At 45.6% G+C, this 57671-nt stretch carries 53 protein-coding genes and 1 pseudogene (1 of these 54 only partly in view); 26 read left to right on the top strand and 28 right to left on the bottom strand.

Going from position 1 to position 57671, the window contains the following annotated elements:
- Window positions 1-77 precede the first annotated feature (77 nt).
- Entirely contained in the window at window positions 78-968 is an 891-nt protein-coding gene (locus ATB76_RS12080) for a LysR family transcriptional regulator (protein WP_061035298.1), read from the bottom strand.
- A gap of 109 nt (window positions 969-1077) precedes the next feature.
- On the opposite strand from ATB76_RS12080, the gene ATB76_RS12085 reads away from it, so the two are divergent.
- On the top strand, window positions 1078-1386 hold the full coding sequence (locus tag ATB76_RS12085; protein WP_038881345.1) for a monooxygenase: 309 nt from the start codon (window positions 1078-1080) through the stop codon (window positions 1384-1386).
- Window positions 1387-1390: 4 nt separating this feature from the next.
- Window positions 1391-1765, top strand: coding sequence for a hypothetical protein (locus ATB76_RS12090; protein ID WP_061035299.1), 375 nt, complete (start codon window positions 1391-1393; stop codon window positions 1763-1765).
- Window positions 1766-1813: 48 nt separating this feature from the next.
- On the opposite strand, the gene ATB76_RS12095 is transcribed toward ATB76_RS12090, so the two are convergent.
- The 5 genes from ATB76_RS12095 to nfsA all read right to left on the bottom strand — a co-directional run bounded on the left by ATB76_RS12095 (window position 1814) and on the right by nfsA (window position 11152).
- Window positions 1814-5881 carry a hypothetical protein gene (locus ATB76_RS12095; RefSeq protein WP_061035300.1) on the bottom strand — a complete coding sequence of 1356 codons (4068 nt, stop codon included), beginning with the start codon at window positions 5879-5881 and terminating at the stop codon, window positions 1814-1816.
- A 173-nt stretch (window positions 5882-6054) separates the two neighbouring features.
- Window positions 6055-8205, bottom strand: coding sequence for a polysaccharide biosynthesis tyrosine autokinase (locus ATB76_RS12100; RefSeq protein ID WP_061035301.1), 2151 nt, complete (start codon window positions 8203-8205; stop codon window positions 6055-6057).
- A 30-nt stretch (window positions 8206-8235) separates the two neighbouring features.
- Complete coding sequence (locus ATB76_RS12105; protein ID WP_038881349.1) at window positions 8236-8676, bottom strand: phosphotyrosine protein phosphatase; 441 nt, start codon at window positions 8674-8676, stop codon at window positions 8236-8238.
- A 72-nt stretch (window positions 8677-8748) separates the two neighbouring features.
- Window positions 8749-9870: a polysaccharide export protein gene (locus tag ATB76_RS12110; protein ID WP_061035451.1), complete on the bottom strand. Its 1122-nt coding sequence runs from the start codon at window positions 9868-9870 to the stop codon at window positions 8749-8751.
- Window positions 9871-10429: 559 nt separating this feature from the next.
- Complete coding sequence (nfsA, locus tag ATB76_RS12115; RefSeq protein WP_061035302.1) at window positions 10430-11152, bottom strand: oxygen-insensitive NADPH nitroreductase; 723 nt, start codon at window positions 11150-11152, stop codon at window positions 10430-10432.
- A 212-nt stretch (window positions 11153-11364) separates the two neighbouring features.
- On the opposite strand from nfsA, the gene ATB76_RS12120 reads away from it, so the two are divergent.
- Entirely contained in the window at window positions 11365-12006 is a 642-nt protein-coding gene (locus ATB76_RS12120) for a MarC family protein (RefSeq protein WP_005437917.1), read from the top strand.
- 183 nt (window positions 12007-12189) lie between these two features.
- The gene (locus ATB76_RS12125; protein ID WP_061035303.1) at window positions 12190-13062 is read left to right on the top strand and encodes a patatin family protein; all 873 of its coding nucleotides are present in this window, start codon (window positions 12190-12192) and stop codon (window positions 13060-13062) included.
- Window positions 13063-13079: 17 nt separating this feature from the next.
- Here the strand turns inward: ATB76_RS12125 and ATB76_RS12130 are convergent, their stop codons facing one another.
- From ATB76_RS12130 to ATB76_RS12140, 3 genes and pseudogenes are all read right to left on the bottom strand, one after another.
- Entirely contained in the window at window positions 13080-13769 is a 690-nt protein-coding gene (locus ATB76_RS12130; protein ID WP_038869013.1) for a flavin reductase, read from the bottom strand.
- A gap of 41 nt (window positions 13770-13810) precedes the next feature.
- A complete protein-coding gene (locus ATB76_RS12135) occupies window positions 13811-14311 on the bottom strand; it encodes a fasciclin domain-containing protein (RefSeq protein ID WP_061035304.1) in 501 nt (166 codons plus the stop codon).
- Window positions 14312-14391: 80 nt separating this feature from the next.
- Window positions 14392-15873, bottom strand: a pseudogene (locus ATB76_RS12140) (deoxyribodipyrimidine photo-lyase).
- Window positions 15874-15982: 109 nt separating this feature from the next.
- On the opposite strand from ATB76_RS12140, the gene ATB76_RS12145 reads away from it, so the two are divergent.
- The 3 genes from ATB76_RS12145 to ATB76_RS12155 all read left to right on the top strand — a co-directional run bounded on the left by ATB76_RS12145 (window position 15983) and on the right by ATB76_RS12155 (window position 18933).
- Window positions 15983-16288, top strand: coding sequence for a DUF6482 family protein (locus ATB76_RS12145; protein WP_061035305.1), 306 nt, complete (start codon window positions 15983-15985; stop codon window positions 16286-16288).
- A gap of 78 nt (window positions 16289-16366) precedes the next feature.
- The gene (locus tag ATB76_RS12150; protein ID WP_061035306.1) at window positions 16367-17755 is read left to right on the top strand and encodes a DUF1800 domain-containing protein; all 1389 of its coding nucleotides are present in this window, start codon (window positions 16367-16369) and stop codon (window positions 17753-17755) included.
- 8 nt (window positions 17756-17763) lie between these two features.
- Window positions 17764-18933, top strand: coding sequence for a DUF1501 domain-containing protein (locus ATB76_RS12155; protein WP_038869021.1), 1170 nt, complete (start codon window positions 17764-17766; stop codon window positions 18931-18933).
- 78 nt (window positions 18934-19011) lie between these two features.
- Here the strand turns inward: ATB76_RS12155 and ATB76_RS12160 are convergent, their stop codons facing one another.
- Window positions 19012-19992 (bottom strand): rhodanese-related sulfurtransferase, encoded by a 981-nt coding sequence (locus ATB76_RS12160; protein WP_061035307.1) that lies wholly within the window; start codon window positions 19990-19992, stop codon window positions 19012-19014.
- A 465-nt stretch (window positions 19993-20457) separates the two neighbouring features.
- On the opposite strand from ATB76_RS12160, the gene ATB76_RS12165 reads away from it, so the two are divergent.
- The 4 genes from ATB76_RS12165 to ATB76_RS12180 all read left to right on the top strand — a co-directional run bounded on the left by ATB76_RS12165 (window position 20458) and on the right by ATB76_RS12180 (window position 24689).
- Window positions 20458-22716, top strand: a complete 2259-nt coding sequence (locus tag ATB76_RS12165) for a ribonucleoside-diphosphate reductase subunit alpha (RefSeq protein WP_061035308.1) — start codon at window positions 20458-20460, stop codon at window positions 22714-22716.
- Window positions 22717-22768: 52 nt separating this feature from the next.
- On the top strand, window positions 22769-23701 hold the full coding sequence (locus ATB76_RS12170; RefSeq protein WP_042600497.1) for a ribonucleotide-diphosphate reductase subunit beta: 933 nt from the start codon (window positions 22769-22771) through the stop codon (window positions 23699-23701).
- Between the two features lie 25 nt (window positions 23702-23726).
- Window positions 23727-23969 carry a glutaredoxin domain-containing protein gene (locus ATB76_RS12175; RefSeq protein ID WP_179946835.1) on the top strand — a complete coding sequence of 81 codons (243 nt, stop codon included), beginning with the start codon at window positions 23727-23729 and terminating at the stop codon, window positions 23967-23969.
- 231 nt (window positions 23970-24200) lie between these two features.
- Window positions 24201-24689: a GNAT family N-acetyltransferase gene (locus ATB76_RS12180; protein WP_005441955.1), complete on the top strand. Its 489-nt coding sequence runs from the start codon at window positions 24201-24203 to the stop codon at window positions 24687-24689.
- A 100-nt stretch (window positions 24690-24789) separates the two neighbouring features.
- Here the strand turns inward: ATB76_RS12180 and ATB76_RS12185 are convergent, their stop codons facing one another.
- Window positions 24790-26085: an alpha/beta fold hydrolase gene (locus ATB76_RS12185; protein ID WP_042601928.1), complete on the bottom strand. Its 1296-nt coding sequence runs from the start codon at window positions 26083-26085 to the stop codon at window positions 24790-24792.
- Between the two features lie 253 nt (window positions 26086-26338).
- Here ATB76_RS12185 and ATB76_RS12190 point away from each other — a divergent pair, with 253 nt between their 5' ends.
- Complete coding sequence (locus ATB76_RS12190) at window positions 26339-27505, top strand: D-alanyl-D-alanine carboxypeptidase family protein (protein WP_038869028.1); 1167 nt, start codon at window positions 26339-26341, stop codon at window positions 27503-27505.
- A gap of 103 nt (window positions 27506-27608) precedes the next feature.
- On the opposite strand, the gene ATB76_RS12195 is transcribed toward ATB76_RS12190, so the two are convergent.
- Both ATB76_RS12195 and ATB76_RS12200 read right to left on the bottom strand, forming a co-directional pair.
- Window positions 27609-30266: an alpha-amylase family glycosyl hydrolase gene (locus tag ATB76_RS12195; protein WP_061035310.1), complete on the bottom strand. Its 2658-nt coding sequence runs from the start codon at window positions 30264-30266 to the stop codon at window positions 27609-27611.
- A gap of 129 nt (window positions 30267-30395) precedes the next feature.
- Window positions 30396-31832 carry a helix-turn-helix domain-containing protein gene (locus ATB76_RS12200; RefSeq protein WP_061035311.1) on the bottom strand — a complete coding sequence of 479 codons (1437 nt, stop codon included), beginning with the start codon at window positions 31830-31832 and terminating at the stop codon, window positions 30396-30398.
- 195 nt (window positions 31833-32027) lie between these two features.
- On the opposite strand from ATB76_RS12200, the gene nfsB reads away from it, so the two are divergent.
- Together nfsB and ATB76_RS12210 are read left to right on the top strand one after the other, a co-directional pair.
- Entirely contained in the window at window positions 32028-32681 is a 654-nt protein-coding gene (nfsB, locus tag ATB76_RS12205) for an oxygen-insensitive NAD(P)H nitroreductase (protein WP_061035312.1), read from the top strand.
- A gap of 5 nt (window positions 32682-32686) precedes the next feature.
- Complete coding sequence (locus tag ATB76_RS12210) at window positions 32687-32977, top strand: putative quinol monooxygenase (RefSeq protein ID WP_005436210.1); 291 nt, start codon at window positions 32687-32689, stop codon at window positions 32975-32977.
- Here the strand turns inward: ATB76_RS12210 and ATB76_RS12215 are convergent.
- A complete protein-coding gene (locus ATB76_RS12215) occupies window positions 32974-33903 on the bottom strand; it encodes a LysR family transcriptional regulator (RefSeq protein ID WP_061035313.1) in 930 nt (309 codons plus the stop codon). The two genes, ATB76_RS12210 and ATB76_RS12215, sit on opposite strands and share 4 nt — an antisense overlap.
- A 132-nt stretch (window positions 33904-34035) precedes the next feature.
- Here ATB76_RS12215 and ATB76_RS12220 point away from each other — a divergent pair, with 132 nt between their 5' ends.
- Complete coding sequence (locus tag ATB76_RS12220; protein ID WP_061035314.1) at window positions 34036-34254, top strand: VF530 family DNA-binding protein; 219 nt, start codon at window positions 34036-34038, stop codon at window positions 34252-34254.
- 95 nt (window positions 34255-34349) lie between these two features.
- Here ATB76_RS12220 and ATB76_RS12225 read toward each other — a convergent pair whose 3' ends face one another.
- The gene (locus tag ATB76_RS12225) at window positions 34350-34802 is read right to left on the bottom strand and encodes a thioesterase family protein (RefSeq protein WP_061035315.1); all 453 of its coding nucleotides are present in this window, start codon (window positions 34800-34802) and stop codon (window positions 34350-34352) included.
- Between the two features lie 209 nt (window positions 34803-35011).
- On the opposite strand from ATB76_RS12225, the gene ATB76_RS12230 reads away from it, so the two are divergent.
- The 3 genes from ATB76_RS12230 (at window position 35012) to ATB76_RS12240 (ending at window position 37291) form a co-directional block, all read left to right on the top strand.
- Entirely contained in the window at window positions 35012-35776 is a 765-nt protein-coding gene (locus tag ATB76_RS12230; RefSeq protein ID WP_061035316.1) for a ferredoxin--NADP reductase, read from the top strand.
- A gap of 120 nt (window positions 35777-35896) precedes the next feature.
- Complete coding sequence (locus ATB76_RS12235; protein WP_038869181.1) at window positions 35897-36340, top strand: RDD family protein; 444 nt, start codon at window positions 35897-35899, stop codon at window positions 36338-36340.
- A gap of 114 nt (window positions 36341-36454) precedes the next feature.
- On the top strand, window positions 36455-37291 hold the full coding sequence (locus tag ATB76_RS12240; RefSeq protein WP_038869034.1) for a DUF481 domain-containing protein: 837 nt from the start codon (window positions 36455-36457) through the stop codon (window positions 37289-37291).
- A gap of 65 nt (window positions 37292-37356) precedes the next feature.
- Here the strand turns inward: ATB76_RS12240 and ATB76_RS12245 are convergent, their stop codons facing one another.
- The 8 genes from ATB76_RS12245 to ATB76_RS12280 form a co-directional block, all read right to left on the bottom strand.
- The gene (locus ATB76_RS12245) at window positions 37357-38028 is read right to left on the bottom strand and encodes a DUF2057 domain-containing protein (protein WP_038879472.1); all 672 of its coding nucleotides are present in this window, start codon (window positions 38026-38028) and stop codon (window positions 37357-37359) included.
- Window positions 38029-38219: 191 nt separating this feature from the next.
- Window positions 38220-39371: an AI-2E family transporter gene (locus ATB76_RS12250; RefSeq protein ID WP_038869038.1), complete on the bottom strand. Its 1152-nt coding sequence runs from the start codon at window positions 39369-39371 to the stop codon at window positions 38220-38222.
- Complete coding sequence (locus tag ATB76_RS12255; RefSeq protein WP_038869040.1) at window positions 39364-40050, bottom strand: potassium channel family protein; 687 nt, start codon at window positions 40048-40050, stop codon at window positions 39364-39366. Before ATB76_RS12255 ends, ATB76_RS12250 begins: the two co-directional genes overlap by 8 nt.
- 18 nt (window positions 40051-40068) lie before the next feature.
- Window positions 40069-40956 carry an HlyD family secretion protein gene (locus tag ATB76_RS12260; protein ID WP_061035317.1) on the bottom strand — a complete coding sequence of 296 codons (888 nt, stop codon included), beginning with the start codon at window positions 40954-40956 and terminating at the stop codon, window positions 40069-40071.
- Between the two features lie 12 nt (window positions 40957-40968).
- Complete coding sequence (locus tag ATB76_RS12265; protein WP_019821560.1) at window positions 40969-41172, bottom strand: DUF1656 domain-containing protein; 204 nt, start codon at window positions 41170-41172, stop codon at window positions 40969-40971.
- Window positions 41172-42839, bottom strand: a complete 1668-nt coding sequence (locus tag ATB76_RS12270; protein ID WP_061035318.1) for a TolC family protein — start codon at window positions 42837-42839, stop codon at window positions 41172-41174. The genes ATB76_RS12265 and ATB76_RS12270 overlap by 1 nt, the downstream gene beginning before the upstream one ends.
- 10 nt (window positions 42840-42849) lie before the next feature.
- Window positions 42850-45030, bottom strand: a complete 2181-nt coding sequence (locus ATB76_RS12275) for an FUSC family protein (RefSeq protein ID WP_061035319.1) — start codon at window positions 45028-45030, stop codon at window positions 42850-42852.
- A 414-nt stretch (window positions 45031-45444) separates the two neighbouring features.
- A complete protein-coding gene (locus tag ATB76_RS12280) occupies window positions 45445-46311 on the bottom strand; it encodes a DMT family transporter (RefSeq protein ID WP_061035320.1) in 867 nt (288 codons plus the stop codon).
- A gap of 206 nt (window positions 46312-46517) precedes the next feature.
- Between ATB76_RS12280 and ATB76_RS12285 the strand changes: the two genes are divergently transcribed.
- Both ATB76_RS12285 and ATB76_RS12290 read left to right on the top strand, forming a co-directional pair.
- On the top strand, window positions 46518-47396 hold the full coding sequence (locus tag ATB76_RS12285) for a 6-carboxytetrahydropterin synthase (RefSeq protein WP_042604742.1): 879 nt from the start codon (window positions 46518-46520) through the stop codon (window positions 47394-47396).
- A gap of 61 nt (window positions 47397-47457) precedes the next feature.
- Window positions 47458-48330, top strand: coding sequence for an aspartoacylase (locus ATB76_RS12290; protein WP_042601952.1), 873 nt, complete (start codon window positions 47458-47460; stop codon window positions 48328-48330).
- A 12-nt stretch (window positions 48331-48342) separates the two neighbouring features.
- Here the strand turns inward: ATB76_RS12290 and ATB76_RS12295 are convergent, their stop codons facing one another.
- Window positions 48343-49260: a LysR family transcriptional regulator gene (locus tag ATB76_RS12295; RefSeq protein WP_061035321.1), complete on the bottom strand. Its 918-nt coding sequence runs from the start codon at window positions 49258-49260 to the stop codon at window positions 48343-48345.
- Between the two features lie 147 nt (window positions 49261-49407).
- Here ATB76_RS12295 and ATB76_RS12300 point away from each other — a divergent pair, with 147 nt between their 5' ends.
- From ATB76_RS12300 to ATB76_RS12315, 4 genes are all read left to right on the top strand, one after another.
- Entirely contained in the window at window positions 49408-50304 is an 897-nt protein-coding gene (locus tag ATB76_RS12300; protein ID WP_061035322.1) for an alpha/beta hydrolase, read from the top strand.
- 288 nt (window positions 50305-50592) lie between these two features.
- Entirely contained in the window at window positions 50593-51528 is a 936-nt protein-coding gene (locus ATB76_RS12305; protein WP_061035323.1) for a permease, read from the top strand.
- Window positions 51529-51604: 76 nt separating this feature from the next.
- Window positions 51605-51997, top strand: coding sequence for a metalloregulator ArsR/SmtB family transcription factor (locus ATB76_RS12310; protein WP_008221742.1), 393 nt, complete (start codon window positions 51605-51607; stop codon window positions 51995-51997).
- 78 nt (window positions 51998-52075) lie between these two features.
- Window positions 52076-52516: a pentapeptide repeat-containing protein gene (locus ATB76_RS12315; protein ID WP_061035324.1), complete on the top strand. Its 441-nt coding sequence runs from the start codon at window positions 52076-52078 to the stop codon at window positions 52514-52516.
- 57 nt (window positions 52517-52573) lie between these two features.
- Here ATB76_RS12315 and yidZ read toward each other — a convergent pair whose 3' ends face one another.
- Together yidZ and ATB76_RS12325 are read right to left on the bottom strand one after the other, a co-directional pair.
- Complete coding sequence (yidZ, locus tag ATB76_RS12320) at window positions 52574-53536, bottom strand: HTH-type transcriptional regulator YidZ (protein ID WP_061035325.1); 963 nt, start codon at window positions 53534-53536, stop codon at window positions 52574-52576.
- Window positions 53511-54701 (bottom strand): MFS transporter, encoded by a 1191-nt coding sequence (locus tag ATB76_RS12325; protein ID WP_061035326.1) that lies wholly within the window; start codon window positions 54699-54701, stop codon window positions 53511-53513. Before ATB76_RS12325 ends, yidZ begins: the two co-directional genes overlap by 26 nt.
- A gap of 132 nt (window positions 54702-54833) precedes the next feature.
- Here ATB76_RS12325 and ATB76_RS12330 point away from each other — a divergent pair, with 132 nt between their 5' ends.
- Window positions 54834-55304, top strand: a complete 471-nt coding sequence (locus tag ATB76_RS12330) for a GNAT family N-acetyltransferase (protein ID WP_042601960.1) — start codon at window positions 54834-54836, stop codon at window positions 55302-55304.
- A gap of 70 nt (window positions 55305-55374) precedes the next feature.
- Here the strand turns inward: ATB76_RS12330 and eno are convergent, their stop codons facing one another.
- Window positions 55375-56658, bottom strand: a complete 1284-nt coding sequence (eno, locus tag ATB76_RS12335; RefSeq protein WP_038879500.1) for a phosphopyruvate hydratase — start codon at window positions 56656-56658, stop codon at window positions 55375-55377.
- 162 nt (window positions 56659-56820) lie between these two features.
- On the opposite strand from eno, the gene ATB76_RS12340 reads away from it, so the two are divergent.
- Window positions 56821-57279: a GNAT family N-acetyltransferase gene (locus tag ATB76_RS12340; RefSeq protein ID WP_061035327.1), complete on the top strand. Its 459-nt coding sequence runs from the start codon at window positions 56821-56823 to the stop codon at window positions 57277-57279.
- Between the two features lie 33 nt (window positions 57280-57312).
- On the opposite strand, the gene ATB76_RS12345 is transcribed toward ATB76_RS12340, so the two are convergent.
- On the bottom strand, window positions 57313-57671 hold the 3' portion of the coding sequence (locus ATB76_RS12345) for a DUF2799 domain-containing protein (RefSeq protein ID WP_061035328.1). Its footprint extends 154 nt past the window's final position; 359 of the gene's 513 nt are visible here — the last part of the coding sequence; the start codon falls outside the window, past its right edge; it ends in the stop codon at window positions 57313-57315.

Consider the following 57671-nt stretch of genomic DNA (forward strand, 5'->3'; position numbering starts at 1 on the left):
ATTAGGTGCTCAAGCTTTGTCATGCAATACGTTGCGAGAGAATGGTGTCACAAAATAAAAGATTGGAGCAAAGAGGATTAAGCTCGGTATTCGGCGCTTTTTAGCAAAGCTTGGTATAGCGCAAGGGCAGCGGGGCCACTTTTTGCACCTTTAGGTAATGTAAGGTGCAAAGCCACTTGATACTGATTGGAGTGTTCTAATTCTAGTACTTTGATTTTGTTGTTCTGACGATATTCGACCAGATGTTGAGGCAACCGACAAAACCCGACACTTTGTTCTACGGCTCTGAAAGCGTGGTCAAAATTATCGACAGTAATTCGCTGGCGCGCTCTCAGCCAGCCCACATTTTGCTTCGCTTTATCAGAGTCTCCTAGATCACGCACCACAATCTGGCTGGTGGTAGCAAAGTCTGCCAGTGACACTTGTGGTTTTCGCGCAAGCGGATGATGTGCCGAAATCACTGGCACCATCGTGGTCGTACCGAACGCTTCTGCTGGGTAGTTAGTAATGGGAAGGTTGATGATCGCGATGTCTGCTAATTCATTCACTACCATGTCTGTGGTTTTACTCAGAGAGGTTTCTACGACTTGAACTGAAGTTGTGTTGTTTTGTGTGAGAAATTCGCTAAGTGGAGTATAGAGCCAACTTGGATCGCACAGGTGATCGATAGCTACCGTAATTTGCGACTCTACACCGCTATTTAGTTGTTCACTGATCATTTCAAGTTCACGAGCCTGCTCAAGCATTGACTGAGCCCGTCGAAGCATGGTTTTACCGTGTTCGGTTAGCCCTGCTTTTCGGCTTTTCACTTCTATCAACTTAATGCCGAGCTGCTCTTCGAGCTTTTTCACCGAATAGATAAGCGTGGTATGGCTTTTATTGAGCGTTACTGCGGCTGATTGAATACTTCCTGCCTGTTCAATTGCTTGTAGTGTTTGCCACTGCTCTAGGGTTGTTTTGAGTCTCATTGGTCAGTTTTTTCGACAGGTAATGGCAAAATTATGAACTTTTTTGTCAGTTTTATAAAGGCAATAATCTTTTCATCGAAAGCGAGTCAATAATAAGAGGAGACTCAAGATGGCGAAATTACTGCAAGTTGATTTTGAATTTCATGGCCCATTTGGTGAAGAGATGTCGAATGCTCTGATCGATTTAGCGAAATCAATTAACCAAGAGCCGGGCATGATTTGGAAAATCTGGACGGAAAGCGAAAAAGACAAACTCGGTGGTGGTATCTATCTTTTTGAAGATGAAGCCACGGCGCAAGCTTATCTCGAAATGCACACTGCTCGTTTGAAACAGATGGGTGTAGAAGAAGTAAGAGGCCAGATATTTGATATCAATACGCCGCTGAGCATCATCAACCAAGGTCCAATCGGAGAGTAACATTATGACTAACCGAACTTTTCTAACCGTTCATGGCGTCATTTATATGTTATTTGCTTTTGCGCTGTTTTTTGTTCCGACCATGATGTGGCCGATGTATGGCGTACAAATTAACGACCAATATGCGCTGTTTTTATCGCAGCATACGTCGATCTTTTTAGGTGGGATTGCTGCGGTCAGTTTGATGTTACGTGATGTGGAACCTAGCACTACAGCCAAGCAACTGTTCAAAGCGCTGTTGACCACTAATCTCTTAGGCGTTGTGATCACCATTTATGCTGGCATTACCGGTGTATTTGTCGGCTTTGGTTGGAGTGACCCTGCTTTCTTCTTATTACTGAGTGTGCTTACTTTTATTCAATGGAAGAAACAATCGTAGAGCAAACCATATCAAGAAAGCCCCGCGATGTGCGCGGGGCTTGCATTTTTAATGAGGCATAAACTCGCCACCATCTTTCATTATCTTTTTCGCAATACGGTTCATGACACGGATGAAGAAGCGCCGAGCCAAACCATATTTAACGTTCATTACCGCGATACGACATAAGTTGTCTTTCTCATCAAAACCATAAAACACCTTCGCTCCACACTTATCGAGATAAATTGCAGCAATATTGTTGGCTTTTGTTTCATCTGGTTGAATGAGAGCAACGGGGGAGCTCTGTTTGACCGCATTTTTCCATAGCGATTTTTTTGATTGAGTCTCGGTTATGGTGCTTGTACTACCAACGAGAAGCACTCGGCTTTTCACGCGCTGTTCCATAAAAGCATAAGTTGGGTTTGAAGCATAGAACCACTGTGTCGGTTCGGCAGGAGTGACGTGTATTTCAGCGACTTCCAATTGGTTGTCTTTTGTATGACAGTGAACGGGCATCGGCTTTTCTGGCAACTTACAATCAAAGATCATTCCGTACGGCTTCGTTTTCGCATCCACAAAATCGAGAAGCCCTTGACTAAGGCAAATCGAACCAATGTGAGAGCTTTCAAATGGTGCTTTCTGTTGAGCTTCTTCCAGTAGCGCCATTTGCCTAGGACTGTCATCGACGATATGGAATACTTTATCCGCAAGCAAGTCGCCATTTGGATGATAAATTCGATATCGATAGACGCCGGTAGAGTTAGAACTTTTTTCGCCTAGGTTCCAAGTCAAACAGTTGGAGTGATTTACTTTAATGGAGGATTCATATTCGTGTGAATAGCCTCCTATCGAGGCCCTATACGGGTGATCTAGGCGAACAATTAAGTTTACCTCTTGTTCGTAGTTATCTTCCTCACCGTCTTCTGGGAAATAGCCGATACGAAGCCCAAAACAACGTTGATTTTCCGCACGGACTAGGGTGGTTTGTTTTATTAATTCGCTTGGGTCATCATCTTCTGGAATATGGTAAATGCCCCAATCGAGCAACTCAAAAGGAGAAAGCGCGGCATGACGATACTTTCCAGCCTGTATATCTGCTACAAGCTGCTGGACTTTCAACGATGCGTACTGCGCATATTCACTGATGAGTGTTGTGAACTCTGGGAGGTTAGCGACCAACTCAATAAACTTAAGTAGTTGGCTTATCTCCAATTGGTCTGTATAGCGCTTTAGTTCGGTTTGTTTGGCAAACCAAGGCATCGCATCGACCCAATGCTGCTTAATTGCATACTTGAGTAAGACGATCAGTTGCGCATCGCGTTCATACAGTTGTTGACATAATTCAGGTAGAGAAAGCACTCTTTCATTCTCAAGTTGCTTCAACCCTAGGCTAGGATTAAGAGCAAATAATCGCAAGAGGTTATCTTGGATGTGCGGTGAGGCTTTCCAATACAGTTCATCGATACCAGGAATTCCGTAACAGGTATCAAAATCACTGATGAAGCTAGTTGTTAGTGTATCCAGTAACGTTTGTAATTGCTCTGAGTTGAGCAATATCGTTTGGGCGATCTGAGCAGTGATCCACTCTACTGTTTTGGATTGCTCTTTGGTGATGGCGTAACCATTAGGGTAACGACGTCCCATTTGTTCACTTACGGTGTAGCAAATAGAGTCTAAGAGCGCTTCATCGTAGTAACTGGTTTTGATATTTGGTCTTCGTTGCTCCAGCAGCTCGAAGAAGCGCAGCTTAGCATCCGGACGGAGTTGTTTTAGTGCTGATCGAACGCACTGTTTGCTTTGTTCTGTTTTTTGCTGCGCTTCGAACTGATCGAAATACATGTCCATCAAACTGATTTCATCAACTTCTCTGCGATCGATTTGAGACAATAGTAATTCCAAGCGCCCAGTCAGTTTATCGATCTCTGAATGATATTCTAAGTCATCGACAAATGAGTGTGATTGATCGCTTAACTCTCCATAACGATCGCAATAAAAATAAGACAGCATCCGAGTGACTTTCGCCGGAGCTGATGCCAACCAGAGTAAAAGTAAGCGATGGCAATAGATTTGCTCAGGAGTATTTTGTAGTGAGCCCCAAACATGAGCAGCAACTAATAGCTTTTGGGCTTTGTCGTCAAAGTCACGCAGAAACTCATAATAAGGCTGATTTTTGTTGATTTGTCTGCTGTCACTGAGCTGTTCGATGTTGTCTTTAAAAGATTTTAGCGTGACATCGAAATCATCGCTTTCATTGTTTAGAAATGCATCGACGATTTTCCAATCTTGTTTTGCTTGGGACTCCTCTTCCTCTGTGAGAGGAACGTATCGCCAACGTTTCTCGGCAGTCTCAATACAATGGAATCGACTGTTTTCACTCAAAGCGAGAAGAAGCTCTGACTTTAGGCTTGAGGCAAGTTTGTCCTCAAATGCTTCTGTTGTCCTGTCGTTGATACCGTGCTTTTTATCGTGGTAAAGCATGCCAGCACAGAAGGCCAGTTGACTGGCTAAGCTAAACTCGTCATCAAACGCGTCAGCCAATTGTTCGAGAAGATCAGTTGCCTCTTCACGATGTTTGTTCAATAACTCATGGGCAAGCTGGGTCTCTTTCTGGCGAATATTGTCTCGGTATGCACCACATTCTTTGACATAGTTTAGAAACTGCGCCTTCCAATCACCGTTATAGCGTTGGGTGAAATCCTCATCACTTATGAGCTCAAAGTCGTGGACAAGCCCATGAGCCACATCGGCATGAAAAGACGCTTTGCTGTTCCAACAATGTAATACGTCAAACAAGCGCAAGATCTTTTGATTGTTTTCCGCTATCGCTGCGTCATCCAAGTCTTCATTGTGCCAATCGTGTAGGATGTCACCGGCAATGGTCATCAACTCTTCGTGATAAGAGTCATAGCTGCCGAGGTAATATTCGAATTTCTCGGAGATATCGAAGTTACCTTTTCTCGCAGCGATTTGAATGTTACACGGTTCAATCACATCTAGGACTTGTGCATCTTCCCCACTCTCGATGTAATGCCAAATTGTTTTCCCTTCATTAAAACCTTCGGTAATGAATGACTTCCATTGCGCAATACCGGTGCCTCGATAGTAGTAGTGATCACGGTAGTAGTCATCTTCATTTTCGATGACTTTGGGTGGAACAATTGGACGACCCAGATATGCTTCGATCTCACTGGTAAGTGCCATCGCTGCTTGTTCTGCTGATGAGTCAATAAAGTTGCTCATCATCACCGCGTGGTAATCTACTTCATGATCATCGATATCAATGCCATGAATGGGCGACATGATGGAATAGATGAATCGGTCTACTGGGCGTTCAACATAGTAGCGAGAGTCATCTGTATATTGTAGGTAGTCTTGATCAGCGAAGCGTTGCTTCATCAAAGATCGAAATACTTCGAACTCGTGAGGCTTTTCGCGGAAGATTTTAAGCAATCCAGTGACTTGGCTACGAGTCGTTAGGTCGCTTGCACTTTCATGTTTAGAATCATCAAACATGTATCCTCGAGCAGCACTGTTATCACAGTAGCAAAATGCTTTCAGTGTATCGTGGGTATAACCCAAATGGTTTGTCAGAATTCCTAGTGCAAACTCACCGTGGGGAGCGTGCTCACTGTCCCAATATGGGATGGTGTAACCGCCAAGATAAAAAGCCAAGCGAGGGAACGTGAGCCCTACAATCAAAAGTGGTAACAACCCAAATACTTGCTCTTCAGATACCCACATCTCACTAGAGTCATTAAATTGTCTAGCGAGGTGGCAAATCAATTTAGCCGTTTCCTCTAATTCAGACTCTAGTGCTTGATGTTGACATGCTCGAAGAAAAAACGCGCCTTCACTGGTTAAATAGGTGCTGTTTAATAACTGAGTTGGTTGAATATCACTTATGTACGAGTAGCCAATGTAAGCAAACACTTTTTGAGCAATTTTATTTTCAACCAATGAGCCAATTTGATCGTCACTCCCGCTATTTACTTGGAAGCGAACATGACAATGATAGTTATCAAAGGCATTTTCTTGCAGAAGGGCTTCTCGATAGTGTCTTAGGGCTTGGCGTAAAGATTCGAAAGATTGAGGGTCGTATTCCACGACCATAGATTGGGTATCTAAAGCAACTGACATAATACTTGCACTACAACTGTTCACATAAGAGTTGTGAGAATAAGTAGAGCTGATATTTATGTCACTGAAAAGATGGAGATATTTATAAAGAGGACAGCTTTGATTGCTCAGATTGTGATAACCATTGAAAAAAGCCCCGCAATAGCAGCAGGGCAGGTTCTTACTTGGTTGGATCACTCGCTCTTGTAGGCGTAATTGTAATACCCATAACCGTATGAGCTTGCGGCTTTTTTCTCAATGGCGTTAAGGATTACACCTTTAACTTCTACGCCAGATTGTTCAAATCGGCTACGAGCGACTTCAAGTTCTTTTGATGTCGTTTGGTCAAATCGTGCAACCATCAGAGTGGTGCCTGCAATCGCACCAACGATACTTGGGTCAGTCACTGCTAATACTGGCGGTGTATCGATGATAACTAGGTCATACTCTTGCGACGCTTTTTCTACAAACTCAACAAATCGTGGGTGCATCAAAAGCTCAGAAGGGTTTGGTGGTACTTGACCACGAGTAATAACGTCCAAGTTCTCAACTTTAGTCTGTTTGATTACAGTCTCTTGACCAATCTTGCCGCTTAAGAAATCAGAAAGACCGTTATCAGCCGTCAGACCAAAACATTGCTGCAAGTAACCTTTACGCATGTCCGCATCGACCAGCAGAACTTTTTGACCTGTCTTAGCTGCTACTGCTGCAAAGTTTGTCGATACGAATGTTTTACCAATTGAAGGCGCAGGACCCGAGATCATCAGTACGTTGTTTTTCGCTTCCATCATCGCAAAATGAAGGCTAGTACGAAGTCCACGTAATGCTTCAATCGAAAGGTCCGCTGGGTTTTCTTCTGCCAGTAACAGTAGGTCCTTATTACCCTTGCGCTTAAGCTTGTTAGCGACTTCCAGTTGTTGTACGGACTTAGGAACGCTGGCATAAACAGAGATACCTGTTTGTTCTATCTCATCTGGAGAGGTTACACCACGGTGGAAAGCTGTTCTCACAAGGACAAAAGCAACGGCCACCATTCCGCCTAATAGTGTTGCTAGAACAACAATAAGAGGCTTTTTAGGCTTCACTGGAATGGCGTAAGACTGTGCACTATCTATAATACGTACATTACCAACGGTACCCGCTTTAATAATGTTCAGCTCTTGAACTTTGTTTAGAAGCTGGATGTAGATCTGTTGGTTCACTTCGACATCACGCGTCATACGTAGGACTTCACGCTGCGTTTTTGGTAGTTTTTGAACTTGTCGGTTCAAACGAGCTTTTTCTTGCAGTAACGTCTGGCGCTTATCCAGTAGCGATTTGTATGCTGGGTGATCCTGAGTGAACTTCTGGCTGATTTCACTTTCTTTGAATGTCAGTTCGTTCAGTTGCGCTTCAAGTGCGACCATCACTTTGAGTGTCGATTGTGCTTCAAGGTTTAAGTCGATCGATTCGTTTTCTTGTCTAAAGCGATTCAGTACATCTTCTGAGCCATTTAGCTTATCTTTGATTTCAGGTAAGTGATCTTTGAGGAAGTTTAAACTTTGTTCGGCTTCTGCTGAGTTTCTTCTCACATTCTGAAGGAAATAGTTTTGAACAACATCGTTCAAGATTTGCTGGTTACGTTCAGGGTATTCGCCTTCGATACTCAGTGACACAATACCTGTTTTGGCACCACGCTCTGAAATTGATAGTTGTGAAGCGAGTCTGTTGATGGCATCAAGCTTGCTGATTTTATTGATTGAAAAACTGTCTTCGTTTTGTGCAACTAACTCACTAACTCTGATGTGGTAGCCATTCATTTCAATCGTCTGACCAACAACGCCAGAAAGCACCACTTGATCTTCAATCATCAGATCAAAAGTACCTTTCTTAGCATCCGTTACCACAAGGTGATGTTTGAAACCCTGTGCGGTTCGAGGGATGACGAAACTTGATACTGAAATGTAATCTTGAGTGCCATTGATGCGAGCCAGACCTTTACCAATGAACGCTAGGTAGTTTGGGGTGGTTATGGTCGTTAAATTAAACTTATCGACGGTATCGCCAAGGATCATGCGAGATTTAATGATTTCAATCTCTGTAGTTGCTGAGGATTCGGCAGCGAAAAGATCCCCCATGTCGCCAACCATCGCAGATATGCCGCCAGAGCTTTTTTGTTCGATCTGAATCAACGCATCGGCTTTGTAGATTGGTGTAGATAGCAATGCAACAGCAATGCCTAATGTAGCAAAGAGAAGCGTAATACCAATGATGAACCATTTAGCATCGATTAATATGCCAAACAGTTTGCCTAAATCGATTTCATCATCAGTTGGTGCAGATGAACTTATAGTTTGGTTAGCCATTGTTTTTTTATTTCGCCAAGTAATCTGAAGTTATAGTTTTTTTACCCAAGCATGGGCGGATTGTTCAATTAGAGAAAACGCATGATCAAAGGCCTCTCTGCTTTGTCTGAACGGATCAGGAATGCTGGCTGCGTTCATCCAATGTCCAAATAACATAGTTTTGCCTCTGGCTTCTGGAACGATCTTAGTCAGCGCATCAATATGACCTTGCTCCATCACTAAGATTAGATCTTGCTTCGCACACAGCTGCGCAGTCAGTTGTTGCGCTTGGTGATTCTCGAGAGAAAACCCTTTTTCTGAGGCAATCAGCGTTGCGGTCTCATCCGCTGGTTTCCCAGTTAGGCGGCTTTTCTCAACGGCAATACCTGCTGAAGAAATGGTTTTATTCGGAAGAAGCTGTTGAAGCACTCGTTCTCCTGTCGGAGAGCGACAAATGTTACCTACACACACAACAAGAATGTTTGAAAACATGATTTATTCCTTATCAATAACTTTCCGACAGGGCTTGCCTGTTCTAGACAAGCCCTGTCAATAATGCTTGAGCTACGGCCAATTTCTTACACGAAGCACACCTTCTGTAAGCTCATTGAAGCCTGAAATCGTTGGTACTAGTTGTGCTATAACACGATTCCAACGACTGACTGGTGCCGCAGTGACATACACGATGTCATAAGGCTTTAGGTCAAATTCAGTACCAATTACTAACGCGGCTGCGTCAGATATATCGAGTTGGTAAATATCGCCTAATGCTTGATTGTCTTGTGCTTTTCTAATAACGAACACACCAGTCGCATCTGCAGAAAGTTGATTGATACCACCAACATTGCTTAGAGCTTCGGTCAAGCTCATACCTGCGCGATCCATTTTCAATAGCTTGGGATCGTTAACTTCCCCCATGACGAACACTTTTTGAGTGTCATTTCTTGGTACATGCACGATGTCGCCAGGTTGAAGTAATCGGTTTTCAGTAAGGTCGCCTTCTTGCATTAATGCATAGAGAGAAATGTTCTCGACTTTGCCTTGTCGTGTGAGTGTGACGTTACGCCAGTCTGCGTCTTGACCTAAGCCACCAGCACGATTCACGGCATCTAGCAGAGTCAAAGGGATGTTGGTGATCGCTTGTTGCCCTGGCTTATTAACTTCACCGGTTATATAAGATTTCTTGGAACGGAATGCGGCAACACTGACATCTACTTGAGGGCTTTCGATGTATTTCGCCAATTTTTTGGAGATGTCTTTTCGAATTTGTCGGACGTTTTTACCCGCGACTTTTACAATACCTATGTATGGGTAAAAGATGGTGCCGTCTGCATGTACCCAGTTACCTGCTTCTGCAGAGCTGCGATAAGAACCAGCAGGAATAGTAAGCTCAGGGTGATCCCAAATAGTGATATTCAGAATATCGCCAGGACCGACTTCATACTCGTAAGCCGCGAGTTGATGGTCAAGCGTTGGGTTCGCTTTGGTTTCGACATCCGAGTTTTTTAACTGTGAGACTTTATCAAGAGTCAGTGGAAATACATTGAAATCTGCAGCTGTGTTGGTGCTGCCGTCCTCAACGATACGCTTACCACTCGTGGATAAGTGACTGCCCGGTACTGTACATCCGGTAAGAAGTACAAAGGAAAGGAGTAAAGTGCCTAGCTTTTTATAATTGGAGTTCATGCTTTTATTCATCTGACGTATAGAGTTAGTTGCTAACAGCAACATTATATTTCCAGAAAATAACAACACGTTATATGGCACGATAATTAATTGTAATTTATAGAATGCTCAATAGGAAACGGGTTGCATCCGGCGAGCGCACTCTAAAGAATTTCGTTTGTCGGGGCAATAGACGATAAATTAATAAAACGCTAGTGATATATAGCTATTTTTTATATTTATGGGGTCTGAGTGGAGATTATTTGATGAAGAGCTTTATTAATTGGCTCTAATTTTTGGTATTGGCTCACAAATTGCGTATTTTTCGTAAAATTCAATTAGTTATAAATACGGTATATCTAAAGATAAAATTTATTTATTTTGTTGTGTATTGTGATTTAGATCTTATTTTTTCTTCTCAGTCAATATGGATTTGTTATGGCTTTGACAAAAATAAAACCGAAGATGGTCAGACTTTGATGCTGATGCCATGTGTGGAAATTGCATGAATGGTTTCTTGTGAAATAGGCCTCATCCGAGGCCTTTTTTGATCTTTCGGTCGATTAAACGAACTTTCTCATTATCGCTTAGCCAATCCCTTACCGTTTAGATAAGGCAGGATGTGCGGGCGAGACTCTCCAGATAGCTTTCCGGCGGTTTCTTGTGACCATGCGCTCTGCTTTTGATTGCTTGTACGGCTCGCGTAGTACTCTTGCATGGTCTGATCGTAGGCTTGCACATCGTCTACATTCAGCGCTTGGTATTGGTTTTCGTGGACAATAACGTTAACGGGTAAGCGTGGTTTTACTTCTGGGTTTTGATCAGGGTGGCCCAAACACATACCAAACAGGATAGCGGCGTTGTTAGGTAAACCGAGTAGCTCATCGACTTGTGCTGCGCTGTTTCTTAAGCCACCAATGTATACGCCACCTAACCCCATAGACTCGGCAGCTAACAAACAGTTTTGCGCCATGATGCCGGAATCCACAGCGCCAATCAGAGTCAGTTCAGTAAAGTCGGCTTGAACGTCTGGGTTGATGGCTGCATGACGCTGGTAATCAATGCAAAACACCAAAAATTCTGCGGCACTTTCAACATAAGCCTGATTGCCAGCGTATTGTGCCAGCAGTTTGCGTTTTTCTGTGTCTGTCACACGAATGATAGAGACCACTTGCAGCATGCTAGAAGAAGAGGCGGCTAATCCGGATTGGAGAATCGTTTGTAGTTGTTCACTTGCAATAGGCTCAGAGGTGAACTTACGAATAGAGCGATGACCGAGAATGGTTTCAATCGTACTGTTCATGATCAATCAACTTCCTTAGTTTGTTCTTAGTATTGGCTGAATCTTCACCATAACGCTATTTATATTGAGCGTAAACCAGCATGCGCTTCAAACTGTGGCGACAAGCAAAAGGTGAGGCGCTTGGAAAGTGCAGCGAACATAAAGTGACGTTATTTATAAAGTTGGGTATATAATGATTTTTAATAATCAATAACTTACCAAATGTAGAAAACATGAAAGAACTGATACTTCATACTGTCACTGTATTCATGGGCTTTTTTGCCATCATGAACCCGATCGCTAACATCCCTATCTTCTTAAGCCTGACCGCGGACGAAGACAAGCAAACCGTGCGCTCAATTGCGTTTCGCTCTGTGTTTATCGCCTTTGTTATCGTTGCTGTATTCGCTATTGCTGGCAAAGTCATTTTTGACCTATTTGGTATTACCCTTTACGCACTGCGCATTACTGGCGGTATCTTAGTATTCCTCATTGGCTTCCACATGTTGCAAGGGGAATCGACACACAAGAAGACTAAGGAAAAGGCTTATTCACCAGAGCAAGAACAAGCCGCGTTGAGCATTGCCGTTTCACCATTAGCCATGCCGATATTGGCGGGGCCAGGAACACTTGCGACAGCGATGAACTTTGCAACAACGGGTGGAATCACCGAAACCATCATTACCATTGCTTCATTCGCAGTCCTTTGTGTGATGACTTATGTCCTGTTTTTGTTTGGTGACAAGTTAGTGAAAGCCGTTGGTCCAAGCGCACTGAATGTGATCACCAAAATGATGGGTTTGATCCTTGCGGTGATTGGCACACAGATGTTTATTGAAGGTGCTGCCGAAGCGTATAAAACCGTCTTTGCGTAATCTCTGATTTGAACGACTGCAAATCCACATCAACGTTTTGGTTGATGTGGATTTTTTGATCCTAAGTTTCCACTTAAAGGGCAAGAAACACATAGACTTCGCCTATCTCAATAATAAGAATAACCGATTGTTGCTGTAGCACGAATTTCAGTAATCTTTTTAACGTCTTTATTGGGGGGAAACATGGCAACAAAAGCAATCGTAGTCGAAGGTGGCGCAATGCGTGGCGTCTTTGCCAGCGGCGTATTAGATGCATTCTTAGAGCAAGACTATAAACCATTTGATTTTGCGATTGGCGTATCAGCTGGGGCTTCAAACTTGATCGGTTATCTCACTGATTATCCGCACCGTAGCATTAACGTCATCACCAAGTTAGCGACGAGCAAACGCTTTTTCGATCCTACACGCTTTTTGAAAGGTGGAGATTTGATCGACGTGAAATGGTTGTTTGAAGAGTCAAATCGTTTGTACCCAGTCGATGAAGCAAAACTGTTTGAAGGCATTCCTTTCTTAGCGGCAACGACGAACATAAATACAGGTAAAGCGGATTACTACCGAGTGAATCGTCATAACTTCCACAACGCGATGGAAGCAACAACTGCTCTACCTATTGCTTACAAACATACCCCGTGCTTCTCCGGTGGTTGTTATACCGATGGTGGTGTGGCGGATTCCATTCCTGTACGAGAAGCCTATCGTCGTGGTGCTCGTGATATCACGGTTGTTCTTTCTCATCCTTTGGCTTATGAGAAAAAGCCAGTGAAGACGCCTTGGTTAATGAAGAAGCTGTTCGCTGAACATCCACAAATGGCAGAGGCTATGCTTCATCGTTCAGAGAACTACAATGAGTCGCTTGAGTTCATTCGCAATCCTCCCGAAGGAACACGTGTTCGCGTAGTTGCTCCGCCAGATGAATTCAACGTTCAGCGATTGTCTATGCGTCAATCTGTCTTGCTCGAAGGCTATGAAATGGGGTTGGAAGCAGGACGCGCTCACCTTACCAACCGGGCTGGTGAACACGGCTTGGACAGAGAAAACTGCCATTTTTGTATTTAGTTCTTGAGTATGAGGAGTTAGTCCAAATCGACTTCAAGCGCTCCCCAAGACGAAGGTTCTCCCTCTCTTGTTAAGGGGAACAGACGAGAGTCAGGTTTGGCATAACTTAGTCGATGCAGTCGCTGTGTCACGTGGTAACTATCAAGCCCAGAAATGGTCACCAAGTCGAGCAGTTCCAAATCAAGATAACCATCTGGCATGATCGCTCTTTCCGGTGCGTGCACCATTAACACTTCACCAATCAACATCTCAGTTTGATTGCTCTCAATCTTGATGTGTTCTTTCAAAGCTAGGCCCATCTTGAGGTTACTTTCAAGGACAAAAGGCGCAGGAAACGCATCATCATAATAAGGTGTCAGGCCTACTGCTTCGAACTCTGAGATATGCTTTGGGTAGCGCGCGGAGGTTTGATGGGCTTTTTGCACAAAATCGACGCCGATAGCGTTGATGGTGAAATGCTTGGTATCGAGGATGTTTTCTAGTGTGTGACGGCGACTTTTGCGCGGACGAACGATAAAACCGAATAGAGGTGGATGCGAACCCAAATGAACCACCGAGCTCACCACGGCAAGGTTCTCTTGCCCCTGTCTATCTCTTGTACCGATGAGGTTAGCGCTTTTGTATCCCGCTAGAGAGTTTATCAATCGGGTGCGTTGGCGTTGCTCCATCGCTTGAATGTCGTGCTTCGAAAGTTTGATGTTTTCCATATCCTTGAAAGGGGCGGGTGAACCCGCCCTCCTTGTTGATTTTATTTCGGCATGATGACTTCATCAATGACATGAATCACGCCATTCTTTGCTTTGACGTCGGTAGCAATCACGGTAGCGTTATTGATCATCACTTTATCGCCCATAGTTTTGATCATCACGTCTTGCCCTTGGACTGTCGTCGCTGTATCCATTTTCACTACGTCTGCGGCCATCACTTTGCCCGGAACCACATGGTAAGTAAGAATCGCGACCAGCTTGTCTTTGTTATCTGGCATCAGCAGCATATCAACCGTGCCATCTGGAAGCTTAGCAAATGCTTCGTCAGTCGGTGCAAACACCGTAAATGGGCCTTCTCCTTTAAGCGTGTCTACTAAGCCTGCGGCTTTGACTGCTGCCACCAAGGTGTTGAAGGAGCCATTTGCAACGGCGACATCAACAATATCTTCTTTCATCATTCCGTGTTCATGGGCTTGCGCTGGCATTAAAAATGAAAAAGTGGCAAACATAACCGTGGTTGTAACCAAAATACGTTTTAACATTGTGCATTCCTTTCGTTGTTTGGGTACCGCTCTCTCCCTGATAAAAGCCTTTGTTTGTACGCGCGCTTCTTTCTGGGCGATCAACTTGCTTTCTTTTTGCTCGAAGGCCGAACGTGCTGCGCCAGAATTCTCGCTCCTTCTATTTTCACTTCTGTGCGTTTGCGCCATGCCCACAATCGCTCTCTTGCTGCTTTTGCGCTTGCCTCTACATCCACGATGGGCACGAGATATCGAGAATCGGGATCCAATTGGTACATGACGGTTTCCATTGCGGTCATTTTCCATGGTTCAAACAACAAGGGCGTGGGAACCATTGCAAGTTCTGGAATCCATTTATGAATGAACTCACCGTTAGCATCGTGCTCTTGTGCTTGTTTCGTCGGATTGTAGATGCGAATCGTATTGGTGCCGGTCACTCCTGCTTGCATTTGAAATTGTGGGTAATGGATACCCGGTTCAAAGTCGAGGAACAACTGAGCTAAGTGAGTGACGCCATCGCGCCAATCCATGTTCATATGATGCGTTAAAAAACTCACCAACATCGCGCGCATGCGAAAGTTGATGTATCCGGTGTGATGAAGACAACGCATGCAAGCATCGATGAGCGGTATCCCGGTTGTGCCTGACTTTCAAGCGTCCAAGAGTGCCGCATCTCTGACGTTTGCTTGATGTAATAAAGGTTCATAAGCCGTATTAACACAACGAAACTCCATTTCGCATTCGGATTCAAACTTCTGCATAAAGTGACAATGCCAATGCAGTCTCGAAGACAGCGCAATTAAGCTGCGACGAAACCCTGCCACTTGCCAATGTTTCAGCAGGTATTGGTAAACTTCTCGAAGCGATATATTGCCCCATGCGAGATAGGGAGAGAGGCGAGTACATGCGGTTCGAGATGCTGTAGGGCTAGAAATACTTCGGCAATAATCTCGTCCTCGGCGTTGAAAAAAGTCTTCCATGGTTTGCCAAGCGAGTGAACTCCCGCCCGTTTGCATGCCTTTTATTTTTTCTAACCAAGAAGGAGGGGGCGTAAACGAGCAACCAAGTGCGTCAACATCGAGGGTAATAAGAGAAGCACTTTCAAGGTCGATATCTTCAATCTCGGCTCGCATAACCGTATCCCAATGCTTATCCCAGCCGAGTCGGTCTTTTGCTCCTCGAATGACGGCGCCATGTTCAAATTCGCGCCACGGAATCCCTTGTGATTGAAGCCATTTTGATACTTGTTTATCTCGTTCAAACGTACAACGCAGTCCGATTTCTTGATGGGAGAAAATAGCGTTGATGTTGAACTGATTCTGAATCGCGCTGAGGCAATCTATTGCGCTACCCGACATTACGGACACTTGATGACCAAGAGCCGAAAGTGTTTCGTTCATATCTTGGAGTGATTGCCAGATAAAACGCCAGTGACGAGCAGAGTAATGTGGGTCATCCAGTAACATGGGTTCGACAATATAAAGCAGCACAGTTGGATGTTCTGAAGATAGAGCGTGTTGCAAAGGCGTATGATCGGTCAGGCGTAAATCGCGTTTTAGCCACACTAAGTTGATTGTTTGCATTGTGCCCCTCACTGTTTTTCCGATTTCTACGCATTAGGGAGGCAAATTTCTCACTCGGTGATCGATTTTATTACGGTTGACGTGAAGGCACGGAGCAAGGAGGTGCTCTATGTCTATGCCGCTCAGTAAATTGGAAAAATTCTTCTACATCGACAAGCTCGTTATCCCCTCTCTCGATCTCGCTCTGTATCAAGTATCTGTCTTAGTCGATGGAGAGGAACACTTTGTTACCGATGATCAAGGCAAGTTTTTGAGAGCGCATTCGATACTGGAGTTGCAAAAGCAATGTCGTCACTTGAAAGCGAAACAGCAGGTACTTCGCCAACAAAGTGCCTATGACGAAATGGTTGGGCAGACATCCAAAGATGGTACCAATGAATTAGAGGTTCCTCTGCGTGATAACCAGCTTTACTGACTGAGAAATAACCAAAAATTGAACTCGACGCCATGTGATGCTTGCTAGACTGACATAAAGCATCACACGGAAACGGCTATGCAGTATTACCCAACTCAAGACATTATCTCTGAGCAGCGGTTCGGCTTTGGGCCCCTTTATCAACACAGTTCGCCAAGTTTAGAAAAGCAACTAAGCAGCAATACCTATTGGCATGAGGCAATAACCAAGTTGCCGAGTACAAACGAAGTGTTGTTGAAACTGAGAAAGCTCAATAACACCAAACGAGAGCTCAAACAATCCCCTACCAAAAAACGTGAAGTGCAAAAGCAAATTGGTGCGTTCTTTCGTGAGCAATATTTGCGACAAGTCGAGGCTCGCAACCAACAGACTTTGCACACTCCGTGTGGATTTCAGGAACGCTTGATTCAATTTTGGAGCAACCATTTTGCCATATCGGCAGACACACGAAAGGTGCGTCCGATTGTGGCTAGCGTTGAAAATGAAGTGATTCGAGAACACTGGAATGGCAACTTTGTTGAGATGCTCTTAGCGGTGAGTCAGCACCCAACCATGCTGATGTTTCTGGATAACAACTTGTCGGTAGGACCGAACTCCAAACAAGGACTGAAACAGGGTAAAGGGCTCAATGAAAACCTCGCGCGAGAAATCATGGAGCTGCATACGCTTGGTGTCGATAGCCAATATACACAACAAGACGTAATTGAGCTGGCAAAAGCCATTACTGGCTGGAGCGTTGGATTCAAAGCGCCAAAAGTTGGTTTCCAATTTAATGCAAGAACCCATGAGCCAGGCTCGATAACTCTGCTTGGCAAGCGCTATTTTCAACAAGGTATTGAACAAGGACGAGCGTGTTTGAGAGATCTTGCGCTTCATCCTGATACTGCAAAACATATTGCACGTAAGTTGGTGCAGCATTTCCTAGGACCTTCCGGTGAAGCCTTGGTTGAACCGCTCAGCCAAGCTTACCTAAAAGGCAAAGGGGATTTGCTCCCGGTTTATCGATTGTTGATTCAAAGCGCTTTGAGCCAATCGGCAGAAGCGATGCGCTTTCGCACTTCTCAAGAGTGGTTATTCGCGGTTTTGCGCAGTGCTGATGTCCGTTTTCCTGAATCGAATGATATGCAAATGAGCAAGTCTGGGAATAAATTACTCGGTGCGCAAAGAAGCTTAGGGCAGCCTCCTTTTATGGCGGGTTCTCCTGCTGGTTGGCCAGACAAAGACGCGGATTACAACAGTCCATCGGCGCTAACTCAGCGGTGGCAGTTAGCGAATCGAATCGCTCGACTGGCGGTGAAAAGTGCCAAGTCCCAAGGTGTGAAACCACAAGCTTTTGTTGAGCAAATTAGCCAGCAGCTTTACGGCAATGCGTTAGACGAACACACAAGGTTGGTGATGAACAAAGCCCCATCGGCAGAGATGAAGCTTTCTCTACTTTGGCTTAGTCCGCAATTTCAGTATCGATGAGGTGGGTGATGACAATAGATAAACAAACGAACTTAACATCGACTCGTCGACAATTTTTAAAATCCGCTTTAGCCGTGGGCGCAACAAGCTTGTTGCCTAATGCAGTCTTTGCTCAATCAAGTTCTCCAAATATCTTTGTTTGGATTACGTTGCGGGGTGCGATGGATGGATTAAACGTTGTGGTTCCTTATGCTGATAAGCAGTATTTAGCTCTCCGTCCGACGATTGGTTTAGCAACAGAAAAACTGAATAAACTCGACGATTTTTATGGTTTGCATCCGGCGATGAAAACCAGCTTCGAGTGGTATCAAAATAAGCAGATGGCGATGATTCATGCTTGTGCCACCGCGTATCGTGAGCGCTCTCATTTTGATGGGCAAAAGGTGTTGGAGAACGGCACAGACAATCCGTTACATCGTGATGGATGGTTAAACCGATTGCTGCAACTGGATGCCAAGTCGAAAGGTTTGGCGATCGATTCAGGGTTACCTTTGATTGTTCAAGGAGAGAAGGCGGTCAGCAGTTGGTATCCAAACAATCTGCAAGCGCGAGACAGCCAAGTGGAGCTGCTAGAGGCTTTGTTTCAAAGTGATGAGAAGCTTGCGAGTAATTTTGAAGAAGCGCTGAAGATCGAAATGATGTCGAATCGAAATCGTCCCGGTAAGCAGTTTCCTGTCTTGGCGTCTCAAGCGGGAACTTTTCTCTCTACTGAAGGTGGCCCTAACATCGCGGTATTGGAACTGGGAGGGTGGGATACTCATGCTGGCCAAGGCGCAGAAACAGGAAGGCTCGCCAATCAATTGCGTAAATTGGATAACGGTCTTGCCAACCTAAAGAAAGCGTTAGGGGATAACTGGTCGAAAACTGTCGTGATGGCGGCAAGTGAATTTGGACGCACCGCAGCGGAAAACGGAACCAAAGGCACCGATCATGGAACAGCAAACGCCATGTTTATTGCTGGTGGAGCCATCGAAGGTGGCAAGGTATTGGGAGAATTTCCAGGGCTTGCCCAAACTGAGCTTTATGAAGGGAGAGACTTAGCCCCTGCTAATGATATGAGGGCGGTGATCAAAGCCGTTCTACAGCAACACATGAGCATAGAATCGAGTGCGCTAGAAAGCGTGTTTCCCGACAGCGGCTCAGATAAAGCTTACGCAGGCCTTATCCGATCATCTTAGTTTTTACCTTCCAACGATAACAAAAACGCCCCGTCTCCAAGCCAGAAGCGGGGCGTTTGTGATTAATGTGTTTGAATCTTACGCTTGCTTACGCTGTGCGTCCTTCTTTGCCAACTTTTCTGCGCGTCGCTGCTTACGTTGTTTGGCACTTTCACCACCGACGTGTTGTTCGCCACGAACCGCTGCTAACGACACTTGCTTTTCACGCTCGCGGAAGCGCTCTACTTGCTCTTCACTGTGTTTACCAAAACATTTCGGGCAGCTTACGCCTTGCTCAAATTGCTCTGATTGTTTGTCTTCTTCCGTGATTGGCAGTCGGCAAGCATTACACAAGTCGTAACCTGCTTTTTCCAGCTGGTGGTTCACCGCAACGCGACCGTCGAATACGTAACAATCGCCTTCCCACAAGCTTTCTTCTTCTGGTACTTCTTCAAGGTATTTCAGAATACCGCCTTCTAGGTGGTACACCTCATCAAAGCCCTGCTCTTTCATGTAAGCAGTCGACTTTTCACAGCGAATACCACCAGTACAGAACATCGCGACTTTTTTGTGTTTCTCTGGATCCATGTTTTGTTTTACATAGTCAGGAAATTCGCGGAACGTGTCAGTATTTGGGCTAACTGCACCTTTAAATGTTCCGATTTCGATTTCATATTCGTTACGAGTATCAACCACAAAAACTTCTGGATCAGCAATCAGATCGTTCCAATCTTGCGGCTTCACGTAGGTGCCAACGACATGGCGAGGATCGATGCCTTCAACGCCCAATGTCACGATCTCTTTCTTGAGTTTTACCTTGGTGCGGTTAAACGGCTGTGTATCTGAGTACGACTCTTTGTAAACAATACCAGTAAGGCGACGCTCGGCATTTAGCCATGCAAGCAGTGTATCAATACCTTCGCGTTTCGCTGCAACCGTACCGTTAATACCTTCACTTGCCAGTAGCAACGTTCCATGTACACCGTGGGCTTCCATTAGGGCAAGCAATGGCTCGCGTAACTCTTGGTAGTTTTCCAGTTCCACAAATTTATACAGGGCGCAGACAACATACTGACTCATGATTATTCCTTACTTTAAAAGGTCGATGGTTCGACGACTCGATACCTAACAATTTTAGCGGCTCGGAGTATACCTGAGTAATTTAGTCGGAAATACGGACAAACTATGCGGATATTTTCAGTCATATTGATCAGGCGATTTTTTCGACAAATCTTGGCGCGTAACATTGGAAATTAATGGGCATGAAAATTTGAACTAGATCACATTTGTAGTTCTTTTCTAGAAATGAACTAAGTTAATGAAAATTAAAGCTTTGTGGAAAACTTCATCACCTTATCACGTTTGCGGTGCTTGCCTCTGATTGCTGTTCGTATCGAGCTTGGTGTCAGTGTCAATATGTTTCCTTACCCTCTCCATCTTCAGTTCTAACTTTTAAAAAACTTACTTGTAATGATAACTATTATCATCTAGATCTATTGTGTACATATGGTGCTCAACATTTAAACTACACACAAGATATAGATTATGGACGTTATAAAACGAGATGGACGGAAAGAAAAAGCCAGTCTAGATAAGGTAACTCGAAGAGCCGAAGCGCTGGCTGATGGACTAAAAGTTGAACCTATTGCGGTTGCACAACGCGTGGTAAGCGGTTTGTACGACGGCATTAAGGTGACGGAAATCGATGTATTCCTCGCTGAAACGGCAGCAAGCCTAGCGACGGAACATCCTGATTATGCCAAGCTTGCGGCTCGCGTGATGGTGAGTTCTCTGCAAAAAGAGACCAGCGGATACGCTACTGCAACACGTGAGCTCTCTGAAATCGGTATTCTTTCCGAAGCTTACGTCGACTTTGTTGCCAAGAATCAGTTTGCGCTCGAAGAGATGATTGACTACAAACGTGACTATCAGTTTGATTACTTCGGCTACAAAACTCTCGAGCGTTCCTACCTATTGAAAGTAAAAGGTGTGGTGGTTGAACGACCACAAGATATGTTCATGCGTGTGGCAGTCGCTGTCGCGGGTGACGATCTTGAAGAAATTAGAGAGCTATACGATTTGCTCAGCCTTGGTTACTACACTCATGCTACGCCAACGCTGTTTAATGCTGGCTGTAAGATGCAGCAACTGTCTTCGTGTTTCCTATTAGCGATGCAAGAAGATTCCATTAACGGCATTTACGACACCCTCAAAGATTGTGCGCTGATTTCTAAATCGGCGGGCGGCATTGGGCTACACATCCACAATATTCGAGCGACTGGGGCGCCAATTATTGGTACTAACGGTGTGTCGAATGGCATCGTGCCAATGCTCAAAGTTTTCAATGAAACGGCCCGCTATGTTGACCAAGGTGGCGGTAAGCGCAAGGGCTCGTTTGCGGTTTATCTGGAACCTTGGCATGCGGATATCGAATCCTTCCTCGATTTACGTAAAAACCACGGTAAAGAAGAGTTCCGAGCACGTGATTTGTTCCTTGCTCTATGGGTGCCAGACTTGTTCATGGAACGTGTTGAAAACGACGCGGAATGGACTCTATTTAGCCCTCACAATACCAAAGGTTTGTCTGATTTATACGGCGCTGATTTTACTCAGAAGTACCAAGAATACGAGCGTATGGGCTTTGGTGTGAAGACCATCAAAGCTCGCCAATTGATGACGCAAATCATTGAGTCGCAAGCTGAGACGGGTACACCGTACATGCTCTACAAAGATGCGTGTAATGAAAAGTCGAATCAGAAGAACCTCGGCACCATTAAGTCGAGTAACTTGTGCGCAGAGATCATGGAAGTCTCGACGCCAGATGAAACGGCGGCTTGTAATTTGGCGTCTATGGCACTGCCTAAGTTCGTTACAGACACGGGGTTTGATTTCGACAAACTTCACCAAGTCACCAAAGTCGCGATTAAGAACCTCGACCGCGTTATCGATGTGAACTATCACCCAACCGATAAGATTGAAAAATCGAACCACGCGCATCGTCCTGTTGGTTTGGGTATCCAAGGTTTGGCGGATGTGTTTTTCAAAATGCACCTTCCATTCGATAGCGAAGAAGCATTGCAGCTTAACCGTGACATCGCGGAAACCATGTATCACGCCTCCCTTGAAGCGTCTTGTGAAATCGCGGCGCAAAAAGGCGCGTACTCCAGTTATGACGGCTCACCGATCAGTCATGGTCAGCTCCAATTTGATCTGTGGGATGAACAACCAAGCAGCCGCTGGGATTGGTCACAGCTCAAGCGCCAAATCGCAGAGCATGGTGTGCGCAACTCGTTACTGATTGCTCAAATGCCAACGGCGTCGACAGCGCAAATTTTAGGCAACAACGAAGCGTTTGAAGCGCAAACCAGCAATATCTATAAACGCCAAACATTGTCGGGTGAGTTCATCATCATCAACAAACATCTGGTGAGCGATCTGGAACAGCGTGGTCTTTGGACGAGCAAAATCCGTGACGCCATTATTCTTAATAACGGCTCAGTACAAGGCATCGATGCCATTCCCGACGATCTTCAATCCGTGTATCGCACCGTGTGGGAAATCTCTCAGAAAGTGATCATTGATATGTCGGCAGCTCGTGCCCCGTTTGTTTGCCAATCGCAGAGCCTCAACTTATGGCTCGCATCACCAACGTTCGCCCAAATCAATGCGATGCACTTCTACGCGTGGAAACGTGGTCTGAAAACCGGCATGTACTACTTGCGCTCTAAGCCATCGACTAATGCGGTGAAAGTCACCGTTGGTCAGCAAAGTGAAGATGAAGATTGCCTAAACTGCGGCGCATAAACCTATCTCGTCAATTAAAAATATTCACATCAACCGAAAGTAAGGAAACGGTATGATTGTTAAAAATAAATTTAGCTTGTTCCCCATTCAATACGAAGAGATTTGGCAAGCGTACAAAACGCACGAAGCGGCTTTTTGGACCACAGAAGAACTCGATTTTGCTCAAGATCTTGCTGATCTTGCCAAGTTGACCGAAGGCGAAAAGCACTTCATTCGACATGTGTTGGCGTTCTTTGCTCAGAGCGAAGGGATGATCAACGAAAACTTGTTGACTCGATTTTATGGCGAAATTGAAATCGCAGAAGCGCGCTGCTTCCTTGCTTTGCAGGCATTTAATGAAGTCATTCATGCAGAAACTTACGCGCTGCAACTCGAAACTTACATCCCCGATGTTGAAGAGCGTGAGCGCTTGTTCAATGCGATTGAAAACGTCCCGACCGTAAAGCGTAAGGCGGAGTGGGTTATGAAGTGGATCTCTTCCGATAAACCATTGGCAATGCGTTTGATCGCCTTTGGTCTTGTAGAAGGCTTGTTCTTCGCTGGTAGCTTCTGTGCCATTTACTACTTCCGTAAACGTGGTTTGCTGGCTGGTTTGGCGGCAAGTAATGACTTGATTGCTCGTGATGAAGGGCTGCACTTTAGCTTTTCTGCGCTGCTATTCAAAACCTTAGGTCAAGGCAAGGTGACGCAACAAGAGTTTGAAGAGATTTGCCGTGAAGCCGTTTCAATTGAGAAAGAGTTTGTAACGGAAGCCCTACCAGTGGACTTGATTGGTATGAATGCTGAGCTGATGTGCCAATACATTGAGCACACTGCCGATGTTATCGCTGGTTTGTTTGGGTTCTCCCCGATCTTTGGTGCGGAAAACCCATTTGATTACATGCGTTTATTGGACATGGAAGGAAAGACCAACTTCTTTGAAAAACGTGTTACTGAGTACAAGCGACCTCAAGATCGCCAATTGAGTTTTGATGCGGATTTCTAACGGCAAGGAATAGCAGAGAAGAGTAATGAAAATAGAAATGTACAGCAAGGAGCAGTGCTCCCAATGTGAAACCGCAGCAATGTGGTTGCAAAATCAGGGCTTTAACGTGGCAACGCTCAAGTTGGATGTGGAGTTTGATCGGGAAACCTTGTTCGAGTTATTCCCAACCGCAAGAAGCTACCCACAGTTTATGCTTGATGGCGAACCGATTGGTGATTTCAGTCGCTTAAAATCGGCACTCTCTTTTGAGCGAAATGCCGCTTTCTAAATTAGGTCTCTAATCCCCTTTTATTGAGAAAAGGGGATTTTTATTTCCACTTAAATTTTGTGGATGTTCAAATTATCAGTAAAAACTCGTAAAACTGTTGAAAACGTACTCGACATAAATGGTCGAAATTTGTACTGTTGACTCGCTTCACATTCCTAAAACTTCTTATCCGATAATCAGTTGAAGCAAAGATCTGTGTTTGATACAGGTCGGTTGGCAAAGGAATTCAACATGCAACAGTTTCATATCAGAAGACTAAGAGAAGAAGACGTCCCACTGTTGAAAACGCTCTTGGTCGAACTCGACACCTCTCATTATAATGCTGAGCCAGATTTCTACCGTTCTCCGGAAGAAATGGCGCAGTTAAGGGAAGATCGCAACATCTTCGATAAATATTTTGATGGCAGCATCACGGCTTTTATTGCTTGTTCTAACCGACAGGTGGTTGGCTTTATTTCTGGCACCGTGCGAGAGGTTAACTCGATTCTCTCTCCAGAAAGACGCGTCGGTTATATCAATGAATTGGTGGTGTCTGAAAGCCATCGTAACTTAGGTATTGGCTTGTCTTTGATGGATAAAATCGAGAGTGATTTGTGCAGCCAAGATATTGAAGAGCTTGGTTTAACCGTGGCGTCATTTAATCACGAAGGCGAAGATTTCTACCATAAGATGGGTTACCGCGTGATCACCAAAATGATGACCAAGCGAGTCAAAGACTAGCGCTAATTTAAACCTGAATCGAATCAAAAACGCCTCTCTATCTCGTGATAAAGAGGCGTTTTTCTATCTAGGTTTTTAGCGAATTCTGAGCGTTAGCTGCTCATTTCAACGTTGTTGCGGTTTGTTTACCCATCGCAATTAACTTGTCGAGAATACGCTCACCATCTGCACGAAGACCGTTGTGCTCATATTCATTGGTGATCCACGCTTTTGAGTTTGGCATTGCAGCGAGTGTTTCACGGCTGATGTCCATTTCTACAAACATATCGTCGGCATAGACGGCGCAGCTCACAGGCACCTTATTGTTTGCCAATTGCTGCGCATCGTATAACGGCGTCCAATCGGCTTTCTCTGCCAGTAATTCTGCAGCTTCTTTCAATGGCTTTAAGTTTACGTATTGATCGAACATCCAAGGGAAGACCATTTCTCCAGTGAAGTAGAACGACTTACCTTGTTCGTAATTGAACGCATCATGCTCTTGGCGCACTCGGTGTGCGCTCCATTGAGAAGCAAACCCTTGGCAGTAAATCGACTCGTGCAGAATCGCGTAAATTGGATTGGTCTGGAAGTTTTGCTGTGCCAACATGTCGTTGAGGAATTCATAACGAAGCTGAGGTTTACCGTTCACTTCAATCAAGGCACTTTCTAGCCAGTAATAAGTTGGCAAGAAGGTATCACTGACACCAAAGTTAATCCCAATTTGTTGGAATTGTTCGACAGTAAAACGCTGACCATTTGGCAGAAACTCTTCGTGCTCCAATAAGTGATTGGCAATGTTTTGGCACAGTTGCTGCGCTTGTGGGAATTGCTGGAAGAAGGCTTGGTTCTTCTCCATGGTGCGCTTAAAGGTTGCTTGATACACATCATCGGCATGACGAGAAACCGAAGGTACACCACCTGTGATGTAGCTTTGCAGCAGGCTGTTCGGGAACAGCGATAGATAAGTTAGTGAACAGAAGCCGCCAAAGCTCTGCCCCAAAATCGCCCACTTCTCAACACCAAATTGTTCACGGATAAATTCCGCATCGCGAACAATGTTGTCTGCGCGGAAGTGGCTTAAGTAGTCAGCCTGTTGCTTCGGCGTGAGGTGCGCAAGCGTCTGATGATTGATCACGCTGCTGTTGCCAGTGCCGCGTTGGTCGAGCAGCAATACACGATACTCACTCAGTGCGCGTTTTATCCAACCGTTGTTTCCGTTTGGACGAGGAGAAGGGAAGCCTGGACCACCTTGAAAATACACTAACCACGGTTTGTCGGAGTCTTCATCGCCGACTAAACAAACGGAGCGAGCGAAGACGTTGATCGTGCCTTTGCTTAGATCTTGGTAGTCCAGCGGCACGGTAAACGAGTAGGGCGTGTAATGCAGTCCTGCGTCGATAAATGATTGAGCGTTCATTGTTATGGTCTGTCCTTGTTTATAGTCGCTTTACGATATCGAATTCCTTATTAGAAACAATAGATTTGTTGTAAGAACTCGATTTTTGAAGCGGGAAAGGCAAGTAATGGCATTCAAAACAGAAACTCTTCGATCTTTCCGTGTTGGTATGCACTGAGTGAACTATGATCTGATAGGTGCAGTTTAGACATCACTGTCTTACCGTTTTTATGAAACGAGACATTTGGCGGTCATTGACCATGGAGGATGCTTGATGAACACGTCACTAACCCGAATCACGCTCGCTTGTTTATTACTACAGACCATCAGTGCCCCTGCATTGGCAGTCGTAACGCCGAATCCGCCTCAGCTGCAGGCAAAAGGCTATGTGTTAATGGACTTTCAGTCCGGTGCCATCATTGCTGAGCAAAACGCGCGTGCCGGATTAGCCCCAGCCAGTTTAACCAAGCTGATGACCGCTTACGTCGTGGGGCAAGAAATCAAATCTGGGCGGCTTCAATGGGATGATAAAGTGACGGTGAGTGAGAACGCGTGGTCAGCCAAATTCCCAGACTCCTCAAAAATGTTTATCCAACCCAAAGATGAAATCACCGTTGCCAACCTAATGCGTGGTGTGATCATTCAATCTGGTAATGATGCTTGTGTGGCGCTCGCCGAACACGTTGCCGGTAGTGAAGGGGCGTTTGTCGCCTTGATGAATGGCTGGGCGGATAAGCTCAGCTTGAATGATACCTACTTCGTTAACTCGCATGGTCTAGATAGCGAGGGCATTCAAACTTCTCCTAATGATATGGCGACTCTGATGCAATCCATCATCAATGATGTGCCTGAAGTCTATGCGCTTTATAGTGAGAAGGTATTTAAGTGGAACAAGATCACCCAATACAACCGCAATAAACTGTTGTGGGACAAATCAATGGATGTCGATGGCGGCAAAACGGGCTACACCAGCAATGCGGGTTACAGTTTGGTGAGTTCTGCTAAGCAAGGGAAGATGCGACTGATCTCGGTAGTAATGGGAACGCCAAGCAAACAGTCACGCATTAGCCAGTCTAAGAACCTACTCAGTTATGGCTTCCGCTTCTATGACACCAAACAAGTGGCAAAACAGGGCGAAGTTCAGGCGAGTGCAAAAGTTTGGAAAGGCGATGTCAGTGAGATTGATTTGGGTTTTGCCCAAGATGCGTACCTGACGCTCCCTCGCTCTCTAACCGCTGGTTTAGACAAGAGCGTGGTCGTGAATGAGCCGCTGATTGCACCCATAGCAAAAGGGGATGTGGTTGGTAAAGTCGTGTGGAAGAGTGACGATAAAACCGTGGCGAGCTATCCGCTGGTGAGTAACCAAGCAGTGGAAGAGGGCTCGTGGATTGGGAAGTTATGGGACAGTTTAGTGCTGTGGGTGAAGTCGTTGTTTAATTAGTGCAAGGGCAAGTTTCGTAATAGTGATTTCAGAATTTCAGACAAAGAAAAGCAGCTCGAAGGTGAGCTGCTTTTTGCTTTCGCGTTTATTGGGGTTTCAGTGATTATTCAGACAAGGTGATGATTGGTAAGTCATCCCAAATCTTACTCTCATCCGATGCGCCGCCAGAGAAGTTCCAAGGACCTTTGTCTTGTTCCAGTGGACGGTAAGTGGCAGACAATCCATCCAAGTCCCAAGTTGTCACATAGAATCGAATGCCATCCAGTGAATCAGGTCGACCTAGTGCGTCACTCGCGAAGTCCATCGAAATGGTGTTGTTGGCTTTGTCTACCGTCACCATTGGTGCCGGCGTTACTGCTTCGCCCCATGTTGTCGCGTTTGCGCCTTGGGTGTTGTAAATCGAGCTTTGCCAGCCGAAGACCACAGCATTGCGACTCCATGTTCCGCTTGGCATAGAAGCGTTGATCTTTGGCAGTTCCGTTAGGTTGGTTGCTGCTTCTTCCGGTAAATCAATGAAGATGGTGAAACCAACGTGGTCAAAGCCGTTTGGCGGCAACCAAGTATCGGTGATCTTGTCCATAGTGAAGGTCAAGCGTACGTTACTGCCGACGGTAAATACCTCAGCTTTGTTGATTGCGAGTTGGCTGTTGTCTTTATCGAACGTTGGATCCGTTGGCAGCGAGTAGTTACCGTTAGGGCCGCCCATGCCATCTTGTGCATCGCCTGCGTCATCAATAGTGTCGTCTGGCGTGTTCGACCAGCTTAAGTCCGACACAAAGTTCACATCTTCAATGCCTGCTTTTTTCTCAGTGGAGTAAATCGCGAAGCGGTGTTGCTGTTCGCCAATTGCAAAGTGACGGGTAGATAAAGTCACGCTAAATTGACCGTCAGCACTTACGGTAATTGCTTGTGCGGTTTCTAGATTACCGTCCACGACAAGGTTCAATTTCTCGTTTGCGTTAGCAGTACCAGCAATCACGATATCATCAGTGATGGTTTGTCCTTCCCAATCTTGCGCCAGTTGGATGTTGAGGTCTGGTGTATCTACCGATTGGGTGTCGTTAGTTTTCGAGTAAATCACGGCAGATTTGGCTGGTAGCTCAAGGGTTACGTGACCGTTTTCATCGGCGATTAACTGCTCCGGAGCGTCTGCCCAGTTAGACATGATTTGTTGTTGGAAGACGGTGCCGTCCGCTTGCTCTACATCGAGTTGGTTCATCAACATCGGGGAATTCGATGTGTTCATTACCACTAAGACTTCGTCGTTATCCAACGTTCGGGTAAAGGCGAACACACCGGCGCCGGCTTTATCGCTGCCAATCACTTTCATTTCGCCGCGTGTCATGACTTTGTTTTCGGTACGTAACTTAGCAAGCTCTTGGATGAACAAGTACATCTCGCTGTTTTGGTCGAATGAGTCTACGTAGTCACCATCTTCACGGTAACCGCCAGCAAACATCGCATCGCGCGCCGCTGACATCGCCTGTTCTGTCCCTTGGTAAATCACAGGGATGCCCGGTACCGCCATCATTGTGATCAGCGCTTGCTTCATATCGTTGATACTGCCTTGCGATAGAAAACGCGGCATATCGTGGTTATCAATGAAGTTCGGCATGATGTATGGATTCGGGAACATCTCCATCATTTTCTCAAGACGGAAACGCAAGTAATCGGTCGGTTGTCCTGCTGCAAACACGCGTGTCATGGTTGCTTGCAATGGGAAGTTCAACACCGAGGTTAACTGCTCCGGTGAGCCGCTTTCACCGATGTAAGTGAGCATCTTCTCTTCGCCTTCGGTGTTGTAAGGCGTAGATGTTTCGAAGACTTCACCAAAGGTCAGGAAGTTATCGCGACCTGTATCAACCGCTTGAGTCATCACACCATCGTCGGCGTGCAGGAAGTCGTTCCAGAAATCGTGCTCAACAAACTTCACGGTATCGATACGGAAACCGTCAACGCCCACTTCGCGGATCCATTTACGGTAGCTCTCTTTTAGATAAGCGCGTACTTCAGGATCGGACGTATTTAGGTCATCCAGATCCGACAGTTGCCAGTTTTTTTCTTGCACTGGGTCGTTGTGGTCGGTGATGCTTGGCGTCCAGTGGTAAATGCCAGTACCGTCTTCTTTACACTCATTCATGTTGAGCGGGTAAGGCAGTTCTTGCCCTGCTGGCAGCGCATTTTCAATCAAACGGAAACCTTGGCAAGGTAGGCTAGGATCGTAATTGTATGGGTCATCGTAAGTGAAGAAGTTACCTACGTGGTTGGTCACGATGTCTTGAATCAAGAACATGTTACGAGCGTGCACTTCTCGCGCTAACGCTTGGTAGCTTTCCATGTCACCAAAGTGCTCATCCACTTTTTGGAAATCACGCGCCCAGTAGCCGTGGTAGCCACCGTAGTTTTGTTCTGCGTCCCACCATTGGTTTGCCACTGGCGGCGTAATCCAGATAGAGGTTGCGCCTAGGTCTTCGATGTAACCCAGTTTGTCGCTGACACCAACAAGATCACCACCACTGAATTTCTTGTCTGAGGTAGGATCGTACTCATTCTGACCTTGATCGTTAAGCGTGTTGTCGCCGTCGTTAAAACGGTCGATCATCAAGAAGTAAATGATCTGGTCTTGCCAATCAGGAGATGCCACGTGGCTCCCTGTATCTGTTGGCGTAGTTTCATCGCTACCACAGCCAGAAAGAGCTAGAGCGATCGCTAAAGGAAGTATTTTTATTTTATTCATAGGTTTAGGTAAGGTTTCAAACACGGCTTTTGTCTCCGTTATGCAGCAATGCGGAAACGATAAAACAAAGGTTTGAAATTGAGAGTGTCATTTTGCGCCAAAAGAGACGTGAAATGATGTCACGAAGAGCTGAATTTGAACTGTGCTACATATTTAACTGAGTGGTTGCACAATTGGATATTGAATCGGGTAATGGTCTTTGGCTAACTCATTACCAGAATGATCATAGAGTCGGAATCGGCACTGTTTAACCGTTTGGGGTAGGGGAAGTTGTAGCGCCCAGCATGTGTAATCTTCTGCATTCTGAGTTTGGCTCATTGCGTGCGGAGCTGGCGCGTCACCCACGTAGCAATCGATCTTCGCCACGTCTTTTAATCTACACGCGAGTTCCACAAACAAGGTGTACTGAGTGCCGAGTTGGATCAGTTGTTTTGTCGGGACAATGTATTCCGTTGCGCCAATTAAAAGCCCTTTAGAAACCATGTAATCGCGCTGGTGGTTGTTATCAATGTAGCGTTCACCATCGACTTCATAACACAGTCTAAAGGTCAGTGGATGTGCGACAGGAAGCTCTGTCGTCGCCCATAGTTCGGTGCCATTATTCAAAAAACGCTCGAAGAAGGCTGGGTAGCGACGCCAAGTGCCATCACGGTCTCGACACTCAACGGAGACCACTTTTTCAAACGCAATGTTATCCACTTCCATCCAGATTTTACCGACGGGTTGGTCAATGTCGTTATCGGCTAGAGTGTTCGCTTTGGCGTAGTACAAGCGGATGGGTTGGTTGTTGAGATGAGTGCGGTTATCCAAGCACTGCTGGCGATATTGCATTGGCGAAAACGGATACCAACGGCGAAAAGTTCGGTGGAAGTTGGAAGGTTCTTCATAACCCAACTGATAGGCGATTTGCTGCGTTGTGAGTTGAGTGTCTGCGAGTAGAGCTAATGCGTGCTTTTTCTTGGCGAAGTCGACGCATTGCGAATAGCTCATTTGTTTTTCTTGCAGGCGACGTTGTAAGGTGCGCTTGGATACGCCCAATTGCAGTGCGGCTTGGTCTAATTTCAGTGCGTAATTGCTGTTTTTGACGAACAGAGCATTAAGCACGCTCAACAATTCTGGCTGTTCAATTGGTTGGTGAGACAGGAGCAAATAAACATGTTTTACCAAGTCGAACACAACCGAGTTTTGCGTTGAGTTGGTTTCTTCTTCTAGTTCGAAATGAACAGAATAAAGCTCAGTGCTGTGAAGTTGAATGTGCACAGATTTATTCAAACCTAGCTGTTCCAATTGCATCAGCAGCAAGTCATAAACCGATTCTGCCCAGCTTGGCATTTCAGTAGCTCTGCACTCTAGCTGCATCTGAATCTGGTTATCACTGTGTTTGAAAACAATGTACAAGCGACGATCGAACAGCGAAACGCTTTTGCTCCACCACAACAGACCTTCACGCAGAGTCGGTGCCTCTTGCAACATCATACATTGCAAGGCAACCAGTTTTTCAATGTGCCAATATTCGCCAGCAATTCTTAGGTGATTGTGCCCGAGTTTTTTGCAGAGAAAGGGCGTGATGATGTTGTCTTGAGGCAGCATGAAAGTGGTTCGGTAACAGAGCAAAGGCGACATTATTGCTTAAACCAAGTGTTGCTTCAGTGAGAGTGCTCAAAGCTTGTTACATCGGCGATTTTCAAATTTATTTTGAAGATGTTTTTAACTGAAATCGGTTTTTCCCTGTAACTCATAAGGTTAAAGTGATAACCAGCATAAACTACTCGACTGGAGACCCCGATGGACATCGTTCAAGCTGCTAAATCCCGCTACTCAACCAAAGTCTTTGACCCAACCCGTAAGCTGCCACAAGAGAAGATCGACGCAGTTAAAGAACTGATTCGTTTTAGTCCATCGAGTGTGAACTCTCAGCCGTGGCACTTCATTCTGGCAAGCACAGAAGAGGGCAAGCAACGTATCGCAAAAGCAGCACAAGAGAGCTACGCGTTCAATGCAGCGAAGATCCTAAACGCATCACACGTGTTGGTGTTCTGTGCTAAAACGGGCATTGATAATGACTACATAGAAGCGCTATTGGCGCAGGAAGAAAAAGACGGTCGATTCCCAACCGAAGAGGCAAAAGCAGCGATACGTGGCGGTCGTAGTTACTTTGTAAATATGCACCGTTTTGACCTAAAAGATGCTAATCATTGGATGGAGAAACAGGTTTACCTCAACGTGGGTACGTTGTTGTTGGGCGCTTCAACACTAGAAATTGATGCGGTGCCAATCGAAGGTTTTGATCCGAAAGTGCTGGATGAAGAATTTGGTCTTCGCGAAAAAGGCTACACTGGCGTTGTGATTGTACCACTTGGCTACCATGCGGAAGATGACTTTAATGCCAAGACGCCTAAGTCACGCTGGGAAGCAGAAACTGTATTTACCGAGATCTGATCAAGATGATTCATTTAGTTGCAGAAATTAAAGCCTACCCAGACAGTATCGACAACGTAACCAACTTACTTTCTGGTCTATTAGAACCTTCTCGTGAAGAAGAAGGTTGTTGCCAATACGAACTGTATTTGGATCAAAAGATCGAAGGCTTGTTTATGTTCCAAGAAATTTGGGCATCGCAAGAAGCGTTAGATAAGCACTTACAAAGCCCACATATCGCACAGTTTATCTCGACGTTAGAAGATAACGATTGGGTTGAATATTCTCAGATTCGCCCAATGACGTTCGTCGGCTAACCTTCTGAGCAGAATGTTGCCAGCACTTTCTTACGTTGCCGGCAGCATTTTTCATGAATGAATTCACGGAAAGTACGAATGGTTGGAGTCAGCAAACGACGATCAGCGCACACCATGTATAGCGGTACCGGACCACAATCCCACTCAGGTAATACTCTTACTAATCTTCCCTCAATCAAATCTTGGCTGATGTCCATTAGCGATTTGTTAGCGATCCCTTTGCCTTTGATTGCTAAGCGATGGGATAAGTCACTGTCGTTGCTAAGTAGCTTGCCACTCACGACAACCTGTTCTGTTTCGTCTCCGCGAGTCAGCGTCCATTTGTTGTAAACCGAATCCGCCACCATGTAACACAAGCAGTTGTGTTGGTTTAGGTCTTCCGGTTTGGTCAGCACAGGATTATTTGCGACGTATTCTGGAGAGGCGCACAGGATTCGCTCATTTGCACCACACAACGCCAATACGACCAAGTTAGAGTCAGCAGGTTCACCGTAACGAATCGCGATATCGACGGGTTTGGTGTACATATCGGTTAAGCTATCAGACAGCTCTAACTTGATAGAGACGTTCGGGTAAACATCAATAAACTCATCGACCCAATCAAGCAGCATGTTGCGACCAAAATCAGATGGCGCGGTGATGTGCAGTTGGCCCGATAGTTCGCCACGCGCGCTTGATATCTGATCTAATCCCTCTTGCAGCGTTGCGAGTGCTTGAGTGGTTTTGTCTAAGAACAGCTCACCTTCCGATGTTAAGCGAAGGCTGCGAGTGGAGCGCACAAACAGCGGAAAGCCTATTTGTCCCTCAAGACGTTTGATCGATGCACTGATGGCTGCTGGTGTCATGTCCATGCTGTTGGCGGCTTTCGAAAAACTGCCTTGGCGTGCAGTTTCGACAAAGATATTCAGATCGTTGAGGGCTTTCATAATGAAAAGGGCTTTTAAGAAGTTTGGGCTACTATAGGGGAGAGTCGCAGGGCAATTCAAGGTTAAAACACTAGGTTGCACGGCGAGTTTGAGTTAGATTAGCGCGCAACTTCACTTTACCGGATCAATAGCATGAGCCAACAGCAGTCGAATAACCCACTTCACGGGTTGAGTTTAGAGAAAACCCTTACCCGCTTAGTTGAGCACTTCGGGTGGAACGGAATGCATGAGCGCGTTCGTGTGAACTGTTTTAAGAAAGATCCTTCAATCAAATCGTCGTTGAAGTTCCTACGTAAAACGCAGTGGGCAAGAGATAAAGTGGAAGCGCTGTACATCGAGACGTTCTGTTAATCTGATTTGGTGTACGTTTAAAAGAGAGATTCCGTATGGCTCGCTTAGGCTCGTCCGGAATCTCGATTCTAATCTCTCGCTTCTCGCCTCTTTCCTTACTCCAAATGATGCGTACTGCCCATAGTGCCTTCCAAGTCTAAAATCGACTGACGAACGTGGTCTGGAATCGCGGTTTTCACGTTGTTCTTAAAATCAAACATCACACCAGTGGCGGTTGCGATGGTCGCAATCTTACCCCACTTCTTACTCAGCACTTGGTATTCCATCGTGATGCGATCTTCCTGCATGTCGATTACGCGTGAGCCAATCAAAAGCGTATCTGGAAACGTAACGGGTAGCTTATAGCGGCATTGGGTTTCGCTTAAAACCGGACCGATGTGAGACGTCTGTAAATCTACCAACAGATTAATCTTGTTGAAGTAGTCCAAACGCGCAGTTTCGAAGTAACGAAAATACACCGCATTGTTGACGTGTTGCAGGGCATCCATCTCTCCCCAAGCGACTTTGATTTCCGTAATCACTGGGAATTCTTTTAATAACGTATCCATTACTCATGTTCCTTTTTTATCGACGTTGCCGCAATTTGCCAAGCGACTTATCACTTTGAGTATTTATTCTAGATGGAACTGATTAAAATGTAATAAAATTGTATGTAAAATGTGAAATGAATTAGATGCTTATTTTTGTAAACTAAAAACTTTACATAGTCAGTTGTGAGGCGTAGGTTTAAGTAAGCGTAACCAAAAGGAGATGTCCAATGACAGAACTGAAAGGTTTCAATCTTGCCAAAGTAGAAAAACGAATCGACTGGACAGGTGAGCTGTTCAGTTTACGAGTTTCCGGAGCGCCTCTCTCCTTCAAAGCCGGACAATTTACCAAACTTGCACTACTCGATGAACAGGGTCATCCCATTAGCCGTGCATACTCGGTAGTAAATGCGCCCAGTGAGCAGTTTGAATGGCTCGAATTCTTAGTCGTCGCGAACCCAGAAGGGCAATTGACGCCAAGGCTACAGCAGCTTCAAACCGGCGATAGCATTTATGTTGGTCAAACGGCCCATGGCGATCTGATCCACGATACCATTCCCAAACACGCAAACGATCTATGGCTGCTTTCCACGGGCACAGGCATTGGTCCATTTCTCTCTTTGTTAGACGACATCAATCTACTGCCACATAGCGATCACATTGTGCTGGTGCATGGTGTGCGTTACGAGAGAGATTTAGTTTACAAATACCTGATAGAGCAGCTCCAACAGCGATATGAAGGTCGTCTTCGTTATGTGCCGATTGTCAGCCGTGAGAGTACTCCGGGTAAGCTTCAAGGCCGTATTCCAGATCTGATTGCGTCGGGAGAGCTTGTTAATCGCGCTGACTTACCGTTTTCTAAAGAAAGCAGCTTTGTGATGATGTGTGGTAATCCAGAGATGATCAAAGACACCTCTCCAGTACTGCAAGAATTAGGGCTTGATAAATACCGAGCGAGAACGGGTGGCAATATCATTTACGAAAGGTATTGGTAAGCTTTGACTGATTTTTAATCCATCTCACTTCTGAGAGAGGTTCACAAATATTACATCTCACAATTGAGCACTTTGTGGTCCATCCCTAGAATGCATCAGCTTGCATTTCAGGGGGGAAGTATGTGGTGTTCAATTGCCAGTAAACGGCGCAGATTTATTGGTGGGCTGATTGATTTAATGCTTGTGACAGGGATAGTGCTACTTATTGCTCTCACGATCAATTCCCTCATTAATGGCTTCGAACTTTCTTTTCGTGAAAATCTTCAACTCGTTAATGAGACCAAAGCAAACTACGTCCTAACAATTCCGATGTTAATGATGATGAATTGGAATTTATTGCGTGACGGCCAGACAATTGGCATGCGTTTAGTTGGGATTAAAGTGGTGATGAGTAATGGCCATGATACGACGAAAGTCACTGCTTCATTGCGATTATGCATGGGCTACTTGATAGAAATGCTTATTCCATATACGCCGTTAGTGAATTTGTTGTTGCTGATTCTTCACCCGCAAAGGCGACTACTGCACGATTTAATTTCCGGAACTAAAGTTGTGAACTGTTAAAACATTTCAGATTTCGCCTATTTCATACAGAGTTGCGAGCGACTCACCTTTCCACAACCCTTCTCTAGCGTCTACACTTTCTTCAGACATAAATTCAATCGCTTAGGATCAAGGATGATGAACAAAGCTGGTTGGGCGGTTTGTTTCGCTGCACTATTCTCTTCGGCTACTTCTGCGGGTGAATGGGAGATTGAAGCCGGTGGGTTTTTCTCCCGTACCGATACGAAACTCAACGCTTACGACCCTTATCTCGATCAAATACGCACTATCGATTTTGAATCGGATCTCGATTTGAAAGAGTTTACTGTGCTGCCTTATGTGGAGTTGGAGTATTACTTTAACCCCAAACACAGCGTGTACGCAGACTGGCGAAGTTTGCATCGAGAAGCCACCCGAACGGCGGTGACCAAGCCATTCGAAGTGACGATAGATGGAACAACGTATGCTGTTCAGGCTGGTTCAAAGCTTACAACAGAGCTGAATATTGATATTGCACGCCTAGGTTACGGTTACCAATTTTATACCAGCGATAAATGGGCGGTGGATGTATTGGCTGGGTTGCACGTGATGTGGCTGTCATTGGGTTTAGATGGCAAGCTCGGTGCGAAAGTGAGTGGAGTGGATGAAATCCCAGTGATGTTTGTTGATGATGCGGTTTTAAATGATGTCACAGCGCCATTACCAGACTTAGGTATTCGAGCTGAGTATTCGCTGAGTCCTGATTGGATTTTGAAAAGTCACGCCCAAGTCTTCTACCTAGCCGTAGATGATATTGAGGGTTACTTGTTGGAATTCGATTTGGGCGCTAAATACTTCTTTACCAATCAGTTCAGCATGACGGGGTCATTCAACTATTATGAGGTGGGCGTTGATTATGAAAGTGACAAGTCAGCATTGGATGTCACTTATCGGTTTTACGGGCCGATGCTGACCATGGCGTATACATTCTGATATTAAAAAAGCCACATTCGAGTGTGGCTTTTTGCATTTAGCTATACGTGACTAAATCAACGTGCTTATTGCTGGTTGATGTACGCTTTAAAGCGCGCTTGTGTTTCTGCGTCTGCTTTTTGGTACCAGAAGTGCAGCATCTCTTCAGCTGTTGAATCGGCTTTCATGGTCGCAGGTTTAGTTTGCTTCATGTCCGCTGGGATCTTTGCAGGAAGTGTTGCTGGTTGAATTACTGCAGCACTTACAACGCCAACTGCCGCAACACCGCCAGCTTTGTTGTAATCTTCCACTTCACGAACGTAGTCACGACCGATTTGCATGCCAGGCTTCATAAGCTTGTCTTGCTCAACTGCGATAGCGTTGCCAGAAGCGTCAACCAGTTTCCAATCTAGATCTTTGATTTTGTTTTCGGCTTCACGAAGGTCGCGGTATTCCGGCAGTTGTAGAGTCAGCTCTGCATCTGTCGCGTCGAAACGCGTTACGATCACGTCACTCTCAACGCTTAGGCGGTCATTACCTTGGCTGAAATATGGCGCGTAACGGAACACAACTTGGTTTACGCCGTCAGGTAGAGTGAAGCTCTTTTCCGAAGCAAAGAAGCCACCAGATAGTTTTACTTTTTCGCCGTTTGCGGCCAAAACTGAAACGTCGTCAGGAACATTTACGGTTACATCCGCGAATGCCATTCCGCTCATAGCAAGAGCAAGCGCGCAAGTTAAAGGCTTGATCAATTTCATTGTTTTTATCCTAAGCACTGTCATTTGTGGTCACCGAGAGTGCATCGTAAAGTGCTTTATTGCAACTCTCGAATGTAAGAAGTATGAAAATTTAACAAGAACGTCATTTTAATCTTATTCGCGTCGATGAAACTGTGAGCCAAATAGCTCAAACCGCTGCAAGCAGCGGTTTGTTTCAATTGATAGAACGATTAGATACCAGCGCCGTGTCCGGCTTCGTTTTGTCTGGAATCTCGCTCGGCATTTTCCTCTAATGCTTCTTGCTGCTGTTGCGCTTTTTCAATGTTCAACCACCACACGAACAGCTCGTACCAAATCGCTAGAATAACCGCACCTAAGAATAGGCCGACAATGCCGTAGAACAACATACCGCCGATGGCACCTAGCAGAATGACGGGCATTGGTACATCCACACCACGACCCATCAACATTGGTTTGAATAGGTTTTCAGATAGCGCTGCAACCACAACCCAAACCGTAAACATGGTTGCTGTGCTGGTGTCTTGCGTCATGTACATGTAACCAACGACTGGCAGTACTGCCAATAGAGCAGGTAGCTGTGCGATACAAAGAATCATCAGTACTAGTGTTAGTAAGCCCGCAGCCGGAACGCCAAAGATGAAGAACCCCGCACCAATTAATAGAGCCTGAATGGCTGCTACACCAACAACGCCAAGTAACACACTCTTGATGGTCGCTGCAATAAGCGTTGTCCAGCTCTTCGCATTATCACCCGCAGTACGAACCGCGATGGTTTTCAAGCCAGATGCTAGAGACTCAGAGTAAGTCATAAAGCCAGCAGCAATCGCTAGAGAGATGATTGATAGTAGTAAGCTACCCAGTGCACCACCGACCATACCAAGCAGAGAAGTCAGACCAGCCTTAATTTGAGGCATAAAGGTTTGGATTGCTTTTTCTAGGTTGGTCGCAAACAGCGTCCATACTTCGTAAAGCTTGTCACCGACCAAAGGCCAATCTGCTACCGATGCTTTTGGACCTGGGATCTTAATGTCACCACTTTGCAGTACGTCCAGCGCATGCGTTGCGCCATCGACAATAGAACCCGATACCATGACTAAAGGTGTAACCAATAGCGCGATACCCAGCAAGGCGATGGTCGTTGCAGCGAGGCCACGTTTACCACCATACACTTTTGCCAGCTTTTTACAGATTGGCATCAGAGCAACGGCAATGATGGCACCCCAAATCACCGGAAGGATGAAAGGTTTGATGATGTCGTATGTAAACATCAGCAAGATCAAGATCAAGCCGATTCGTATTGCAGATTCCACCATGTTACTGATGAAAACCTTACTTTCGATTTTTACCGATTGTTTATCCATTTTTGTTTACCTGATGTTCAATGTTGGAACTGACGAGACTTGAAACAACAATCGCCATATAAAACACGCCTACGATGGCCTCTAGATACACGACGACTTGCGCCAAAGGTGTTAGAGGGCTGATGTCGCCATAACCGAGAGTGGTTAGAGTGACGAAACTGAAATACGCTGCGTTAGAGAAGTTTTGGCCCCATGAGATGGCTTCCATCCCAGTGAATGAGTTTGGGGAAAACTCCAGCAGAATGAGGTAAGCAATTGCCCACATCAGACCGAGCAGCAAGAAGAGTGCAACAGATCCAATCACCTTGTTGGTGTTCACATGTCCAGTGAAAAGAATCTGTCTTGCAATCGATTTAAACGTACCAAAGAAGAAGGCGAAGGTTAGGGCGAGCATCACTACGTCCATCTCTTTGATGCCTAATACTGCTTTGATGGCAATGACCACGATCCACGTACCTAACAAGGTATAAAGGAAGCGTGACCAGTTCTTATCAAAACGCAGACTCGCCATACAAACGATGAAAGTCAGAATGGTGAAGCCTTGCAGAAGATGCTCCATTGCACCTTCCCCTACGACTTGTACAAACGCACCACCGATCAACAGACCGATAAGCGCTAACGTCAGGTAGAAGAAGTTGTTTTCTTCATTGATGTTTTTGAGTTTTTTTCCAATAGCCATGGTTTGCCTGTTTAACTCCTATTCTTGTTCTTGTGATGAGTCCTTCATCACCATGATGGAAGCGGAAAGCCCGAATCTCAGATCAACGCCTTCCGGCAATTCATGCAATGACACTCGAACAGGAATACGTTGTGCTAGGCGAATCCATTGGAATACCGGGTTCACGTTAGGCAGCAGGTTATAGCCCACGGTGCCGTCTTTTGGGGCGATACCCCAACCGATAGAATCGACGGTGGCATCGATTGGTGTGTCTGGGTGTGACATCAGAGTAACGCGCGCATCACTGCCCGGAGCAATTTGCGCTAATTGGTTTTCACGGAAGAAACCAAATACCCAGAAACTGTCTTTATCGATAAGGGCAACCAAAGGTTGGTTCGCAACGGCTTGTGTACCGTCGCGGATATCAAGGTTAGAAACAAAACCGTCAACCGAGGCATAAATCTTGGTGTAGCTCAGGTTCAAACGAGCTGATTTCAATTGCTCTTCAGCTGATTTGATTTGCAGCAGTGACTCTTCGTAGGTGATCTCACGGCGGATTAAGTCTTTGTGAGAAACTGCGCCGCGGTCTTTAGCACGAATGTCTTTCAAACGATCGTACTCTATCTTCTTGCCGCGTGAACTGACGATAGACTTTTGCAATGCCACTTCTGCTTGTGAGAGGGCAACTTCGTAAGTGGTAGGGTCGATCTCAAACAGCAGATCGCCTTTCTTTACTTCTTGGTTATCTTGCACGGTGACATTGACGATAGGGCCAGAGACTCTTGGCGCCACCTTAATGACATTAGCACGAACCTGGCCATCTCGGGTCCAAGGGTTATTAAAATACTCTTCGAACTTCTGATAGCCGAACCAAGTCGCGCCACCAAGAATGACAAGATTGAGTGCAATAACGAGTAGTTTTTTCATCTTGTTGGGCACCTAAAACTGTATATAAAAACTGTCGATGGCCACCACGTAAAACACCATGATGGCAAGGAATGTCAGGGACGGAAACGCAATAAAACGAGACAGACGTGTTTTGTTTAAAATGATCACGGTAATCCAAGTTGCGGTAACCGATAAAAACAGCACTAGCAACAATGGTGAGAAGTACACGTCACCCCAAGAGAGTTCATGTGGCATTATTGAGCCTCCCCTTCTTGTGGTGCGTTATTGCTTTCTGCTTGATCTTTCGAGGCTGGGTCCTCGATACGATAAGGCGGCAGCACACGTGCTTCTTCATCCAAGTAGCCGTCCCAATCGCTGCGTTCTTGCATTTGCTTTGCTACACCTTCCGACAAGAAAGGTTTGCCCGTTTGGGCCTCCCAGCCACCACCGAGCGCTTTGTATAAGGCGACAACTTGGTTAGCAACATTGCCTTTGATGGTGGCGTAACTGTCTTCCGCACGCGTCATTTTCTCTACTGAGTTGAGTAGACGTTCAAACGAAATTTGGCCATTCTCATACTGAGTCATCGAGATATTGAATGCACGAATAGAGGAGTTCACCGATTGCAGACGCAATGACTTTTGCTCCAAGTAAAGATCATAAGCCTCCAGCGCATTGGTCACTTCATTGACTGCTTGCAGAACTTTCTTATTGTAGTTAGTGAGCGTTTCTTGGAACTTCGCATCTTCAAATCGAATGTTATTTTTCACACGGCCGTACTGGAATATGTTCCAACTGAATGTCGGACCTATCACCATGGTGAGCGAGTCACTGAAGCTAAAGCTGCTGCCATCTGGCACTGTGCTGTCTATGCCGATAGAACCAAAAAGGGAGAAGCTAGGATAGAGAGCCGTTTCAGCAAAACCGATTTGCGCACTTTGCGCACGTGCTTGCATTTCAGATACTTGCAAGTCAGGACGACGCATCACTAAGTTCGCATCCACTTGGTTATCAAGCAGAGGAGGGCGAGGCACGATTGAACGTTCATCATTACCGGAGAGCGCTGGCTTTCTTCCTGAGGATTTAAATTGGGCCTCGTAATCCGCCATTCGCTGTGCAAAGCCCGCGGATTTCAACAATCCTTCAACCTCTTCTGGCAAGACACCAAGCAACAACGCTAACGCGGTTCGGGATTGCTTCATCGCGATTTCTAACGAAGGTTGCGCTGCTTTGGTGTTGAAGAGCTGGTTTTTTGCTTGTTGAACGTCGAGTTCCGTAACGTTGCCAGAATCAAACTGGACTTGAGTGATGTTCACCACACGTTCTTGGATCTCGATATTTCGGCGAGAAAGCAGAATACGTTCTTGGAAAGTACGGTAGTTAATGTAGTTGCGAGCGACTTCCGCTGTGATGGTGACCATAATGTCGTGATAAGACGCAATCGACGCGTAATAGCCTGCTTCGGCAGACTCAATTCCACGTGCGTATTTGCCCCAAATGTCCATCTCCCACCCCGCATCAAATGACAACGCGGCGTTATTGACACCTTGGTCGTTCACATAAGCTCGCGCTAAGTTACCGGAGACGGTTTGTACTTGTGGGTACTGCAACCCAGTCGAGATGCCCAGTAGTGAACGTGCTTGAACGATGCGCAGGCCAGCTGCCTCAAGGTCAAGGTTTTGTTGGCTGGCCATCTCAACCAACAGGTTAAGGGTCGGGTCGTTAAATTGCTGCCACCACTGCTGCAATTTTTGCTCTGACTGCTCTGCGTCTTGCGTGGCGGCGGCTTTTTCTACCGACCAGTCACTTGGCAAGGCGGTTTGCTCTGGGTGGACATAATCCGGACCCAAAGTCGTACACGCACTTAATCCGAGTACAGAGAGTATGGCGAGGCTTGGTTTAGTTAGTTTTAGAAGCATCATATCCTCACCTTTAAAACCGCTTCTGACGTAAGTTCACCCAATCGATATCCTCATAGGTTTGCTTGCATTGGTTGATCGCTTCGAACACGTTCCGTTTTAAATTCAGCAAGATATAAAAACCGGCAACCTCTGAATAAGCGTAGTCAGATAAATCCAACTCACTAAAGAAATCTTCCAGTTTATTTTCAAAGGATTGGTAATCTTGGCTGTATTGTTCGAAGACAGTATCGAGTTCAGTTGTTGGCTGATGGCTTGCTAATGCGCCTGCCATCAGGGGTAATATGGAATCGGTATGCTTGCTGCGTAACTCTTTGATAAGTGGGTTACTTAATAACTTTTGTTCCGCTGCAATCAGGATGTTGACGTGGTTACTCAACGCATCGCAGGATTTACTGAATGCGCCGATCGCCTCTGGTGTCGTTTTTTCAAACAGTTTGTGGTTAACCTTTGAGCCCCACACTTTGAGTTTTTTCGAAGACACATTCAGAGTGACCAAGTGCAGTGAGCGCTTGACGGATTTGAAGCTGGAGTTTGATGGCTGATGATAACTGCTAAACAGGTCGCCAACGTGTCGGAAATACCGCTCTTTCAAAGTCAGGAACAAATGCTCAGGGCGAGAGCTGAATGGAAAGTAATGCGCAAAAATGATCATAAACACCACCATGTAGAACAGGGTCATGATCGTCATCAGAATGCCAAAGTGATAGGTCATGTTGTTGTCGAGACCGAGGACAAACAAACCAATCATGTAGAAGATGGTCACCGGCCCTTTAAACAAGTAGAAGCCGATAAAGGTGTAGATGAAGATGAACAAGCCGAGTTCACCGCCGAGCTCTAATCCCGGCAAGATGAAGACGTACGAAGGCACCGCAAATAGGAAGCCAAACGTAAACAAAATCAGCAGCATAAATGGGTGAACGGGTACGAATGACAGCAATGACATAAAGATGGTCGAGAAGGTAACGAATGAGTAACCACCAGGAGGATTGAAGTAAATCCAAATCAACCCTGCTACCCAATAAGTCGTAAAGGTTTTCACTGCTGTTTTAAAGTTCTCAGCATCCCACCAAAGGAACTTACTTTTTTGTTTCGGCAGCTCTTGCTTGAAAGACACATTGTTCGTGACGGAATCAATACAGCTGATGCTTTCTGATAGGCGAGATAAGCTTTGATGCATTAACTTTAGCAAGTGACCAAGAGTAAGAGCGGAGCCTTTGGTTAGGTGGGAGGCATTCGATAGTGCTTCTTGGTTATAATCAATGCTGAGTTCTTGCGCACGATAAGCTGGACCTTCGTGCTCCCACATTTCTTGGCAGGTTTGAAATAGGGTCTGGATCTCTTTAACCACTTGCTCAAAGTTGTTGATGCAATCACGGTCTTGCTGATGGCTAAAGTGGCTGTGTGCCGCGACACTGAGTTCTTGAGTGATTTGTTTATTGAAGTGAACCGCGAGTTGCCATTCTTTCATGTAAGCCGAGACATCACTGCATTCAACACTGACCATGGCGAAGCGCTGTTCTAGCGCATTCTGAGCAGTGAAAACCTTATCTAATAACTCATCAATCGTGGGAGTCGGCTCTTCATCTTCATCCCCTTCTTTTTGTTCAAAGGAAGAGGCGTTAACGTGGTGTGGCGTTGTCTTTTCTTCGAAATTTTGCAAGATCGCTGCGAACAAAGTTTGCTGAGCTTGGTTAAGCTGCTCGATCATCTGGCGCAAATTCTGTTCTGTTTTGGTCGGCCACAAAAAAGTACCAACCAAGGTATAAATGACGACACCAAAAATAGTCATGTGGGCACGATCAACACCGTACATGAATGCGCCCTCGGCATCTCCGCCATTAGACATCATCAAAACCATTACGCCGGTTAGAGCTAATAACGTCGGGTCTTTTTGGTAGGCATTGCGGAAGTAGAAGATAAAAGACACAACCACTGAAACACTAAACATGTACATTAAACGATCTTGCGCGAACATGCCTACCAACAATAAGCCAATGACGGCACCGACTAGTGTACCAAGTACACGTAGTGTCCCTTTTGCTAATGATTCGCGACGGCTGCCTGTAGAAGCAATCAGCATGACAGTCGTTGCTGCGGTTGAAGCTTGCGGCCAACCCATCGCAAATGGGATCAGATAAGCCAGAGTTAGGCTAAGCGCGACTTTTGTGGCGAATTTGATTTTATCGTTCATAGTGTCAAAGTTTGCTCAGGCTTATAGTTGTAAGTAAATGAATTTACTCGGTCAATATTCAGAATTTCGTTCTGAATAAAATGCGGAGGCGGAATATAGCGAGTGAAAAGAGGCGGTTTGTAAATCCTTTGTCAAAACCAAATTAGGGTTAGACGCCACAATCGTTCCTTACGCCTTACTGCTGCTGGCGCGAGAGGAAAATGAGAAAGAAAACGTTTAACTAGAAAATCTCATTAGTGATACAGATTTGCAGGAATTACCAAGCCAAGTTTTCAATCAATACATAGAGCCGGTGCGTTATCGGCAGCGTTCACGTCCAAATTTGTGAGACTGACTGCCTATAGAAAAGCATAGATGATGATAGCTAAGTAGATAGGAAAGTTTTTATTTTTTATTGGCTTGCCGAGAGCAGTGCTACTTTTTGAGATCGATATTAGGTTTTTGAGCGCGAGATAAAAATACTAACGCAATACCGCTGAGGATGATTAGGCTGGTAATGACTGAGTGGAATGTCAATGTTTCACCGAGTAACAGCGAGCCAAGTAGCAAGGCGATAGCAGGAACCGAGAGCTGGCTGACTGCAGCTTGTAACAATGACAGCTTTTGCATTACTTGATACCAGAGCACGTAGCCGAAACCGGAAGCAATGGCACCCGATGCAACAGCCAACAATATACCTTGTATTGTAAAGTGAGCGGGAGCTGATAAGAGAGGAAAGAGCATAAGACCGAATAAAGAAGCGGTGATAAACCCCCACGTAATGCCACTACTTGGTGTCGGTGCTTGTTTACCAAGTGCGGTAAAACCTGCCCAACATATACCAGAAGCGACCATTAATATTGCTGACCAGATATCAGGACGAGTCGCAGATGGCAGCATCAACCATGTAAAGCCAATTAAAGATACCGCAATACCGATCAACTCGAGCGTTCTAAATTGTTGTCCTTGCCACCAATACAGCGCGAGCAATGTGAGCTGGACGGCACCAAAAAGTAACAGAGCCCCCGTGCCTGCTGCTAGTTTTATATAGGCAAAAGAGAAGAGTGTGGCGTAACCAAAGAGTGCTAACCCTGCGAGTACGCTGAACTTGGTTGTCGGTCGTTGGCTATGCCAGTTTCCACGAATGAGAAGAATGAAAACTAATATGACTGTGCCTGAGAGCAAGCGGATAAGGGTAAAATTGCCAGCATCAATCAATCCTTCTGCCAATGCCAAACGACAGAGCAGTGAATTGGCAGCAAATGCCATCATGGCAATCGCAGTCAGTAAAAATGTCGACATTCCTTATCCTTATTTATCGTAAGAGCTGGCAGTGTAGCGCCAAATATCAAGTACGGACTAGTTGATAAAGTGATTAGTTATAGCGGAAAATATCGCTCAAGCTGGAATGAGAACAGACAACGTTAGGTTAAATTGAGTAGAAATTGCAATTGTTATAATATAACAATAATTTTAAATCCCTAAACTAGATGAATGAGGAATTCAGTTTGAATTTATTTGTTAAGGACCTCACTGTTATTGATGCTTCTTACTTGTGCGCAACACGAGGAATGGTCGGAGAGAGTTGGATTCTTGATGTCGTAATGCATGGTGATCTCAACGAGATGAGCATGGTGCTGGATTTCTCTAAAGTGAAAAAGCAAATTAAACAATTGGTTGATGAACACGTCGACCATCGACTGCTTGTACCGTCAAAGAACTCAGCAGTGCATTCTGCGCATGTGAAAGCGGGTTATTCCCAAGTTGATCTCATTCGCGGTGAAAAAAGTATTCATTTGAACTGCCCCGATGAAGCATTCTGCTTTATTGAAACCGAAGCTATCTCGATTGAAAGTGTGACTGAGCATATTCACAAGGTGTTGATCGGTCATTTGCCAAGCAACGTGGCTTCAATCGACGTTACCTTACGCCATGAACAGATTAATGGTGCGTATTACCACTATACCCATGGTTTAAAAAAACACGACGGCAACTGCCAACGCATTGCACACGGGCATCGTTCACCGATTGAAATCTTGACTGATGGTGAACGTGATACCGCTCGTGAACACGCTTTTGCACAGCGTTGGCAAGACATCTACCTCGCGTCCATCGAAGACCTAGTCGAGATTGGTCATCTGGAGCTGAGTGAACATGCAAGCCTTATCAACTGCGACACGCATTTTGGGTTCCGGTATACCACTTCACAAGGTGACTTCCAACTTGCTATCGCACATAGCGAAACTGAAGTATTAGATACGGATACGACGGTAGAGCTACTGGCTGTATTTATTGCCAATGACATTGCCCCTTCATTGGCTAAAGGGCAGTCGTTACAAGTCATCGCTTATGAAGGCGTAGGGAAAGGAGCGATGGCGTTTCGTTAAAATAGCGTCGCCCACTGTCAATCAAAGCTAACTTTTACTTAATTTTTGGAATATCACTTTTATGGATAAACTCAATAGTGTTCTGCTCGTGGCAGGTACGCATGGCAATGAGCTTTCTGGTATTTACCTTCAAAAGCTCATCAAAGACCGTCTTTATGTTGCCGACCGTTCGACGTTCAATACTCAGTGTGTACTTGGCAACCCTGAAGCGGTTAAGCAAAACGTTCGTTATGTTGAGACGGATCTCAATCGTGAATTTGCCTTGGCGAATCAATCATCGCCTGCGACTCAGCAAGAAACCGAAGTCGCGCAGCAATTCACGCAAGTACATGCTCGCCAAGAGAATCAATTGATCGTCGATCTGCACAACACTACTAGTAATATGGGCGCAACCCTGATCTTGGTGTCGAACAACGCGTTTTATCGAAAGATGGGGGCGTATGTGAAGCAGCGAATGCCAGAAGCGAATATCCTGTTTGAAGACAGAAAAGAGTGGGACGACCAACCTTATTTATGCACCACAGGGAAGTATGGTGTGATGATTGAAGTTGGTGCTCAAGCTCATGGTTCGTTGAAATATGAAACCTTGGAGCTGATGAAGAAAATGTTAACCATGGTTCTGGACTACGTTGAAGTGCATAACCTTGGACAAGTTGGCGAACTGAGTGACTATGACGCTTATTTTTACACCGAAGAGGTCATGATTCCTCTCGGCCAAGATGGTATGCGCGTTGCGACGGTACACCCAATGATCTGCGGGCGTGATTTCGAAGTGGTAAAGCCGGGAGAGCCATTACTCGCGACTTTCTTTGGTTACGATATCTTCTGGGAAGGTAAACAAGATATCTATCCGCACTTCATCAATGAGAGTGCATACAGCAAAGCCAATATCGCTATGGCACTTGCTGAGAAAAAGGTTGTGAGCGCGGAGTGATTGAAACCGAGCTTAGCTGGAATGCTCACCCTCAATCTTGAACTGTTTATAGTGCTCTTCAAATCGGTCACTTATCCAGTCCATAAGCATTTTGATTCTTGGCAGTTGATATTTGACTGGCGGACAGACGAGCGAAAGTAAGGTTTTTTCTGACCATTCAGGGAGCACTTCGATAAGTCTCCCTGATGTTAAATCAGCATGGCAGTACACATCGGTTAGTCGCGTTACCCCTAGCCCAGAAATCGCCGCGTGGCGCATGGTTCTGCCAGTAGCCGCTTTAATACCTTGCACTACGTTGATAATGCGCTGTTCTTTATGATTCTTCATGATCCAATGCTCAACACTGCCATGAATCAAAGGCAAGGCTTTAAGATCTTCTGGGGCGAGGATCTTCGGGTGCCGTTCAAGAAAATCTGGGCTTGCGACATAGTGTGTGCGGAGTGTGGTGAGTCGGCGCGCGATGAGAGTGGAGTCTGGCATCTCGCCGACACGTAGCACCAAGTCGTAGCTATCTTCAATCAGATCGACGCGATGTTTTGAGAAGTCGAGCTCTACTTTAACGTTCGGGTAGGCGGCTTGAAAACTCATCACCAATGGTGCAATAAGCTCTTCACCAATCGGACCTCCAACAGAATTCATGTGAATCCGCCCCTTAATTTCGCTGGTGGCTTGCTGTGCCCATTCTGCGGCGGCATCCAGTTGTAGCATCGCTTCTTTGCATTTACGAAAGTAACCATCGCCAATCTCAGTAAGACGGAGCTGACGTGTGGTTCTATAGAGTAACTGAACACCTAGCGAGGACTCTAATTCACTCACGAGCTGACTTACGTTTGCCTTTGATGCGCCCATCGTTTCGGCTGCGGAGGTGAAGCTTCCACATTCCGCTACATAAATAAACGCTCGAATACCGCGCCAAGATAGATTGTTCATATAAACCTAACAGTGTTTTCATAATGGCTATATATATCCGAATAATAGCGCTCCTTATACTTGTTTAAAAGAGAGGAGCAGAGTGCAAATGTTTGTGAATGCTCGTCTTTATCATCTAAAAACCGTTAAACATAGAGAGTGAATCGAGTGACAGTAACAAGATATGAGGCTTCATTTTTCAGCAATGGCAACCGACTTGCAGCGGAAATTCATCGTCCATCCGTAGTGGAAAACCCTTTACCAGCGGTTTTGATTGCTGCGCCACAGGCGGGTGTGAAAGAGCAGACGGTAAGAATCTACGCCGAGAAAATTGCTGCCAAGGGATTTGTGGTATTAACGTTTGACCATGCCAGTTTTGGCGCGAGTGAAGGTTCGCCAAGATTTCATGAGAACCCATACAATAAAGCGGAAGATTGCCGCAACGGGGTGACATATTTACGTTCCTTAGCATACGTGAACAGTGAGCAAATCCATGGGTTAGGTGTTTGTTCTGGCGGTGGGTATTTAGCTCACGCCATTGCGACAGATCGACGCGTAAAATCACTTGCGACCGTGAGTGCTTACTTTGATCACCGAGGTTTTTACCACAACGTCATTGGTCGAGAGGGTTTGTTAGATTTACTGCTTAAAGGCAATGAAGCGAGAGAGCGTTATCTTGCTACTGGGCAGATTGATTTTCTACCTCACGCGCCAGCTGAAGACAGTGAGGAAATGCCACGTCTGTTTCGAGAATTCTACCAGTACTACATGACAGAGCGCGGAGCAAAAGGCTTATACGAGAGCAAGTTTTTGCTTTGGTCTTATGAGACGTTGGCTAACTTTTCAGCTTTGGATATTGCTGCAAACTTGACGCCGACACCACTACTGATGATTGTCGGTTCAGAAGCGGACTCTGCATACGAAAGCGAGCAAATGTTTGATGCAGCTTCGCAGCCTAAACAGCTGATTAGAATTGAAGGAGCGAATCACATCGCGCTGTATGATGAAGACGAATATGTTGATCAAGCTGTAGATAAGGTCATTCATTTTTTCGAACAACATTAACACTAGCAAATGAGCTCCTGCGTATTATCGAAAATATGAGAAACACTATGATACATGACAGCTAGTGTTTAAACCAAAACATGAACTGAGAAAAGGGACGAGAGAATCGTCCTTTTTTGTACCTGTAGGAACGACATCGTCAGTGGGAGAGAACCAAGCCAGAGTTTAATCGTGTTTGACTCCTCTCGGTCATTTTAAAAGCACTTGTAAATCTACGCGTGCATACTTGCACAATTGTGCATGTGTGTATATTATCCAGCCTCTTTTCATTTGCTAGAGATTCCAATTGTGGATGCTAAATTAGTTATTGCGTTAAATGAGTTCTTTTATGTGGCCAAAGGTCTGATCGTTATCATCGCTATTGTGTCGGTACTGACTGGCATCATGCGAGAGTATATCCCTCAAGATAAACTCCAAGCGACGCTGACCAAACACGATAAATGGGGAACCTTGTTGGGCGCATTGTTCGGGATGCTGACTCCATTTTGTAGCGCAGCTGTGGTTCCGGTGACCATGGCAATGGCGTCGATGGGCGCATCATTAGGTACTGTGATGAGCTTCATCATCTCGGCGCCACTGTGTAACTTCATCGTATTGGCGATGGTGTACGCCGCGTTCGGATTGAAGATCACCGTGGTGTACTTCTTAGTGACCTTTACCGCAGCGGTTCTTGGTGGTTACTTGATATCCAAATCACCTTGGAGAAACGAGATCAAACGTGGTGCTGAGCTTGAAGAAACCAAAGGCAAAGGCTGTTCAGGTTCGAGCAATACCAAAAACACAGGCAACACCTGTGGCGCGGCTCCTTCTTCAGCATCAAGAATGCGTAATGCAGTGGGCGGAGCTTGGGCTTTGTTCAAGCGAATCATCCCGTATGTATTATTGGGTGCGGCGATCAGTGGGTTCTCGGCAGCTTACTTACCAGCAGACTTAGTAGAGAAGTACGTAGGTGGTGATAGCTTCCAATCTATCGTGGTCGCTTCATTGATTGGTATCCCGCTTTACCTGCGTATCGAGATGGCAATTCCGCTGCTTAACGTGTTAATTGCTAAAGGAATGGGCTTAGGCGCGGCATTGGCGTTAATTATTGGCGGTACAGGTGCCAGTTTGCCTGAAATCGCGCTAGTATCTGCAGTTCTAAAAAGAAAAGCCGTAATCGCGTTTGTAGGAATCGTCTTAACGACAGCCATCATTGGTGGTGCTATCTTCCAATACGTTGTGTAAAATCGGTTACTCAGAAAAAAATAAAACTTCGCGCCGCTCATAAAGAGTGGCGCTACTCAGTTGGAAGGGTAAAACCATGATGGATGAAAAATACATTGATTCGCTAAAAGCCTTATCAGAACCCAATCGACTGCGATTGTTCTGGTTGTTCCTGCATGTGGATGAATGCATGGCAGTGGCTGAAGCAATGGACATCATTGGTGAAACTCAATACAACGTGTCTCGTAATCTTAAAATGCTCTACAAAGCTGGCCTGCTCAACCATGAGAAGAAAGGCAAGTGGGTGTTCTACACCTTAAAAGAGCAAACCGCTCCGCACTGCAAAGCCTTGGTCGATTCAGTAAGACACTTGCCTGAAGACGATTTCAAAGAAGTGGTTAAACGCTGCCTGATTCGTTTATCAATGCGAGTTGATGGCGAATGCGTTGTCGGCCCAGACAGCGAGATTTGGCACAGCAAGATTAGCTAGCTCTCACAAATAGAAGAGAGACACACAACAAAAGGATGCCCAATATAAGCGTCCCTGTTGAAAATGGTGGTGTGAACTATGAATACCTACACTCAGCAAGAGCTTGATTCTATTCTAGAGCAACACAAACTGTGGCTAGAAAGCCAAGGCGGCGAAAGAGCGAAATTACGTAATGCCGACCTAAGCCACTTAGCACTTCAAAACCTAGACCTGCGTTGTGCCAACCTAATCCGAGCCAACTTTAGTGGCGCCGATTTATCAGGCACAAACATGAATGAGGCTGACATCACCTACGCCAATTTCAGCCACGCGAATCTGAACAACGCGACGTTTCGCGATGCAGATTTACGAAACGCAGACATGAGCCACGCACAAATGCTAGACGTTGATTTGTATCGTGCGGATTTATTTCGCACAAACTTTGCTAACACAAACGTAAGTGATGATGCCTTTTATCAAGCCGCCTCACAAGGCACGCTTATCACGTTGAATAAGCCGAATGGTGCTCTCTGTGCTTAAAAATGTAGTCTTCACATAATCGGTGAACATTAAGTTGGTTAAGTGTTTGAATGGTATCTATTTATTTTCTGAACGATATAACACCTTAATAGTTTCCCTCAACCACACCAGTTTTGGGTTGTACGCATTACGTTTGTGCCAAATCATGGTGAACGGGATCAGCAGTTTATCTTGTTGAGTTTGTTCCAATGGAATGGGTAGGCACACCAAATCTGGATGCAGCTTCTTGGTATAACTCTCGCAGTATTGCGGTGCTGTGGTCAGCATATTGTGGTGTGGTTGCGCGGCCATAAATAGAGACTGTTCGAAGCTCGACATGGTTAAGCCAATGGAGCGCTGTAAGCCAAGTTCACTCAATACTTCATCCAGTGCCCACGTCTCACTCTTTTCCCAAACAATATTGATGTGTTGGTAACTCAAAAAGGTCTCAAGGTTCCATTCCTGCTCCAAAGCGGGGTGATCTTTGTGTAGGTACACCATAGGTAAATCTGAGAACAGCACTTCGAAATCAAGAAAGTAGGGAAGCAGGTCGAGTGACTCTTTTGAGCGGGGATGGCTCTCTCTGCCGGTAAAACCGATGTCTGCCTCTCCACGCACAATTGCGTCGAGTGAATCGTAATCCCAGTTACTGGTTTTGACTTTCGCATCTGGGTAGCGCTGGTGGATTGCAACAAGAAGATCATCAAGAATCGTCAGCACTAAAGGTGACTCAATGGTCAGATCAAAGCGCACGCCTTTGGGGGCTATATCGCTGCGCTTCTCTGCAATTTGGCTACCAATTTGTAGCCACTCCGCCAGATCTTGCTCCATGCTTTGTGCTAATGGAGTGGGTGCTAATCCTTTTGGTGTTTTCACAAACAGAGGATCATCAAACCAGTCACGAAGCTTATTGAGCGATTTACTTACCGTTGACGGCGTGACGTTCAATTTCTTCGATGCTTTGGAAACACTCTGCTCTTGCAGCAGCAATTGCAGAGTGAACAGCAGGTTGAGATCAAGACGGGCTAGTGATTTCTTCATAGTGGCTTTCATGAGCAGGCTTAGGAATAAATAGTATTAGAGCCAAGCTGATTGCGCCACCTATAGCTAACACAAACACCAGCATATTCAGCGCATTAACGCCGATGACCCCCATAAACCAGATGTAGAGGGCAGAGCAACACACTTGAGCGATGCCCAACAGTGAGCTTGCTACACCAGCACGCAGAGAGAAAGGGCTGAGCGCTTGACTCATGGCCACGCCAAAGCCAATCGAGAAGCCAGCGCAAATCAGCCCAAATCCGAATAAGTAAAATGGGATTCCCCATTGGTTTAGATGAGCAAAACCAATCACCATCGCTGCACTGACAAGCAAGGTTTGCGAAGTCAGCATCAGAGTACGTTGCTTAAAGTAAGACAAAGCCAATGGCGCAGAGAAAGAAGTGATCATACTGACTAATGCAGTGCCTGCCATGACAGAAGAATAGCCACCACGATCAAAACCAAGTTCGCCCATCACCAGCATTGGAGAGACATTCACGTAGGTAAGAATGGTGGTCACGCCGATGGCCGTAATGATGAGTCGGCTGATGAAAAAGCGCTCCGCGAACGTTTCTTGGGTAGAAGCTGAAGTGGTGTTTTGTTGTGGCAATGCACTAGGCTTTGATTCTTTCAGCACCAAGGTCGAAAGCAAACAAACCACCACACCCATGCCTGCCATTGTGGTGAATAGGCTTGGCCAAGGGAATTTGAGCATAATGAGATGGCCGACAACGGGGGCGATGACAGGAATGATGCAGGTAATGCCGTTTAGCATCGACAGCACCTTAGCGCGGCGTTTGTCATCCAATGTGTCGCGCAAAATAGCAAAAGCAACCACATAGCAAGAGCCAGCCCCAATACCTTGGGCAAAACGTGCGATTAAAAATGTATTGGATTGTTCTGCCATTCCGCCAAGTAATGATGCTGCAATAAAAATGGCTGCACCTACCATCGCCACCGGTTTACGCCCAACGGAGTCGGCGATTTTTCCTGCAAACAGCATGGTGGTTGCCATACCAGCAAGGTAAATAGAAAACGCGATGTGTAATTGTGATTCACTGGCGTTTAAATCCGCGGCAATTTGAGGCAACCCTACAAGATAAAGATCAATGGCGGTAGGATAGAGTAAAACAAGAGAGAAACTACAAAGCAGAAAACGAAACATGACAACCTCACTGACAGTTGATGAGGATAATAGTGTGCTAAACGTTTGCCTGCGAGTGGGAAATACGACAGCAGGTTTTTCCATTTACGACATACCCTGTATGAAATGGGTATAAAAACAGCAAGGATGATTATGATTACCATTGAAAAGTACACGCCATGCCGTCATGAGCAAACCCTTGAGCTGCAAGTCTTAGAGGATCAAGTCCAATACACAGTAGCGAACATTCCAGAGTTATTGGGAAGTCTTAAACCGACAGAGCTAGCGCATTTGATCTTATTGGATGATCAAGTGGTTGGCTTTTTTGTCTTCGATGCGGGATACAGTGAGAATTACGACTTCTGTCCGGAAAAGAGCTTAGGCGTGCGTTGGTTGTTGTTGGATCATCGTCATCAAGGTAAAGGCATTGCCAAGCGAGCCATCAGCCAGTTTGCTGATTACGCTAAATTGCGTTTTCCGAGCTTTGATTTTCTCTACTTGACGGTTAATTGCCGCAATGTACCGGCTTATCAGTGCTATTTGAAAGCAGGTTTTGAAGATACTAATGAGCTGTATCATGGTGGTCCGGTTGGGCCTCAGCACATCATGCGACAAGCCTTGTAATTAGTTTTCCAGACACTAAAAAGCCGCCCAGTTCTGCACTGGGCGGCTTTCTTTTAGATGTATTGAGAAATTAGCGAACGAAGGCTTTGCGACCAGCGAACACCGCCATTGAGCCTAACTCGTCTTCAATGCGCATTAGCTGATTGTATTTTTCGACACGTTCACCGCGACATGGCGCACCTGTTTTAAGGTGACCTGTGCGAAGTGCAACGGTCATATCGGCAATAAAGCTGTCTGTGGTTTCACCCGAACGGTGAGAAACAAACGCGCCCCATGCAGCGTGATGACACATTTGAATCGCTTCAATGGTCTCGGTTAGCGAGCCAATCTGATTCAGTTTGATCAATGCTGAGTTAGCAGCATTCATGTCGATCGCTTTTTGGATGTATTTGGTGTTAGTAACCAGAAGATCATCACCAACGATTTCGATCTTACCGCCAAGCTTCTCATTCAATAGCGGCCAGTTATCCCAGTCGTCTTCAGCAAGTCCATCTTCGAGAAGAACCACAGGGAAGTCTTCTACCAACTTCTCGTAGTATTCAATCATCTCTGCAGAGGTCAGTTCACGGTTCTCTGAGCGTAGCTTGTATTTACCATTCTCATAGAACTCACTAGAGGCTGGGTCCATACAGATACCGACATCGACTCCAGGTTTTAATCCAGCTCTCTCAATGCCTTTGACAATCAACTCTAATGGTTCGCGGTTGGACTTCACAGCTGGCGCAAAGCCACCTTCATCACCGACGCCAACCGAGTGATTAGACTCCAACAGAACTTGGCGCAATGCATGATACACCTCGCTACCCCATTGCACCGCTTGTCTAAAGTTCTCAGCACCGTATGGCGCAATCATGTATTCCTGAAAATCCGGACCTTGCCAGCGAGCATGCACACCGCCGTTGAGGATGTTCATACAAGGCACAGGTAATAGGTTAGCGCCCACACCGCCAAGATACTGATACAGAGGTACGTCAGCGGTTAGTGCGGCTGCGCGGGCAACGGCGAGGGAGACACCAAGAATGCCATTCGCGCCGAGACGGGATTTGTTTTCGGTGCCATCTAACTCGATCATAATGCGGTCAATTAACGCTTGATCGCGCGAGTCTAAACCAACAATGGCTTCAAGCACTTCGGTGTTGATCAGTTGAACGGCATTGAGCACACCTTTGCCACCAAAGCGGGTGTCGTCACCATCTCGCAGTTCAACCGCTTCTCGTGAACCAGTACTGGCACCCGAGGGCACCGATGCTCTTGCTGCAATGCCACAGCCGAGTGTGACTTCGACTTCCACAGTCGGATTTCCGCGTGAATCCAAAATTTCGCGCGCCAGAATATCCTCAATCAAGAAATCCATAGTATGTCCTCAATGATCAGTTAGGTGGGGAAATGACTTTAAGAGTGTAGACACAGATTTTTGATTACGATGACTCTTGATATCTTTGATGTTGAAGACAGTTGTTTATGTGGCTGTTTTCACATAAATTCCAGAAAGGCCATTGGTTATCAGGGAAGAGTCGTGAAGATAGAAATCGACAATTTAGAAAGAACAGCAGTCATCGCATTGCTAGAAGAACATTTGCAAGACATGTACGCCACGTCGCCACCAGAGAGTGTGCATGCGCTAGATTTGGATAAGCTCAAAGCACCAGAAGTGACATTTTGGACCGGATGGAAGGGTGAACAACTGCTTGGGTGTGCAGCGATTAAAGAGTTGGATGGCCAACACGCGGAGCTGAAATCCATGCGCACCACGCCAGCGGCAAGAAACCAAGGTGTGGCGTCTCAATTATTGATTCATGTGATTGAGCAAGCGAAGCAAAAAGGCTTGCAGCGCTTGAGTTTAGAAACGGGCTCGATGGAGTTTTTTAAACCTGCGCGCCTGTTGTATGAAAAGCATGGCTTTGTGTACTGCGAGCCGTTCGGGGATTACGAACTCGATCCAAACAGCCAATTCATGACCCTAGAACTGAGCTAGGGCCATGAATTTTAGAAGCTAAATCCAATCGATTTAGAAATTTAGATTCAAGTTGATGGTTGGCGACAAGAGGTCTGAACGCTCGTCAGCCAATCGCTTTCTCTTTTCTTTCAGGCGCTTGGCATTGTCTTTGTCTGGGTTGCCATCAAGTTGATTATCGATGACCGAGATTTCAGTATCGATCTCTTGGATGCGTTGCTGGCGTTGATATTCTTGATGACCTAACTGGTAGTTTTCAATGAATTCTTTGCTGTTGCACACGCCGTAATATTCTTTGCCTTCGATACCGACAGTGTAACCATTGTCTGGTGAGCAATACTGGATAGTGCCTTTATCAAAGCCTTCTTTCCATTTCGTTCGGTCTGGTGTCACACCCGCTTCACCACAGTCTT

The organism is Vibrio sp. MOR3 (assembly GCF_001557775.1).
GTDB lineage: Bacteria > Pseudomonadota > Gammaproteobacteria > Enterobacterales > Vibrionaceae > Vibrio > Vibrio jasicida.

Coding starts and splice junctions, on each gene's coding strand:
- ATB76_RS12255 (WP_038869040.1), bottom strand. CDS start 40,050: ATGGCTATTGGAAAAAAACTCAAAAACATCAATGAAGAAAACAACTTC.
- ATB76_RS12325 (WP_061035326.1), bottom strand. CDS start 54,701: ATGTTTCGTTTTCTGCTTTGTAGTTTCTCTCTTGTTTTACTCTATCCT.
- ATB76_RS12230 (WP_061035316.1), top strand. CDS start 35,012: ATGACAGAACTGAAAGGTTTCAATCTTGCCAAAGTAGAAAAACGAATC.
- ATB76_RS12280 (WP_061035320.1), bottom strand. CDS start 46,311: ATGTCGACATTTTTACTGACTGCGATTGCCATGATGGCATTTGCTGCC.
- ATB76_RS12175 (WP_179946835.1), top strand. CDS start 23,727: ATGAAAATAGAAATGTACAGCAAGGAGCAGTGCTCCCAATGTGAAACC.
- ATB76_RS12260 (WP_061035317.1), bottom strand. CDS start 40,956: ATGAAAAAACTACTCGTTATTGCACTCAATCTTGTCATTCTTGGTGGC.
- ATB76_RS12270 (WP_061035318.1), bottom strand. CDS start 42,839: ATGATGCTTCTAAAACTAACTAAACCAAGCCTCGCCATACTCTCTGTA.
- ATB76_RS12235 (WP_038869181.1), top strand. CDS start 35,897: ATGTGGTGTTCAATTGCCAGTAAACGGCGCAGATTTATTGGTGGGCTG.
- ATB76_RS12145 (WP_061035305.1), top strand. CDS start 15,983: ATGTCTATGCCGCTCAGTAAATTGGAAAAATTCTTCTACATCGACAAG.
- ATB76_RS12250 (WP_038869038.1), bottom strand. CDS start 39,371: ATGGATAAACAATCGGTAAAAATCGAAAGTAAGGTTTTCATCAGTAAC.
- ATB76_RS12130 (WP_038869013.1), bottom strand. CDS start 13,769: ATGGAAAACATCAAACTTTCGAAGCACGACATTCAAGCGATGGAGCAA.
- ATB76_RS12160 (WP_061035307.1), bottom strand. CDS start 19,992: ATGAGTCAGTATGTTGTCTGCGCCCTGTATAAATTTGTGGAACTGGAA.
- ATB76_RS12085 (WP_038881345.1), top strand. CDS start 1,078: ATGGCGAAATTACTGCAAGTTGATTTTGAATTTCATGGCCCATTTGGT.
- nfsB (WP_061035312.1), top strand. CDS start 32,028: ATGGACATCGTTCAAGCTGCTAAATCCCGCTACTCAACCAAAGTCTTT.
- ATB76_RS12215 (WP_061035313.1), bottom strand. CDS start 33,903: ATGAAAGCCCTCAACGATCTGAATATCTTTGTCGAAACTGCACGCCAA.
- ATB76_RS12275 (WP_061035319.1), bottom strand. CDS start 45,030: ATGAACGATAAAATCAAATTCGCCACAAAAGTCGCGCTTAGCCTAACT.
- ATB76_RS12190 (WP_038869028.1), top strand. CDS start 26,339: ATGAACACGTCACTAACCCGAATCACGCTCGCTTGTTTATTACTACAG.
- ATB76_RS12295 (WP_061035321.1), bottom strand. CDS start 49,260: ATGAACAATCTATCTTGGCGCGGTATTCGAGCGTTTATTTATGTAGCG.
- ATB76_RS12095 (WP_061035300.1), bottom strand. CDS start 5,881: ATGTCAGTTGCTTTAGATACCCAATCTATGGTCGTGGAATACGACCCT.
- ATB76_RS12090 (WP_061035299.1), top strand. CDS start 1,391: ATGACTAACCGAACTTTTCTAACCGTTCATGGCGTCATTTATATGTTA.
- eno (WP_038879500.1), bottom strand. CDS start 56,658: ATGGATTTCTTGATTGAGGATATTCTGGCGCGCGAAATTTTGGATTCA.
- nfsA (WP_061035302.1), bottom strand. CDS start 11,152: ATGAACAGTACGATTGAAACCATTCTCGGTCATCGCTCTATTCGTAAG.
- ATB76_RS12290 (WP_042601952.1), top strand. CDS start 47,458: ATGGATAAACTCAATAGTGTTCTGCTCGTGGCAGGTACGCATGGCAAT.
- ATB76_RS12155 (WP_038869021.1), top strand. CDS start 17,764: ATGACAATAGATAAACAAACGAACTTAACATCGACTCGTCGACAATTT.
- ATB76_RS12225 (WP_061035315.1), bottom strand. CDS start 34,802: ATGGATACGTTATTAAAAGAATTCCCAGTGATTACGGAAATCAAAGTC.
- ATB76_RS12135 (WP_061035304.1), bottom strand. CDS start 14,311: ATGTTAAAACGTATTTTGGTTACAACCACGGTTATGTTTGCCACTTTT.
- ATB76_RS12165 (WP_061035308.1), top strand. CDS start 20,458: ATGGACGTTATAAAACGAGATGGACGGAAAGAAAAAGCCAGTCTAGAT.
- ATB76_RS12315 (WP_061035324.1), top strand. CDS start 52,076: ATGAATACCTACACTCAGCAAGAGCTTGATTCTATTCTAGAGCAACAC.
- ATB76_RS12245 (WP_038879472.1), bottom strand. CDS start 38,028: ATGAAATTGATCAAGCCTTTAACTTGCGCGCTTGCTCTTGCTATGAGC.
- ATB76_RS12220 (WP_061035314.1), top strand. CDS start 34,036: ATGAGCCAACAGCAGTCGAATAACCCACTTCACGGGTTGAGTTTAGAG.
- ATB76_RS12310 (WP_008221742.1), top strand. CDS start 51,605: ATGATGGATGAAAAATACATTGATTCGCTAAAAGCCTTATCAGAACCC.
- ATB76_RS12180 (WP_005441955.1), top strand. CDS start 24,201: ATGCAACAGTTTCATATCAGAAGACTAAGAGAAGAAGACGTCCCACTG.
- ATB76_RS12150 (WP_061035306.1), top strand. CDS start 16,367: ATGCAGTATTACCCAACTCAAGACATTATCTCTGAGCAGCGGTTCGGC.
- ATB76_RS12265 (WP_019821560.1), bottom strand. CDS start 41,172: ATGCCACATGAACTCTCTTGGGGTGACGTGTACTTCTCACCATTGTTG.
- ATB76_RS12120 (WP_005437917.1), top strand. CDS start 11,365: ATGAAAGAACTGATACTTCATACTGTCACTGTATTCATGGGCTTTTTT.
- yidZ (WP_061035325.1), bottom strand. CDS start 53,536: ATGAAGAAATCACTAGCCCGTCTTGATCTCAACCTGCTGTTCACTCTG.
- ATB76_RS12210 (WP_005436210.1), top strand. CDS start 32,687: ATGATTCATTTAGTTGCAGAAATTAAAGCCTACCCAGACAGTATCGAC.
- ATB76_RS12080 (WP_061035298.1), bottom strand. CDS start 968: ATGAGACTCAAAACAACCCTAGAGCAGTGGCAAACACTACAAGCAATT.
- ATB76_RS12185 (WP_042601928.1), bottom strand. CDS start 26,085: ATGAACGCTCAATCATTTATCGACGCAGGACTGCATTACACGCCCTAC.
- ATB76_RS12125 (WP_061035303.1), top strand. CDS start 12,190: ATGGCAACAAAAGCAATCGTAGTCGAAGGTGGCGCAATGCGTGGCGTC.
- ATB76_RS12330 (WP_042601960.1), top strand. CDS start 54,834: ATGATTACCATTGAAAAGTACACGCCATGCCGTCATGAGCAAACCCTT.
- ATB76_RS12240 (WP_038869034.1), top strand. CDS start 36,455: ATGATGAACAAAGCTGGTTGGGCGGTTTGTTTCGCTGCACTATTCTCT.
- ATB76_RS12100 (WP_061035301.1), bottom strand. CDS start 8,205: ATGGCTAACCAAACTATAAGTTCATCTGCACCAACTGATGATGAAATC.
- ATB76_RS12170 (WP_042600497.1), top strand. CDS start 22,769: ATGATTGTTAAAAATAAATTTAGCTTGTTCCCCATTCAATACGAAGAG.
- ATB76_RS12105 (WP_038881349.1), bottom strand. CDS start 8,676: ATGTTTTCAAACATTCTTGTTGTGTGTGTAGGTAACATTTGTCGCTCT.
- ATB76_RS12200 (WP_061035311.1), bottom strand. CDS start 31,832: ATGCTGCCTCAAGACAACATCATCACGCCCTTTCTCTGCAAAAAACTC.
- ATB76_RS12110 (WP_061035451.1), bottom strand. CDS start 9,870: ATGAACTCCAATTATAAAAAGCTAGGCACTTTACTCCTTTCCTTTGTA.